This is a genomic window from Rhodococcus ruitaii (assembly GCF_055230935.1).
In genome coordinates this window covers 114,681-171,359 of record NZ_JBUYWC010000013.1, presented here as the reverse complement: position 1 = coordinate 171,359, position 56,679 = coordinate 114,681, and the positions used below count along the sequence as shown (strand labels likewise).

54 protein-coding genes and 2 pseudogenes (2 of these 56 running past the window's edge) are annotated in these 56,679 nt (G+C 65.7%); 42 read left to right on the top strand and 14 right to left on the bottom strand.

The features are described from left to right. The 3 genes in view from ACZI8W_RS18300 to ACZI8W_RS18290 are tightly spaced (each overlapping or abutting the next) and all read right to left on the bottom strand, a layout consistent with a single transcriptional unit that may run on beyond the window. A protein-coding gene (locus ACZI8W_RS18300; RefSeq protein WP_463369922.1) for an acyl-CoA dehydrogenase family protein crosses the window boundary here: on the bottom strand, nt 1-939 show its 5' portion. The gene continues 174 nt to the left of window position 1, outside the view; the window shows 939 of its 1,113 coding nt (coding positions 1-939); it begins with the start codon at nt 937-939; its stop codon lies off the left edge, out of view. Beyond that, on the bottom strand, nt 936-2,093 hold the full coding sequence (locus tag ACZI8W_RS18295) for an acyl-CoA dehydrogenase family protein (protein WP_463369921.1): 1,158 nt from the start codon (nt 2,091-2,093) through the stop codon (nt 936-938). The genes ACZI8W_RS18300 and ACZI8W_RS18295 overlap by 4 nt, the downstream gene beginning before the upstream one ends. Beyond that, a complete protein-coding gene (locus ACZI8W_RS18290; RefSeq protein WP_463369920.1) occupies nt 2,090-2,902 on the bottom strand; it encodes an enoyl-CoA hydratase/isomerase family protein in 813 nt (270 codons plus the stop codon). The genes ACZI8W_RS18295 and ACZI8W_RS18290 overlap by 4 nt, the downstream gene beginning before the upstream one ends. Nucleotides 2,903-3,023: 121 nt before the next feature. Between ACZI8W_RS18290 and ACZI8W_RS18285 the strand changes: the two genes are divergently transcribed. Together ACZI8W_RS18285 and ACZI8W_RS18280 are read left to right on the top strand one after the other, a co-directional pair. Then, on the top strand, nt 3,024-3,635 hold the full coding sequence (locus ACZI8W_RS18285; RefSeq protein ID WP_463369919.1) for an SDR family NAD(P)-dependent oxidoreductase: 612 nt from the start codon (nt 3,024-3,026) through the stop codon (nt 3,633-3,635). Beyond that, a complete protein-coding gene (locus ACZI8W_RS18280; RefSeq protein ID WP_463369918.1) occupies nt 3,632-3,781 on the top strand; it encodes an SDR family oxidoreductase in 150 nt (49 codons plus the stop codon). Before ACZI8W_RS18285 ends, ACZI8W_RS18280 begins: the two co-directional genes overlap by 4 nt. Before the next feature lie 230 nt (nt 3,782-4,011). Here ACZI8W_RS18280 and ACZI8W_RS18275 read toward each other — a convergent pair whose 3' ends face one another. Continuing rightward, nucleotides 4,012-4,707: an IclR family transcriptional regulator gene (locus ACZI8W_RS18275; protein WP_463369946.1), complete on the bottom strand. Its 696-nt coding sequence runs from the start codon at nt 4,705-4,707 to the stop codon at nt 4,012-4,014. 307 nt (nt 4,708-5,014) lie between these two features. Next, a pseudogene (locus tag ACZI8W_RS18270) lies at nt 5,015-5,377 on the bottom strand (FAD-binding protein); the annotation flags it as partial. A 36-nt stretch (nt 5,378-5,413) separates the two neighbouring features. Between ACZI8W_RS18270 and ACZI8W_RS18265 the strand changes: the two are divergent. The 3 genes from ACZI8W_RS18265 (at nt 5,414) to ACZI8W_RS18255 (ending at nt 6,799) form a co-directional block, all read left to right on the top strand. Then, on the top strand, nt 5,414-5,479 hold the full coding sequence (locus ACZI8W_RS18265) for a hypothetical protein (RefSeq protein WP_463369945.1): 66 nt from the start codon (nt 5,414-5,416) through the stop codon (nt 5,477-5,479). After that, nucleotides 5,476-5,826 carry a hypothetical protein gene (locus ACZI8W_RS18260; RefSeq protein ID WP_463369917.1) on the top strand — a complete coding sequence of 117 codons (351 nt, stop codon included), beginning with the start codon at nt 5,476-5,478 and terminating at the stop codon, nt 5,824-5,826. Before ACZI8W_RS18265 ends, ACZI8W_RS18260 begins: the two co-directional genes overlap by 4 nt. A 352-nt stretch (nt 5,827-6,178) precedes the next feature. Next, entirely contained in the window at nt 6,179-6,799 is a 621-nt protein-coding gene (locus tag ACZI8W_RS18255) for an adenine nucleotide alpha hydrolase family protein (protein ID WP_463369916.1), read from the top strand. A gap of 231 nt (nt 6,800-7,030) precedes the next feature. Here the strand turns inward: ACZI8W_RS18255 and ACZI8W_RS18250 are convergent. Further along, a pseudogene (locus ACZI8W_RS18250) lies at nt 7,031-8,477 on the bottom strand (IS1380 family transposase). Nucleotides 8,478-8,633: 156 nt separating this feature from the next. On the opposite strand from ACZI8W_RS18250, the gene ACZI8W_RS18245 reads away from it, so the two are divergent. The 15 genes from ACZI8W_RS18245 (at nt 8,634) to ACZI8W_RS18175 (ending at nt 24,777) form a co-directional block, all read left to right on the top strand. Then, nucleotides 8,634-8,981, top strand: a complete 348-nt coding sequence (locus tag ACZI8W_RS18245; protein ID WP_463369915.1) for a group II intron maturase-specific domain-containing protein — start codon at nt 8,634-8,636, stop codon at nt 8,979-8,981. Nucleotides 8,982-9,250: 269 nt separating this feature from the next. After that, the gene (locus ACZI8W_RS18240; protein WP_463369914.1) at nt 9,251-9,664 is read left to right on the top strand and encodes a saccharopine dehydrogenase family protein; all 414 of its coding nucleotides are present in this window, start codon (nt 9,251-9,253) and stop codon (nt 9,662-9,664) included. Nucleotides 9,665-10,028: 364 nt separating this feature from the next. After that, nucleotides 10,029-11,192, top strand: coding sequence for a 3-ketosteroid-9-alpha-monooxygenase, oxygenase component (locus ACZI8W_RS18235; protein WP_463369913.1), 1,164 nt, complete (start codon nt 10,029-10,031; stop codon nt 11,190-11,192). A 27-nt stretch (nt 11,193-11,219) separates the two neighbouring features. Continuing rightward, nucleotides 11,220-12,404 carry an acyl-CoA dehydrogenase family protein gene (locus tag ACZI8W_RS18230; RefSeq protein ID WP_463369912.1) on the top strand — a complete coding sequence of 395 codons (1,185 nt, stop codon included), beginning with the start codon at nt 11,220-11,222 and terminating at the stop codon, nt 12,402-12,404. Between the two features lie 30 nt (nt 12,405-12,434). Beyond that, nucleotides 12,435-13,346 carry a VOC family protein gene (locus tag ACZI8W_RS18225; protein ID WP_463369911.1) on the top strand — a complete coding sequence of 304 codons (912 nt, stop codon included), beginning with the start codon at nt 12,435-12,437 and terminating at the stop codon, nt 13,344-13,346. Nucleotides 13,347-13,390: 44 nt separating this feature from the next. After that, nucleotides 13,391-15,013, top strand: coding sequence for a flavin-containing monooxygenase (locus ACZI8W_RS18220; protein WP_463369944.1), 1,623 nt, complete (start codon nt 13,391-13,393; stop codon nt 15,011-15,013). 928 nt (nt 15,014-15,941) lie between these two features. Further along, the gene (locus ACZI8W_RS18215) at nt 15,942-16,829 is read left to right on the top strand and encodes an SDR family NAD(P)-dependent oxidoreductase (protein ID WP_463369910.1); all 888 of its coding nucleotides are present in this window, start codon (nt 15,942-15,944) and stop codon (nt 16,827-16,829) included. Nucleotides 16,830-16,871: 42 nt separating this feature from the next. After that, nucleotides 16,872-17,384: a nuclear transport factor 2 family protein gene (locus ACZI8W_RS18210; RefSeq protein ID WP_463369909.1), complete on the top strand. Its 513-nt coding sequence runs from the start codon at nt 16,872-16,874 to the stop codon at nt 17,382-17,384. A gap of 50 nt (nt 17,385-17,434) precedes the next feature. Beyond that, nucleotides 17,435-17,914, top strand: coding sequence for a nuclear transport factor 2 family protein (locus tag ACZI8W_RS18205; protein ID WP_463369908.1), 480 nt, complete (start codon nt 17,435-17,437; stop codon nt 17,912-17,914). Nucleotides 17,915-17,988: 74 nt separating this feature from the next. Continuing rightward, nucleotides 17,989-18,924: an alpha/beta hydrolase gene (locus ACZI8W_RS18200; protein ID WP_463369907.1), complete on the top strand. Its 936-nt coding sequence runs from the start codon at nt 17,989-17,991 to the stop codon at nt 18,922-18,924. A 23-nt stretch (nt 18,925-18,947) separates the two neighbouring features. Beyond that, on the top strand, nt 18,948-19,820 hold the full coding sequence (locus ACZI8W_RS18195; RefSeq protein WP_463369906.1) for an SDR family NAD(P)-dependent oxidoreductase: 873 nt from the start codon (nt 18,948-18,950) through the stop codon (nt 19,818-19,820). 141 nt (nt 19,821-19,961) lie between these two features. Continuing rightward, the gene (locus ACZI8W_RS18190) at nt 19,962-21,959 is read left to right on the top strand and encodes a flavin-containing monooxygenase (protein WP_463369905.1); all 1,998 of its coding nucleotides are present in this window, start codon (nt 19,962-19,964) and stop codon (nt 21,957-21,959) included. 136 nt (nt 21,960-22,095) lie between these two features. Next, entirely contained in the window at nt 22,096-23,805 is a 1,710-nt protein-coding gene (locus ACZI8W_RS18185; protein WP_463369904.1) for a 3-ketosteroid-delta-1-dehydrogenase, read from the top strand. A gap of 40 nt (nt 23,806-23,845) precedes the next feature. Beyond that, complete coding sequence (locus ACZI8W_RS18180; protein WP_463369903.1) at nt 23,846-24,376, top strand: hypothetical protein; 531 nt, start codon at nt 23,846-23,848, stop codon at nt 24,374-24,376. After that, entirely contained in the window at nt 24,373-24,777 is a 405-nt protein-coding gene (locus ACZI8W_RS18175) for a nuclear transport factor 2 family protein (RefSeq protein ID WP_463369902.1), read from the top strand. The genes ACZI8W_RS18180 and ACZI8W_RS18175 overlap by 4 nt, the downstream gene beginning before the upstream one ends. 23 nt (nt 24,778-24,800) lie before the next feature. Here the strand turns inward: ACZI8W_RS18175 and ACZI8W_RS18170 are convergent, their stop codons facing one another. Continuing rightward, nucleotides 24,801-25,592: an FAD-binding oxidoreductase gene (locus tag ACZI8W_RS18170; RefSeq protein WP_463369901.1), complete on the bottom strand. Its 792-nt coding sequence runs from the start codon at nt 25,590-25,592 to the stop codon at nt 24,801-24,803. A gap of 210 nt (nt 25,593-25,802) precedes the next feature. On the opposite strand from ACZI8W_RS18170, the gene ACZI8W_RS18165 reads away from it, so the two are divergent. Continuing rightward, nucleotides 25,803-27,398 (top strand): AMP-binding protein, encoded by a 1,596-nt coding sequence (locus tag ACZI8W_RS18165; RefSeq protein ID WP_463369900.1) that lies wholly within the window; start codon nt 25,803-25,805, stop codon nt 27,396-27,398. 88 nt (nt 27,399-27,486) lie between these two features. Then, nucleotides 27,487-28,704, top strand: a complete 1,218-nt coding sequence (locus ACZI8W_RS18160; RefSeq protein WP_463369899.1) for a globin domain-containing protein — start codon at nt 27,487-27,489, stop codon at nt 28,702-28,704. Nucleotides 28,705-28,712: 8 nt separating this feature from the next. On the opposite strand, the gene ACZI8W_RS18155 is transcribed toward ACZI8W_RS18160, so the two are convergent. Genes ACZI8W_RS18155 through ACZI8W_RS18135 form a run of 5 tightly spaced genes read right to left on the bottom strand, consistent with a single transcriptional unit; the run spans nt 28,713 to nt 33,325 of the window. Beyond that, complete coding sequence (locus tag ACZI8W_RS18155) at nt 28,713-29,378, bottom strand: class II aldolase/adducin family protein (RefSeq protein ID WP_463369898.1); 666 nt, start codon at nt 29,376-29,378, stop codon at nt 28,713-28,715. After that, entirely contained in the window at nt 29,375-30,325 is a 951-nt protein-coding gene (locus ACZI8W_RS18150; RefSeq protein ID WP_463369897.1) for a carbohydrate kinase family protein, read from the bottom strand. Before ACZI8W_RS18150 ends, ACZI8W_RS18155 begins: the two co-directional genes overlap by 4 nt. Then, on the bottom strand, nt 30,325-30,846 hold the full coding sequence (locus tag ACZI8W_RS18145; RefSeq protein WP_463369896.1) for an SRPBCC family protein: 522 nt from the start codon (nt 30,844-30,846) through the stop codon (nt 30,325-30,327). Before ACZI8W_RS18145 ends, ACZI8W_RS18150 begins: the two co-directional genes overlap by 1 nt. After that, nucleotides 30,843-32,225, bottom strand: a complete 1,383-nt coding sequence (locus ACZI8W_RS18140; protein ID WP_463369895.1) for a flavin monoamine oxidase family protein — start codon at nt 32,223-32,225, stop codon at nt 30,843-30,845. Before ACZI8W_RS18140 ends, ACZI8W_RS18145 begins: the two co-directional genes overlap by 4 nt. After that, nucleotides 32,222-33,325, bottom strand: a complete 1,104-nt coding sequence (locus ACZI8W_RS18135; RefSeq protein WP_463369894.1) for an alpha/beta hydrolase — start codon at nt 33,323-33,325, stop codon at nt 32,222-32,224. The genes ACZI8W_RS18140 and ACZI8W_RS18135 overlap by 4 nt, the downstream gene beginning before the upstream one ends. 122 nt (nt 33,326-33,447) lie before the next feature. Here ACZI8W_RS18135 and ACZI8W_RS18130 point away from each other — a divergent pair, with 122 nt between their 5' ends. Then, nucleotides 33,448-34,101 (top strand): TetR/AcrR family transcriptional regulator, encoded by a 654-nt coding sequence (locus tag ACZI8W_RS18130; protein WP_463369893.1) that lies wholly within the window; start codon nt 33,448-33,450, stop codon nt 34,099-34,101. 73 nt (nt 34,102-34,174) lie between these two features. Beyond that, on the top strand, nt 34,175-34,747 hold the full coding sequence (locus ACZI8W_RS18125; RefSeq protein WP_463369892.1) for a hypothetical protein: 573 nt from the start codon (nt 34,175-34,177) through the stop codon (nt 34,745-34,747). Here ACZI8W_RS18125 and ACZI8W_RS18120 read toward each other — a convergent pair whose 3' ends face one another. Further along, complete coding sequence (locus ACZI8W_RS18120; protein ID WP_463369891.1) at nt 34,748-35,908, bottom strand: FAD-binding oxidoreductase; 1,161 nt, start codon at nt 35,906-35,908, stop codon at nt 34,748-34,750. A gap of 262 nt (nt 35,909-36,170) precedes the next feature. Between ACZI8W_RS18120 and clpB the strand changes: the two genes are divergently transcribed. The 12 genes from clpB to ACZI8W_RS18060 all read left to right on the top strand — a co-directional run bounded on the left by clpB (nt 36,171) and on the right by ACZI8W_RS18060 (nt 47,499). Beyond that, on the top strand, nt 36,171-38,723 hold the full coding sequence (clpB, locus tag ACZI8W_RS18115; protein WP_463369890.1) for an ATP-dependent chaperone ClpB: 2,553 nt from the start codon (nt 36,171-36,173) through the stop codon (nt 38,721-38,723). A 252-nt stretch (nt 38,724-38,975) separates the two neighbouring features. Further along, on the top strand, nt 38,976-39,812 hold the full coding sequence (locus tag ACZI8W_RS18110; protein WP_463369889.1) for a glucose 1-dehydrogenase: 837 nt from the start codon (nt 38,976-38,978) through the stop codon (nt 39,810-39,812). 17 nt (nt 39,813-39,829) lie between these two features. Further along, nucleotides 39,830-40,636 carry an SDR family NAD(P)-dependent oxidoreductase gene (locus ACZI8W_RS18105; RefSeq protein ID WP_463369888.1) on the top strand — a complete coding sequence of 269 codons (807 nt, stop codon included), beginning with the start codon at nt 39,830-39,832 and terminating at the stop codon, nt 40,634-40,636. Then, on the top strand, nt 40,633-41,124 hold the full coding sequence (locus ACZI8W_RS18100) for a nuclear transport factor 2 family protein (protein ID WP_463369887.1): 492 nt from the start codon (nt 40,633-40,635) through the stop codon (nt 41,122-41,124). The genes ACZI8W_RS18105 and ACZI8W_RS18100 overlap by 4 nt, the downstream gene beginning before the upstream one ends. Before the next feature lie 124 nt (nt 41,125-41,248). Continuing rightward, a complete protein-coding gene (locus ACZI8W_RS18095; protein WP_463369886.1) occupies nt 41,249-41,452 on the top strand; it encodes a ferredoxin in 204 nt (67 codons plus the stop codon). Nucleotides 41,453-41,454: 2 nt separating this feature from the next. Further along, nucleotides 41,455-42,732 (top strand): CoA transferase, encoded by a 1,278-nt coding sequence (locus tag ACZI8W_RS18090; RefSeq protein WP_463369885.1) that lies wholly within the window; start codon nt 41,455-41,457, stop codon nt 42,730-42,732. Further along, nucleotides 42,729-43,964, top strand: a complete 1,236-nt coding sequence (locus tag ACZI8W_RS18085) for a CaiB/BaiF CoA transferase family protein (RefSeq protein WP_463369884.1) — start codon at nt 42,729-42,731, stop codon at nt 43,962-43,964. Before ACZI8W_RS18090 ends, ACZI8W_RS18085 begins: the two co-directional genes overlap by 4 nt. A 51-nt stretch (nt 43,965-44,015) precedes the next feature. Beyond that, the gene (locus tag ACZI8W_RS18080; protein ID WP_463369883.1) at nt 44,016-44,621 is read left to right on the top strand and encodes an FAS1-like dehydratase domain-containing protein; all 606 of its coding nucleotides are present in this window, start codon (nt 44,016-44,018) and stop codon (nt 44,619-44,621) included. After that, nucleotides 44,618-45,067 (top strand): MaoC/PaaZ C-terminal domain-containing protein, encoded by a 450-nt coding sequence (locus ACZI8W_RS18075; RefSeq protein WP_463369882.1) that lies wholly within the window; start codon nt 44,618-44,620, stop codon nt 45,065-45,067. The genes ACZI8W_RS18080 and ACZI8W_RS18075 overlap by 4 nt, the downstream gene beginning before the upstream one ends. A gap of 47 nt (nt 45,068-45,114) precedes the next feature. Further along, nucleotides 45,115-46,239, top strand: coding sequence for a thiolase family protein (locus tag ACZI8W_RS18070; protein ID WP_463369943.1), 1,125 nt, complete (start codon nt 45,115-45,117; stop codon nt 46,237-46,239). Between the two features lie 15 nt (nt 46,240-46,254). Beyond that, nucleotides 46,255-46,650 (top strand): Zn-ribbon domain-containing OB-fold protein, encoded by a 396-nt coding sequence (locus ACZI8W_RS18065; RefSeq protein ID WP_463369881.1) that lies wholly within the window; start codon nt 46,255-46,257, stop codon nt 46,648-46,650. A gap of 108 nt (nt 46,651-46,758) precedes the next feature. Then, nucleotides 46,759-47,499 (top strand): FadR/GntR family transcriptional regulator, encoded by a 741-nt coding sequence (locus tag ACZI8W_RS18060; protein ID WP_463369880.1) that lies wholly within the window; start codon nt 46,759-46,761, stop codon nt 47,497-47,499. 26 nt (nt 47,500-47,525) lie between these two features. Here the strand turns inward: ACZI8W_RS18060 and ACZI8W_RS18055 are convergent, their stop codons facing one another. Further along, a complete protein-coding gene (locus ACZI8W_RS18055) occupies nt 47,526-48,119 on the bottom strand; it encodes a TetR/AcrR family transcriptional regulator (RefSeq protein WP_463369879.1) in 594 nt (197 codons plus the stop codon). Nucleotides 48,120-48,211: 92 nt separating this feature from the next. Between ACZI8W_RS18055 and ACZI8W_RS18050 the strand changes: the two genes are divergently transcribed. The 6 genes from ACZI8W_RS18050 to ACZI8W_RS18025 form a co-directional block, all read left to right on the top strand. After that, nucleotides 48,212-50,329 carry an acyl-CoA dehydrogenase family protein gene (locus ACZI8W_RS18050; protein ID WP_463369878.1) on the top strand — a complete coding sequence of 706 codons (2,118 nt, stop codon included), beginning with the start codon at nt 48,212-48,214 and terminating at the stop codon, nt 50,327-50,329. A gap of 59 nt (nt 50,330-50,388) precedes the next feature. Then, nucleotides 50,389-52,563 carry an acetate--CoA ligase family protein gene (locus tag ACZI8W_RS18045; protein WP_463369877.1) on the top strand — a complete coding sequence of 725 codons (2,175 nt, stop codon included), beginning with the start codon at nt 50,389-50,391 and terminating at the stop codon, nt 52,561-52,563. Between the two features lie 121 nt (nt 52,564-52,684). Beyond that, nucleotides 52,685-54,022 (top strand): type 2 periplasmic-binding domain-containing protein, encoded by a 1,338-nt coding sequence (locus tag ACZI8W_RS18040; protein WP_463369876.1) that lies wholly within the window; start codon nt 52,685-52,687, stop codon nt 54,020-54,022. 71 nt (nt 54,023-54,093) lie between these two features. After that, nucleotides 54,094-54,666 carry a TRAP transporter small permease gene (locus ACZI8W_RS18035; RefSeq protein ID WP_463369875.1) on the top strand — a complete coding sequence of 191 codons (573 nt, stop codon included), beginning with the start codon at nt 54,094-54,096 and terminating at the stop codon, nt 54,664-54,666. Then, entirely contained in the window at nt 54,663-56,174 is a 1,512-nt protein-coding gene (locus tag ACZI8W_RS18030; protein WP_463369874.1) for a TRAP transporter large permease, read from the top strand. Before ACZI8W_RS18035 ends, ACZI8W_RS18030 begins: the two co-directional genes overlap by 4 nt. A 14-nt stretch (nt 56,175-56,188) precedes the next feature. Further along, nucleotides 56,189-56,679 carry the 5' end (the start) of a Zn-dependent alcohol dehydrogenase gene (locus ACZI8W_RS18025; RefSeq protein ID WP_463369873.1) on the top strand. It continues 592 nt past the right edge of the window, so only the first 491 of its 1,083 coding nucleotides appear in the window; it begins with the start codon at nt 56,189-56,191; its stop codon lies off the right edge, out of view.

Below are 56,679 nucleotides of genomic sequence, written 5' to 3'. Positions count from 1 at the left end.
GAGCGAGTGCTCGGATGTGGTCCCGATGGCACCGTGGACCTGGTGACCGGCAGCGGCGACAGGGTGCGCAGACATCGCTGTCACCACCTTCGCGGCTGCCGTAGCGACCCGCGCGTGCTCGGTTGCCTCGTGCGCGGCTGCATCATGGGCGGCGACTGCCGCCTCCACTGCGACGTCCATCATCGTGGTCCGGGCAGCAAGCTGCGCAAGCTGTTGCTGAACCGCTTGGAACTTGGCGAGGGAACGTCCGAACTGGATGCGCTCGGACGCGTAACGCAAAGTGAGATCTTGCACGGAGGCAGCTGCGGCGGCCGTGGCCGCGGCGTACGCGAGGGCACCGCGGCAGCGGAACTCGTCGGGTGTGACAGGTGACCTGCCATGGAAAACTACGGGCACCTCGTCGAACGTGATGTCGCCGATCGCGATTCCCGTCAGGTCGGTGCCCGCAATCACGGTGACACCGGGCGCGGAGATCGGCACTACGGCGACGGTCGAACCGTCGGTGCCGGGTTCCGTTGGAAGGAGAACGACAAGGGTGTCCGCGTCGGTCACATACGGGACATCTGTGACCGTGCCGTCGAACAGGATCGTGTCACCGAGGTGGCGGATCGAGGACGCATCACCGACGGCGGCGGACGCGGTGGTCGACTCGAGGGGGTGCCCGGCGGTGGCGGCGAGCCACGCAGCAAGGATGCCGTGTTCGATGAGGGGCGTGAGGGCGCCGCGTCGCGCTGCGGCGGTGACGACTGCGAGAGCATCGGCGAGACTCGCTCCGCCTCCGCCATCGGAGTCCGGCACCCCGATCGTGGTGAAACCGGCATCGTCGAGCAGAGCCCAGAGGGCGTCGGCCATGCCCTCGGTAGGCGTTTCCGGGTCGACGCCTGCGCGGTCGATCATCGATATGGTGGCCGAGGACAGTTCGGCGGTCAGCTCGCTCATCGAAGCCCCATTCCGCGGGCGACGATCCCGCGCAGAATCTCGTTGGTACCGCCCCGAAGGGTGAAAACCGGTGTGTGCAGGACGCTTTGCGCCAGCATGCGGGCGAGGGAGTCCGACGCGTCGCGACGTGCCACGACGCCACTCGACGAGCGCACGGCCTCGACCAGGTCACCCTCGAAGGTCGAGCCGAGGTCCTTGACCATCGCGGCGAGCACGTCGGGTTTGCGGCCGGCGGTGAGTTCGGCCGCGACACGCAGCGACATCTTTCGCAGGGCCCATGCGCGGGCTGTGAGTGTCCCCAGGGTGCGCCGCTGTTCCGGTGTGGCGCCGACGTCGGTGAGGTGCGTTGCCCACGCGCGCAGCAGCGGCATCGTGCTGAGGTAGCGCTCGGGACCGGAGCGTTCGAAGGCCAGTTCGCCCATCACTTGCGCCCAACCGTTGCCGCGGGTACCGAGCAACGCCGTTGCAGGTATCTCCGAGTCGTGGAAGATCACTTCGTTGAAGTGTGCTTGGCCGTCGATGCTGCGCAGTGGGCGGATCTCGATGGCGGGGTGGGGTAGGTCGACGACGAACTGGGACAGACCGCTCTGCCGGTCGCCGTGCTGCCCGTCGGTGCGGGCCAGGACGACCATCGCGTGAGCGAGGTGCGCGCCGGTGGTCCAGACCTTGGTGCCGTTGATCGTCCACGAGTCACCGTTGTCGACAGCGCGGGTACGCACCGCTGCGAGATCCGAGCCGGCATCGGGCTCGCTCATCCCGATCGCGAAGAATGTTGTTCCGGAGGCTATTCCGGCTAGATACCTCTGTTTCTGCTCGTCCGAGCCGTTCGCGAGTATGCTGGGCGCCATCTGCCTGTCGGCGATCCAGTGCGCCGCGACCGGCGCTCCGTGCGCAAGCATCTCTTCGTTGACGACGAAACGTTCCAGAGGGCTCCGGCCGTGGCCGCCGTATTCTGTGGGCACTGTCATGCCGAGCCAGCCTCGTTCGGCGACGCGGCGGCTGAATTCTGCGTCGAAGCCCGTCATCCAGCTGTCGGTATCCGGTACGAAGCCGCCCGCGGTGATCTCGTCGTCGAGGAAGCCGCGTACTTCGGTGCGCAGGTCGTCGAGTTGCGATTCGACGTGGACGAGATCGTCGGTCGTGGTCGCTGTCATGAGCGGCCCGGCCCTCGGGACGACCACGAGCCCTGGCCTTTCCGAGACATCGACCACATCTGTACGCCGCGCTCGATCTCGATCGCCGACGACCAGCCGACGGCGGGCGGGCCGAGTTCGAGACGTGCGCTGGTCATGATGCGGCGGGTCAGTTCCGGGTCGGCAGCAGCGGTGCGGACCAACTCATCGACGGTGTGTGGGATGTCCTCCGCCGCGACTGCTGTATACACGAGGCCTCGCGCGACTGCCTCGGTTCCGGTCAGCGACTGTCCGCAGGCAGCGAACGCAATCGCCCCGGACCAGCCCAACGCACGGCCGAGTAGAGCGATATGGCCACCGCCGGGGTGGATGCCACGGGCCGAGAAGCCGCTGTCGAGGACTGCGTCCGGGGTGACCACCATGATGTCGGCAGCCATTGCGAGGTTGAGCCCCGCCCCGACGGCCCCGCCGGTCACGACGGCGATGGTCGGTACGGGGAGTGAGCCGATGCGCACGAATGCACCGTAGACGGCCGATGTGCGCTGCACCGCCTCGGGAGATGCCGGATCTACGGACGAGGATGCAAGGTCGCGGGTGTCGGCGCCGCTGCAGAAGTAGCTGCCGTTGGCATCGACCACGACGGCACCGATCGCCGGGTCTGCTTCGACTCGGTCGCAGAAGGCGGCGATGTCAGCGGCCATCGCCAGGGTGATCGCATTCTTACGGCGAGGGTTGTTCAGGGTGATTCGCGCGATGCCGTCCTTGAAAGTGGTGAGGATCGGTGGTTCCGTGGAGCGTTCGCTTCCGGCGACGGGAGATGTCAAGGCCATGCTCCGACACTAGCAGATATGTGGACTATTTAGGATCCAATATAGGTTGACAAAATTTGGTCGGTTGCTGTGCACTGTCGCATACCACAAGTTGCCGCACTGTCGGCGGGAAGGAGTACCTGTGTTCAGCTTGACGGGACATATCGCACTTGTCAGCGGAGGCGGTCAAAGTGTTGGCGAGGGCATCGCGAAAGTTCTTGCGCGGCAGGGCGCGGCGGTCATCATCAACGACCTGTTCGCGGAACGCGCCGAAAAGGTCGCGGCCGCGATCGTCGAGGAGGGGAACGCGGCCGTCGCCTCAGCCTTCGACGTCACCGACTTCGACTCCACACTCGAACACGTGCGGGCCGCCGAAAAGGAACTCGGCGGGCACGTCGACATCGTGGTCAACAATGCCGGGGTCGCAGAAGGCCGTGTCATCAAACCCTTCCGGGAACTGTCTCCCGAGGAGTGGCGGGCACCCATCGACCTCAACATCTTCGGCGCGATGAACTGCATCAAGGTTGTTCTCGACGGCATGTGCGATGCGGGCTGGGGGAGGGTTGTCCAGATCTCCTCGGGACCCGCACGGACGGGCCAGAACATCAACCAGACGATGTACGCGACGGGCAAGAGCGGCATTGAAGGCTTCATCCGGCACCTGGCAGCCGAGACCGGCCAGTATGGCATCACCGCAAACATCGTGGCACTCGGCCACCAGAAGAACCTCGAAGACAAAATGACCCCGAGATGATCGAGCAGATTCTGCAGACCATCCCGATCGGCCGCCTGGGCGACCCGATCGAGGTCGGCGCATTCTGCGCCTACCTGGCGTCGAACGAGGCCGGCGGCATCACGGGACAGACGATGGACTTCAACGGCGGGTCCCAGACGCGATGATGGCACGGGGACGCATCCGCAGACAACGATGTCGCTCAGCGCCCTGCGCGTGACCAACCTCGGTCGAGCGGTCGAATCCTACATTCGGGGATTCGGTTTCACGCACGACAGGGATCTCGAAATCCACACTCTGGTGCGTCGATGAATCGAACTACTCCACGCTGAGACGACGGTGGTGGCGGGGCGCACTCCCTCCCGTCGTCATCGGATCAGCCGGTTCTGAGTTTCGGTCAGCGGCGCGCGAGGTCCGTCGCCACGCACTTCTGCCAGATCTCACCTGCCACCACACGCAGCGGAGAAACCATCTTCTGGAGGTCCAGCGCACCGATCGGCGCGCAGACCGCAAGCCCTGCCCGGTTGCCGTACATATGGTCGGGCGGACCGATCGAAACCCCCACGCAGGCGATTCCGGGAAATGCTTCACCGCGGTCGAAGGCAGCGCCGCGGTCGCGAATCTGTGCCAACTCCTTCTCGAGTTTCGGGGCGCCGAGTGGGGGGAGCGGTGGAGCCTCGTTCTCAGCGGCGATGCCGCGCGGAGACGGGGACAAGCCAAGTGGTGCGTAGGCCATGATCACCTTGCCGACCGCCGTCAAGTGCCCCCGTACTCGCTGGCCGACGGCAGTCGGTGTCGAGCCTGATCTACGCCCGTTTACCTTCGCGAGATAGACGGTATCGCCGCGGTCGAGAATCCCGAGTTGTATGGTGTATCCGGTCTGCTGGGCGAACCGCTGCATCGCTGGGTGCGCTTGATGCAGAAGCCGATTCTGGTTGAGCGCGGCCTGCCCCATTTCATAAGCTTTCACCCCCAGCTCGTACGTCTGTTCCGGGGATCGGGCCAGCCATCCGGCGTTGGCAAGCTGTTCGAGCAGGCGGTGCGCCGACGACCTCGGCAGCCCGGTTCGTGTCGTGACCTTGGCCAAGGTCATCGGACCCGTGCTCAGAGCCTCCAGGACCAGCGACACTCGGTCTACAATAGAAACGGGCACCCCATCGGTGCGTGACGTACTCAACTTATCCTCCTGACACCCGAGCAGGTGTGATGCGCCTCATGTTACCTGTGGTGTGTGCTGCTCATCAATTGTGTGATGACCGTGCCAGGCGAGTGGACTGCGATCGAAATCGACCTCCCGTTGTGCGGGAGACCGAGCCGCAGGGGTAGTGCTGCGTCGCACCGTAGCCGCCTTCCTTCGGTGAGGCGCAGAGAAGGCGGTGAGATCTGTCCGGAAACCGGCGCTACCCGGTCTCTACCTTTTCTGCCGCATGTCGGCCGGCACGACGACCGAAGTGCGACCCTTCGCCGAGTTGAGTCCCGCTCGCATAGCCCTTACCGTCCTGCGTCAGGTTGGCGGCGCACGCACCGGCAGCGTAGAGCCCTGCGATGGCCGACCCGTCGGGCCGGAGGACTACGCCGTCGACCGAGGTGGCCAATCCACCAAGCGTGAAACCGGCATAGGAGGCCTTGCCCAACGACAGATCGAAGGCCGCCCAGGGGCCGGAATCCTGAGGCGCGAGATACTTGGCCTTCTTGTGCAGATCCGGGTCCTGCCCCTTCGCCGCGAACTGATTGTAGCGGTCCAGTGTTCGCTGTAGATTCCCCCGACCGCAGCTGCCGCGATCATCGCCGAGATCGGAGTGGACATGTCCCGGTTTCCCACCGCCGGGCACCTGTGTTCCTGGGCGAAGTTCTCCCACGCGTGAGTTCCTCGGCCGGGAAGGCCACGGGGACCGGTTCGACCGGGCACGGCAACCGCTATCTGGCACGGACCCTCGGCGAGGCCGCGGTCGGCATCGGCAGAACCGACACTTTTCTCGGAGCCCGGTACCGGCGCATCGCCAAACGGCGAGGGAAGAAACGGGCCATCGTCGCTGTCGGTCGTTCCGTCCTGGTCATCGTCTGGCATTTGCTCTCGGACGAGCAGGGCACCTTCCACGATCTCGGTGCTGAGCACTTCACCCGGCACGTCAATCCCGATACCCGCAAACGCGGCCACATTCGTCAACTCGAAGCTCTCGGTTACACCGTCACTCTCACCCCGGCCGCCTGACGCGTACAACCGACAGGCAACGCTGTCCGGCTTCGCTCCGCCGGAGCACGCACGTGTCCCATACCCGTGGGCAGGTCACCTCATTTTCGGATCAGACTAGGCCTGCGGTGATATCTCTGGTCCGAGTGCATCTATGACCACATCGGAACCCGAGGTATTTCCGACGCCCTCCGCGGTGTAGTCGAGCGCCTGGCGGAGGTGCTACATCCGCGAGTCCGGCACACTATCCTGGGCGAAAGCTCTGGAGGAGCCTTGATATGTCGAATCAACACGGCCCAACCATGCCTCGGCTGAGTCCGCACTCACCACACACGACAGGAACGCGCGAATGACAGAATCGATTGTGGTTTGTATGATTTACGGCGAGCACGGTTTTCGACTGTTCGAACGCGCGGCGGCCTTGGCTGGCAAGCTCGACGCCACCCTGACGGTGGTCGTTCTCGATCCACGACCCGAAGACTACGACGGTGACCGACTACTGGACTTACCCCTGTTCAAGAAAATGGTCGATGATGCCGGCGGCGATCTGCATCATGTGCGTAGCCCGACCGCAGAACTGGTCCCGATTCTCACCAAGATCAGCCTCGACGTGCAAGCCACCCAGATCATGGTCGCGGAACGCGCTGAAACCTGGTGGAACATCATGTTCGAATCGACGCTGATCGAATCGCTACTGCGCACCGTACCATCCGCCGACCTGCATCTGGTGTCCGCGCACAACGCTCATGACGAGGAATGGGACTACGAGCCGGCGGTCCACGCATATCTCGAGCCGCTCACGAGCGATGACGCGGTGCTCCGATTCACCGATCCACCTGCCGATGCGGTGACAGGTCTGTTCTGCCGCCGCATCGATACCGACTTCACCAGCGGCGTCTTCGTTTTCCGCCAGCGAGGCCACATCAACGTACTATCCGTCTCAGACGGCCACGTCAACCTCGATGCTCAGCCGTTCCGCTGGCCGACCGCGTGACGCATCCTCAGCGCGCAGTCGAGTTCGATTGACGCGCACCCCAACCTCAGGGCATCGGCAGAGTCGTGTTTTAGCCTTGTTTTAGCCTCAATGCACCGATTGGCTGATGCTGTCGTCGTGACTTCCATTGCGCGGCTTGGAGCCAGATGTGGACATGGATGATCGTCCGACCACTCGTGTCGGGTTGTTCCACTGCATCTTTCGTGTAGTGAGCGGTCAGGTGAGCCGCTGTTAGCCGATGATCGGCTTGTTCCGTCTGAACACGGTGTCGAACAGGGTGTTCCACGCCTCTTCCCACGGCCATCGCTGCGGTAGGTGCAGTGTCAACCGGCGAGCCGACGACGCGATCCGGGCAGGAACCGACACGATGGTCCGCCGGACGGTGCCGGTAGTCGCCTTGACCAGCTTCGGGTCGCGGGTGAGGGTAGCGGCGGCGCGGGTGAGATTGAAGGCCATCACCGCGCAGACCAGCCACGCAGCGTTCGCGGTGAACCGAGCCGACGGCAGGTGAGCGAGCGCGGAGTTCTTCAGATCCGCGTGGACCTGCTCGATGATCGCGTGGTGCCGGTGGAGCCTGTCGGCAGCGACGGCATCGAGGTCGGCGGCGTCGACAGTGGCGGCTGAAGGCATGGAACCGCCACACATCGAACAACTCACCCTGGCCCTGGTCCTTGGTCGGCCGCAGGTCAGGGATGCGGCGCACGACCAACCGTCCTGGAGTCCGGTGGGCTTTCTTCTTCGAGGCGAACGCGGTGAACGGGATCTCGGCGACCTCGGCGTTCGAGATCCATCGTTCGGTGTCCTGGTCGTAGACCGCATTCGTGTACTCGATCGGCGTCCACGCTTCGTCGCCGATCGAGGCGATCGCGGTCTTGATGTTCGAGGTCAGACGCACAGTCACCGACACGTCGGCCCCGCCGCGGAGTGCGGCCGCGACGGTAGGATGCCCGTAGAACGCGGAGTCGGCTCGCACCAGCGGTTTCGGCCCCGCTACCGCTACCGAGGTAGTGTCCGCGGCGTGGGTGATCGCTGCCCGGCGCAGGTGTTCGACGGTGGTCAGGGTGTCGGCGATCATCCGGCCGGCTCCACGCGCAGATCCGCATGCGCCTTTGCGTAGGCGTTGCCCGACGATCACCGGGGCCGCGGTGGCGGTGGTGACCGTGGTGATCAGCGCGTTGAGTCCGCGAACCCCTGAGTAGCCGTATCCGGAGCCTTGTTTGCCGTGGCCGTGCACTTCGATGATCGAATCGTCGATGTCGACCAGGACCCGCCCGGTGTCGATGCCGGCCACCAGTGGGGTGCGGGTGGCCAGGCCGCGCAGGAATCGGGAGGCGACGGCATCGAGTTGGCGGACATGCCCGAAGGAGAATGTGCGCAGGAACGATCCCAAGGTCGACGGTGCGTATGGGCGGTCGAAGAGTGTGCTCATCGCTCCGTGCCGCAGCAGCGCCATGTCGGTGATGCTGTCGGCGCCGGCGACCATCCCCGCGACCAGTGATCCGATCTTGTGGCCGGCGTGGGCGCCATTGTCGGTCGGGATGCTCAGATGCTCGTCCGCGAGGCTGAGCAGGCCGTTGTCGCGGGCCAGGGCCATGATCGGGACCAGTCCGGCGGTCGACACGAGGTTCGGATCGTCGAACCTCGCGGCGGTGACGGGTCGGGTGTGAGAGAGTTGCATCTGCGAGATGCCCGTCGTTGTGGCCGAGTTGTTTCTGTGAGAAGTTCAATTCTTTCACTACGGCAGGGCATTTCGTCGTTACGACTCGCTGGTCACGTCATCCGGATCGGTATATCCAGGATAAGTCGGGAACCCCAATGGCCCTCACGCAAGGCAATGCAGCATGCCCGAGACCGTATCCGGTTCATGACGATGCGGGCGCGGCTGGCTGCTCCGGTCGAGCAAGTCGTGCAGGAGATCAATCTCTTCCTGCGCGGCTGGGAGGGCTACTTCCGATACGGGAATTCCGCCCACGCCTTCGACAAGACCAGAAGCTACGCGTTGATGCGACTGGCCCTGTTCGTCGGGAAACGGCATCAACGCGGCCGCGGCTGGGGTTTCGTCCAGGTCTACCGATCACCGGACGAGCTCGGTCTGATCTCCCTCAATGGAATCGTCGTCGCACCCAGGGCACATAAGCCCTGGCGGGAGAAACCGAACACCGCCGGTGAAGGGCGTCGGTGAGCCGTGTGCGGGAGAACCGCACGCACGGTTCGACGGGCGGGAGCTGGAAGCGGAGCACCCTGGCCACGGACACGGAGAAGAACACCCCGGAGGGAAACCCCTGGGCACCAACGGCTCCGCGACCCACCGCCAGTACGTGCCACCGCGCCAGTCCCCGACTCAACGAACCTCCTACATGGGCCACCCCGAGGGCGTCACGCTGGGTACCTACGTGCCGGGCCTGCGCAACGCCACCGTGCGCTTCACCTGGTTCGAACAGGGGGAACGAGATGTGGCAGCTCTTCGAGAAGCTCGGTTTGACCAGCCCGAACAAGCCCGAGGGTCTGCCGATGTCGCCGCGGCAGTACCTCGCCCACTACATGGCCACTCCCGAAGGCGAGCAGGGCCTCTTGGTCGAGTTGGACGGCCAGCCGGGAACCGCGATGCAGATCATCGCCGACGGCGAAATCGGTGGCGAGCCCGCTTGCGCCGTGTTCGAGATCCAGATCGTCAACACCGGTTCCGACCCGACACCGCACGCCGCGGCGGCTGCTGTTCGTGAGGTACTCGAGGGCCGTATCTCCCGCAAGGGTGTGATGTCTCCGGAGGCGTGTATCGATCTGGAGTCGTTCGTGCTGGGGGTGCTCGAGGCCAGTGGTGTGACGTTGAGTAAGCGGATCACGACGACCACGACCATCCGCTGACATCTGGCCGCAGACGCCTCATCCCGGCCTGTTCAGCACACCGATGTGGCTGCTGGTGATCATGTCGAAGTTCGGTCTCTGGACATCACTACCGAGCGACATCCCGTCCACGACGCACACCGAAACCCATCAGTGCGTGACGTGCTCGACTCAGCCTCCTGGCACCCACGCAGGTGGGATGCGCTTCCGTTACCTGTGGTGCGTGCTGCTCATCGATTGTGGGATGACCGTGCCAGGCGAGTGAACTGCGATCGAAACCGGTCTCCCGTTGTGCGGGAGACCGAGGTCACAGGGGCATTTCTGCTTGCCAAGCTGATCCTCACGCGGCGGGTGAGTTGTCGCGATCAGTCGATCAGGAGGCATCGTGAGTTCTACCGACACCGAGGATCAGGTTCGTGTCATCGACACTGGCGCACCGCCGCAACGCTACGCCCGCGGTTGGCACTGCCTGGGACTGATACGCGACTTCGCTGACGGAAAGCCACACCAGGTCGATGCTTTCGGGACCGCGCTCGTCGTGTTCGCCGGGGAGGGCGGGCGACTGAACGTTCTGGACGCATACTGCCGGCATATGGGCGGAAATCTGGCGCAGGGGACGGTCAAGGGCAACGCCATCGCTTGTCCGTTCCATGACTGGCGTTGGCGTGGTGACGGAAAATGTGCCGAGATTCCCTACGCACGCCGAGTACCGCCAATTGCCCGGACCCGTGCGTGGCACGTTGCGGAAGTGAGCGGCCAGCTCTTCGTCTGGCACGATCCTGAGGGGAGTAAGCCGCCGGCGGAGCTCGCGATTCCTGAGATTCCCACCTATGGTGATCCCGGCTGGACCGACTGGGTGTGGAGCTCGATCGAGGTCACCGGGTCGAACTGTCGTGAGATCGTGGACAACGTCGTCGACATGGCGCACTTCTTCTATGTGCATTACGGAATGCCGACCTACTTTCGCAACGTCTTCGAGGGGCACACCGCCACGCAGGTGATGAGGTCGCTGCCACGAGCCGATGCAGTCGGCGTGAGTCTGAGTGCGGAAACGAACTACAGCAATGAAAGTCGCTCGGATGCAACCTATTACGGACCTTCGTACATGATCGACAAGCTGTGGAGCGGCGACAGCGGATCTGATGCCGCGCCGAATATCTACCTGATCAACTGCCACTACCCGATCACCCCGACCTCCTTCCGGCTCCAGTACGGCGTGATGGTGGAGAAGCCGGAGGGGGTCCCCGGAGAACAGGCCGGCCAGATCGCTCGGGCCGTCGCCGACGGCGTTGCGATCGGGTTCGAACAGGACGTGGAGATCTGGAAGAACAAGTCCAGGATCGACAATCCACTGCTCTGCGAGGAAGACGGCCCCGTCTACCAGCTTCGGCGCTGGTACGAGCAGTTCTACGTGGATGTCGGCGACGTCCGGCCGGAGATGGTCAACCGGTTCGAGTACGAGCTCGACACCGAGCGGGCGCTGAAGAACTGGCAGGCAGAAGTGGACGAGAACCTCGCCGCCGGACGTAGCGCGTTCGCGCAGCACTGACCCTTTCGACCTTTCTCAGGAGAACCCATGAGTTACGAAGTACTCGACCGAATCGTTGCGATCGCCGACGATCTGCGAGCAGCATCCGAGGAATCGGAGTCGCTCGGCCGTCTGACCGACGACATGGCCAAGAGCCTCCGGAACACCGGACTCATCCGGTTGTTGCAGCGTAAGAAATACGACGGGTACGAGGCGCACCCCCGCGACTTCGCGGAAACCGTAATGAAGACGGCGAGCATCTACGGGTCTGCAGGGTGGGTCGGCGGAATTGTCGGCGTCCATCCGTGGCAGCTGGCGTTCGCCGACCCCAAAGTCCAGGACGAAGTGCTCGGCTCGGACACCGACACCTGGCAGGCATCGCCGTATATGCCGGGTGGTGTCGCCGTTCCCGTCGACGGCGGATACCGGATGTCGGGACGGTGGCAGTTCTCGTCCGGCACCGATCACTGCGACTGGATCTTTCTCGGCGCGATGGTCGGTGGCGCGGACGGCGCTCCGCTGATGCCGCCCGTGTCGCTTCACATGATCCTTCCGCGTTCCGACTACGAGATCATCGAGGATTCGTGGGACGTGGTGGGGCTGCGTGGTACCGGTAGCAAGGACATCGTCGTCAAGGATGCCTTCATCCCGGACTACAGGGTGATGAACGGCCAGGACGTGATCGACGGGACGGCAGCGAAAGAGTACGGTGTCACCGAGACCTTGTACCGCATGCCGTGGTCGACGATGTTCCCGCTCGGCATCACCTCCGCGACTATCGGCATCTGTGAGGGTGTACTCGCTGCCGGCATCGAGTACCAGCGCGCAAGGGTCGGCGCGACGGGCACCGCCATCAAGGACGACCCGTATGTGCTGCACGCGCTCGGCGAAGCGGCATCGGAGATCGATGCGGCCCGCCAGCAACTGCTGGGCAATGTCGACCGAATCTGGGACCTCGTCGACGCGGGCAAGGAGATCGATTTCGAAACCCGCGCCACAGGTCGCCGCAACCAGGTGCGCGCCGCGTGGCGGGCAGTCCGTGCAGCCGATGACATCTTCGACCGGTCCGGCGGCAACGCCCTCCGGGTCGACAACCCACTGCAGCGGTTCTGGCGCGACGCCCACGCCGGCCTGCACCACGCGATCCACGTGAGCAGCACGCCGTATCACGCCTCCGCCATGGCCTCGCTCGGGATCGATGTCCCGAACGGTCCACTGCACGTGATGATCTGACATTTCGCCGGCTGCTTCGAAAGGAATACTGTGACTGAGATCAAGAGCCTCGGATACGTTCGGGTCCAGGCCACCGACATGGCGCGTTGGCGTGAACTCGGCTTCGAGGTGCTCGGGTTCGCTCCCGGATCCGGACCCGAGGACGACGCACTGCACTTTCGCATGGACGAGCGCCTGGCTCGCATCACCGTCGAGCCCGGAGACACCGATCGCGTGACCGCGGTCGGTTGGGAGGTCCGCGACGGTACTGCATTGCGGGCACTCGCCGATCGACTCGACCTCGCAGGGTGCGACTACACACCGATGCCGTTCGAGACATGCGAGCGGCGGCGTGTGGAGGGCGGGCTGACGATGACGGATCCCGGCGGCACACCGCTCGAGTTCTTCTTCGGCCCCGCTCTGGACCACAGCCCAGTCGTCACCCGCTACGGACAGAAGTTCGTGACCGGCGCGCAGGGACTCGGGCACGTGGTCATGCCGACCAGTGCGTTCGACGAGTCGTTCCGCTTCTACACCGAAGTGCTCGAGTTCCTCCCGCGCGGCGCGTTCAGGTTGCCGACGCCCCCCGGGACGGATCCCATGCGAATCAGATTCCTCGGCGTCAACCAGCGTCATCACAGCCTCGCGATCATGCCGAGTCCTGAGGATCGTGCCCCGGGGTTGATTCACGTCATGGTGGAAGTCGACTCGCTCGATGCGGTGGGCAGGGCGCTCGACCAGGTCCAGGCGCGGGACTTCCCTGTGTCCTCGACACTGGGCCGGCATACCAACGACAAGATGGTGTCATTCTACGTCGGGGCCCCAGGCGGGTGGGACATCGAATACGGCACCGAGGGAATGCTTGTCGACGAGGCGTACTACACGGCAGAAGAGATCACTGCGGACAGTTACTGGGGGCACGAATGGTTGTGGGCCAAGCAGATGAAGGATGCAACAGCATGAACCCGCCGAATGATTCCGGGCGCGCCGCTCGACCGGACAAGGACATGAACCCGGTAGGCACGCGTACACGTGACGTCGATGCGGTCGTGATCGGTGCCGGCATCTCCGGGCTGTACGCCGTGTACAAGCTTCGTGCCCGCGGAATGAGCGTGCACGGGTTCGAATCTGCGGCAGGAGTGGGTGGCACGTGGTTCCACAACCGCTACCCCGGCGCGCGCTGTGACGTCGAAAGCATCGACTACTCGTACTCGTTCGACGAGGACCTTCAACAGGAATGGACATGGTCGGAGCGGTTCGCGACCCAAGAGGAAATCCTGGCATACCTCGAGCACGTGGCGGATCGGCACGATCTGCGCAGCGCCTTCGAGTTCCTCACCCGCGTCGTATCCACTGTGTACGACGAGAAGACGGACCGCTGGACGGTCACGACTGACACCGGACGATCGGTGACTGCGAGATTCTGCATCATGGCCACTGGGGTGTTGTCGGCGACGAATCGCCCCGACATCCCGGGCCGGGATTCGTTCGCAGGCGAGTCGTATCACACAGGCGAATGGCCCCACGATCCCGTCGAGTTCGCAGGCAAACGCATCGGTGTCATCGGAACGGGATCGTCCGGTATCCAATCGATCCCGGTCATCGCGCAGGAGGCTGACCGGGTCGTCGTGTTCCAGCGCAGCCCCAACTACTCGATTCCCGCCGGAAATCGGCCGTTGAGCGATGAGCAGATCGCCGAAGTGAAAGCGTCGTACCCGGAGCGGCGCCGCCTCGCGCGATTGAGCGGCGGGGGCACCCCGTTCACCCCATACCCGAAAGGGGCGATGGAGGTCGACGAGGCGGAGCGCCGCAGGGTCTACGATGAGTGGTGGCAGCGTGGCGGCTACCTGTTCGCGAAGGCCTTCCCGGATCAGACCTCGAGCATCGAGGCGAACGACACGGCGCGCGCATACGTCGAGGCAAAGATCCGCGACATGGTCGATGACCCGGAGATCGCGAACCAATTGATCCCCACCGACCATCCGATCGGGACGAAGCGGATCGTCACGGACGACGGATATTTCGAGACCTTCAACCGTGACAACGTGACGCTGGTGAACCTTCGCAGCACACCGATCGCGGAGATTACCGCGGAGGGTGTTGCCACCACCGAGAACCATTTCCCCCTCGATATGCTCATCTTCGCTACCGGCTTCGATGCGATGACCGGCGCCCTGTCTCGGATCGACATCCGGGGGCGTGCCGGCCACACCCTGCGCGAGGAATGGGCGGCGGGCCCCCGCACGTACCTGGGCCTTGCATCCCATGGTTTCCCGAACATGTTCTTCATGGTCGGCGCGGGAAGCCCGAGCGTGCTGGCGAACATGGTGCTGATGGCCGAGCAGCAGGTGGACTGGATCTTCGATTGCCTCGATCACCTCGACGGCCACAACGCCCGATCGATCGAGCCCGCGGCACGGGCGGTCGACGAGTGGGTCGCCGAATGCAACGAGAAGGCAGCGGGCACTCTGTTCCCGTCTGCCAACTCCTGGTATCTGGGCGCAAACATCCCCGGCAAACCACGGGTCTTCATGCCCTACATCGGCGGCTTCGCGAACTACGGCAACATCTGCGCAGAGGTAGCCGCGGCCGGGTACAAGGGATTCGAGATAGTGGCGGCGGAGAGCTGAGATGACCACCGCGAACCCGGGGAGCGAGCACCAGAAAGGAGTCTCGGAGTGACGATGCAGCCACTGACGTGTGAGGAATGCGGAATCGGTTTCCTCGTCGAGAAGTTCAGCCCAGCACACACCTCGATTCAATGGGAGTCGGACACCTCGTGGTGTCCGATCATGAAGCATGAGTTGTTGCTCGGCGACCGTCGGCGGGGGTGCCGTGCACTTCGCCGCACCATTGACAATGCGGTGGAGTCTTGCGAACTGGGACTGTCTCATATCGAATTACCTGTAAGCCCGGATCTACCGAGGATGCACTGAGGAACAGCATCCGCCCGGATTCGGAACTGCCGAACTTGTTGAAGGAATATTGCGGGCGTATATGCGGTGACCGGGTCCGCTCCGGGTACTCGCGGTGTCCGAACAACTTCGTGCTGCTGGGCGCACTGTCATCGGAGTCGACATCGGTGAAGCGGACGTGGTCGTCGACCTGTCGACGGTAACTCGACGACCACCACACCGGCAGTGCCGCGTCGCACCGCACGCCTTGCTTCGAGGAGACGCCAAGAGGGCGATGCAGCAGTCAGTATCTTGGGTAAGTTCGCACCCTTGATCATGACTTTGTTGTTGGAGAAGCAACTGTCCACTCCATCGGAGGCGAAGGCGATCCGCTCGTTTCCAGCTCCCGTCGGAGTCGACGGAGTTCCTTTGCGGAAGTCTGGGTTTCGTCGTCGGTGGTTCCGATGGGTACCTCCGTGCCGATGATTGGACGCGTTCCGTGCCGGCCCGCCAGATCGAGCCCATACTTCTATCGGTTCCTGCGATTCGGATGAAGTTGTCTCCGCGGCGGATATCTGTTCCACTGGCCGGGTTTCGGCGGTGCGAGTGCAGCCCTATGGGACCAGGCTGAGACCCAGAAGCCTTTCGGAAAGTCGAGGAAAGCATGAGCGGAAAGTTGGCGGGCAGGACTGCGTTGGTGACCGGCAGCAGCCGAGGCATCGGCCGTGCCATCGCGCAGCGGCTGGCGTCGGAGGGTGCCACGGTCGCGGTGACTGCGCGCGGCACCGCGCCCTCGGTGTCGATTCGGGAAGGAAAAGCGACGACGATTCCCGGTTCTCTCGAGGAGACCGTCGACCTGATCGAGGCCGCAGGTGGGAAGGCGGTGCCGATTCCCGCGGATCTGGAGGATGCCGAGGCGTTGGACACGCTCGTCCAACGTGTCGTCGACGAGACCGGAAGTATCGACATTCTCGTCAACAACGCCGGTTTCGCGGACTACGCGTCGATCGAGCAGATGAGCCCTGCGACGTTTGATCGCACGCTGACGCACTACCTTCGTGTTCCGTTCCTGCTGTCGCAGGCGGCGATTCCGCATATGCGTAAGCGGGGAGCCGGCTGGATCGTTAATATCGGTTCCTCGACGGGCTTGAGCCCGATCCGGCCCTACCGCGACTACAACAAGACTTCAGGTGACGTGATCTACGCGTCGGTCAAGGCGGCGCTGCATCGCTTCACCCAGGGCTTGGCGGCAGAGGTGGTCGACGACAACATTGCCGTCAACGTGGTCGGGCCTTCCACCGCCATCATGACGCCCGGAGCGGCCGCGTTGCTGCCCGAGGGCTACGACACGGAGCCCGTCGAGTACCTCGTCGAGACAGTTCTGGCGATGTGCACACTGCCGGCCGAGGAGCGAACCGGGCATGTGGCGTTCAGTCTGCACTTTCCCTGGCACGAGAAGCTGGAAGTCAAGAGTCTCGACGGGCGCGAAACACTGCCGCCCCTCGAGCCTCCGTCATGGGCGAACCCGAACATTGCGCCGTCAGGACTGTAGCTGCGGGGCCCGTTTCACGTGCCCGTGCGAGAGGAGATCGGAATGACCGAGACGACAACGCAGAACGTCACGCTCGACGCAGCAGAGCGTGTATGTGCGATCCAGGAGATCCAGACGGTGTTCGCCGCCCGGTTGCGCATCATGGACACCAAGCAATGGGACATGTACGGCAGCGTGCATACCGAGGATGTCGTGAGCGACACCTTCGGCGCCAGAGCCGGTGACGATGCGTCACAGCGTCCAGGGTCCGTCGTCGGACGGGAGGCGCTGACGAACGCGATCGTGCGAGTCCTCGACGGAGCGGCCTCCGTGACCAGCGTTCATCATGGACACGCTCCCGAGATCACCTTGACCTCGGACACCACCGCGACGGGCGTGTGGGCAATGGAGGATATGCTCTGGTGGCCCCACGAATCCGGCGAGGAGCACCTGCACGGGTACGGCCATTACCACGAGGAATATCGCAAAGTCGACGGTCGATGGTTGATCTCGTACCGCAACCTGACTCGCTTGCGAGTCGACCAGACTCCGGGTTTCTTCGACTACGCACTGTGATTCCCCGATTGCCTTCGGGGCGGCATTCACCACGGCAGAGAGAGCGCACCATGCAGATTTCACTCGCGGCGGGAGATGTCGCGGCACTCGTCGGGGCGTGGTGGTACCACTACGACGAATGGAATGCCGATTCGTTGCGCGCACTGATGGCAGACGACATCGCGTTCCGATGTGCCAGCGACACCGGGGCCGCGGACTACGAGGACTTCATTCGAGTCGACCTGCGTGGTGCCGACGCAGTGATGGCGTGGAAGGATGACCACCGCCGAAACAGCCCGTATCCGTTGCGTCACAATGGAACGAACGTGTTCCTTACCGAAAACCGAAACGGGGAGGCATCGTTCACATCGTATCTCTTCGTCACCAAGATCGTCGAGGGGCGGCCGTACAACGTTTCGAGCGGTGTCGTGCGTGGCACCGTCCGTGCGGCGGACGGACGTCTTGCGTTCAGCAGTGTCGAAGTCGTGCTGGACGCACAGGAATCCGTCCGCTTCGCCGACCACCCGGGTCAGAAAGCAACCGTGGCCTGACCGGGGTTCAGCATCGATCCATCCGACTGGGGCGTATCACTCGCGCCGGTCCCCCACGAAACGGACGACCGTAGATGCCGCTTTCTCCGGAGGCTCAGCAGGTGGTCGAGGCATTGGCCCGACGCACGGGTAGGCCGATGTACGACATACCCGTGCCGGAGTTGCGCGCGGTGCTGGCAGCAGGTGCTATGCCTGCGACCACGCCGATCCACCACCGTCAGGATTTCCTCGTTCCTTCGGCTGACGGTGGGGTGCCGGTGCGGATCTATCGACCGTCCGACGACACCGATCTGCCGGTGGTGCAGTGGATGCACAGTGGTGGGTTCGCCGTCGGCGGCCTCGATCAGAACGACGAATACCTTCGTGCCCTCAGCAATGCTGCGGGTGTTGTCGTCGTCTCCGTCGACTACCGCCTGGCACCGGAGTATCCGTATCCGGCCGCGTTGGACGACAGCAGCGCGGTGTGGGAGTGGATCGCCTCCGGTCCGGGTGTGCTCGGCTCGGTAGACGTGAACCGCGCAGTGCTGGCGGGTGAAAGTGCAGGAGGAACCCTGGCCTTCGCACTGCCGCTCTGGTTTCGGGATCGTGGCCTGCCGCAGCCGGCTGCTCAGATCAGCTTGTACGGCTGCGCGACCATGCAGGCCACCAATCCCGAACACGAGACCGTGCTGCTCTCGCCCACCGATTGCCACCGCTTCTGGGATCGCTACGCACCCGACCGGGCGGGTCGCGAATCACAATTCGTCAATCCGGCAGCAGCAACGGATCTCACCGGGTTGCCACCGGCATTGGTCACGACCGCAGAGGTCGACCCCATCCGAGACGGCACCGAGGACTACGCCCGACGTCTGCAGGCTGCAGGCGTAGAGGTGGAACTACACCGCTACGACGGAATGATGCACGGCTTCGCCACGATGCTGGCGTCGCTTCCACCTGCACGGAAACTGTTCGCGCAGATCGTTGACTATCTCGACCGCGTTCCGTCGACGTCACCGACGACCGTCCTTTGACACTCACTGAGGAAGAGACTGACATGTCCGCAGCACAGCAGAGATTTTCCACCGGAACCGCATTGGTGACGGGGGGAGCAGCAGGGATCGGGGAAGGCTTCGTACGCCACCTGGCCGGGCTCGGTATGACCGTCGTCGTGGCCGATATCGACGAGCAGAAGGCGATCGAGGTTGCGGACGCCGTAGTCCGTGCAGGGGGAACGGCCGAGGCATATCGGATCGACGTGACCGACGCCGATGCGGTGGATGAGATGGCCCGGTATGTTTTCGACCGATACAGCAGCGTCGAACTCCTGGTGAACAACGCGGGTGTCGAGAACGCAGGTCTGTTGTGGGAGGTGAGCGTTGACAGGTGGCGCAAGGTGATGGACATCAACGTCGACGGGGTCTTCCACTGTCTTCGATCGTTCGTGCCGCGGATGATCGAGGCTGGTACACCCGCGTGCATTGCGAACCTGTCGTCGGTCGGTGGTCTCAACAGTGTGGCGGTCCAAGCTCCCTACATCGTCAGCAAGCATGCTGTGCTGGCGTTGACGGAGTGCCTGCATCAAGAGTTGTCCCTGGTGAACGCGCCGATCCAGGTGTCGGCCGTCCTTCCGCATTCCATTCGCAGTCAGATCTTCCTGGCTGCTGAACGGGATGCCCCCACACAGAACGAGACGGCCAACGCCGTCTTTGCGGCGATGCAACGTGCCAACGTCGAATCGGGCCTCGATCCCGTTATCGCTGCGGAACACATGACCGAGGCGATCGCACGTGGCGACTTCTGGGTGTTCTCGAACGACGAAGTGTGCACAGAGATGGCGGCCACCCGCGGACGGCAACTGCTCACGTTGACGCCGCCGACGGACCCTCGGGTGATGCTGACCCGAATGGGTGTGTCCGCTCCCGCATGAACCGATCGACCTCGGGTGCCCGCTGAACGGGCATTGATCTTTCCTCCTGCACTCCAGTGCGATTGGCTCGGAGCAATCAACATTTCGGGCCGCGTAGGCCGCGACGGTTCAACCGGAACCTGTTTGACCGGAAGGATATCCATGACCACCACGTTCATCCCGAGTGGACCTGCCCAAGAAACGATCACCCAGGAGACTCTTCTGGAGGCGATCGCCGTTGCAGATCCGGGTGCGTTGTTGATGTCCACGGTGCATGTCTCGGGTGATCTGTCGTTGCTCGACGAGTTCGAGGAGCGAGTTGCGCACGCCAAGCGCGAACAGGCAAGTGGCGGGACTGCGCCGCAGACCCACTACGGTGCGCAGAGCGGCGCCGACGCAACTCCACCCGGCCAGTTTCCCGACGAGATTGCCGTCGCCATCCGGGAACGGGCGGCGGAGGTGCTCACGCCCGACTTGCCAGTGCAGTTGGGACTGCCCGAGCCCGAGTTGTTCCGCCGGATGGCGTCGTTGTGCACCGTCGGCAGAGTGGATGAGGAATTCGTACCACTTCTCCTCGAGCAGGCGGGGTTCCAGAAGTCGCAGCGGAGAGTCCCGGTGACGAGAACACCGGCACCGGATTTCGACGTTATCGTCATCGGTGCCGGCATGATCGGCCTCAATGCGGCCATCAAGCTGGGCGAGGCAGGATTCCGATACACAGTGTTCGAAGAGCGCGACGAGTTGGGAGGCACGTGGTCGCGCAATACATACCCTGGCGCGGCGGTCGATACTCCGAGTCACTACTACTCGTATTCCTTCGAACTCAATCCCGACTGGACTCGCTACTACCCGACGGGACCCGAATACCTCGCCTACATGCAGGGAGTGGCCGAGAAGTACGACCTGTACAGAAACATCGAGTTCTCGACGTCGGTGGTGTCCGCCGAATGGATCGAGGAAGACCAGAAGTGGGTTGTGGAGACCCGCCGTCAGGACGGCAGTGTGGTTCGGTATACCGCGAGTGCCGTGGTCACTGCCCTGGGAATGCTCAACTCCCCCAACATCCCCGATATCGAGGGCATGGACACGTTCGAAGGGCAGATCGTGCATACGGCCCAGTGGCCATCGGATCTCGACCTGGTAGACAAGAAGGTCGTTGTGGTCGGTACGGGATGCACTGCAGTACAGGTGGTTCCGAACATCGTCGATGACGTTTCCAGCCTCCATGCGCTTGTCCGGAGCCCGCATTGGATCGTGCCCGAGAGGGCTGTTGTCAATGACGTTCCCGACGGGGAGCGGTGGGCAATGAGGCATCTTCCGTTCTTTCAGAACTGGTTCCGGCTCAAGGCCTACTGGCTCGCCTCGGACAACCTGTACCCGGTGCCGCGGATCGATCCGGAGTGGGCAGCAACCCACCTGTCGGCTTCGCCCGCGAGCGACCTGGTGATGCAGACCGCACTCCAGTATCTCGAACGGTCCTTCCCCGACCGCCCGGACCTTCGGGAAAGGTTGACACCCGACTTCCGGCCTTACGCCAAGCGAATCGTCAAGGACCCGGGATTCTTCGCGGCCCTCAATCGAGAGAACGTCACCCTGCATCGGGCGGCCCCCGCTCGGATCCGGCCGGGGGGTGTGACCACCTCGGAGGGTGTGGACATCGACGCGGATGTGATCATTCTGGCCACCGGTTTCCATCTCGAATTCACCACCTCCATCGACATCGTCGGGCGGAACGGGACGAAGCTCGCCGACCTGTGGAGGGGTGGCGACGACCCGCGAGCGTACCTCGGCGTTCAGGTGTCCGGATTCCCCAACCTTTTCATCACGGCAGGTCCGAATGCTGCTCCCAATCACGGTGCAGGGCACAACATCACAAGTGAGGAACACGTCCACTACATCGTGGAGTGCCTCCAGTACCTCGTCGAGCACGACTACGCGTCCATGGACGTCGATCCCGAGGCTCAGGCCGAGTACAACCGTAAGGTCGACGAAGCGCTGGACCTGACGGTCTGGGCGCATCCGGGTGCGGGCGTGACCGGGTACTATCGAAACAGCGGGGGCCGCCCGGTCGGGCCGTGCCCGTGGCGCCTGGTCGACTATTGGACCATGCTGCGTGAGCCGTGCGTCGGCGATTTCCGGTTCACTCGGTCTTCGGTGTAGCCGAATCTCACTGTCGACATGAGCAGGCGGCGCCCGTGAGGTGTCCCGGTGGCCGGGATCATCCGTTCCGATGGCGAAGTGGCTGGCCTAGCGTTTCCCAACACACTGTGACAATCAGGTACAAGGAGAACTCTCGATGGCGAAACGCGCCGTACCGCCCCTGACTCCCGCCCGCGACACCACCGTGGACCTGCTCGTGATCGGATCGGGCACGGGCATGGCAGCGGCCCTCGCGGCAAACGAGCGCGGCTTGTCGTCGCTGATCGTCGAGAAGACGAAGTATGTCGGCGGCTCCACGGCACGTTCGGGTGGTGCGTTCTGGATGCCCGCGAACCCGGTGCTGACGGACGCCCGGACAGGCGACACCGTCGAACGCGGGCGCACGTACGTGCGGTCGGTGGTCGACGGGACAGCGCCGGCCGAGCGCGGTGACGCGTTCGTGGACAACGGCGCCGAAACCGTCGCGATGCTGCAGCGCACCACCCCGATGAAGTTCTTCTGGGCGAAGGGCTACTCCGACTACCACCCGGAGAAGCCCGGCGGAGCGGCCGTCGGACGTACCTGTGAGTGCCGTCCGTTCAACATGTCCCAACTCGGTGAGGAGCGCGGTCGGCTCCGTCCGGGGTTGATGGAAGCCGGGCTGCCGATGCCCACCACCGGCGCCGACTACAAGTGGATGAACTTGATGGCGCGCACTCCGGTCAAGGGCTTCTCCCGGATTTTCCGCCGGCTCGCGCAGGGTGTTGCCGGTCTGGCCGTCAAGCGGGAGTACGCCGCCGGTGGACAGGCGATCGCAGCGGGCCTGTTCGCGGGAGTTCTCGACGCGGGCATCCCGGTGTGGACCGAGACGTCACTCGTCCGGCTGATCACCGAAGGTGATCGTGTCACCGGTGCCGTCGTCTCGCAGAACGGCCGTGAGGTGACGGTCACCGCCCGGCGCGGTGTGGTGCTCGCTGCCGGTGGGTTCGACCACGACATGGCAATGCGACACAAGTTCCAGTCGGAGTCGCTCGTGGACGGTGAGAGCCTCGGTGCCGAAGGAAACACCGGCGACGCGATCAAGATCGCGCAGGAGGTCGGTGCCGGAGTCGACCTGATGGACCAAGCGTGGTGGTTCCCTGCGGTTGCACCGACTCGCGAGGGTAAGCCGCCGCTGGTCATGCTTGCCGAGCGGTCGCTTCCGGGGTCGTTCATCGTCGATCAGACGGGCCGTCGCTTCACCAACGAGTCGTCGGACTACATGAGTTTCGGGCAGGTCGTGCTCGACAGGGAGCGTGCGGGCGATCCTGTCGAGTCGATGTGGATCGTGTTCGACCAGAAGTACCGCAACAGCTACTTGTTCGCCGCCGGCCTGTTCCCCCGCCAGCCCATCCCGGGTTCGTGGTACAAGGCGGGCATTGCGCACCGCGGCGCAACCGCCGAAGAGCTGGCGGCGTCGATGGGAGTGCCGGTCACGGCATTCACCGAGACGTTCCGCCGTTTCAACGACGACGCGGCAGCCGGTACCGACTCCGAGTTCGCTCGTGGTGCAAGCGCATACGATCGCTACTACGGCGACCCGACCGTCGAGCCCAACCCGAACCTGCGCCCGCTCGACGACGGACCGTTCTTCGCGGTGAAGATGACGCTCAGCGACCTGGGTACGTGCGGTGGTGTGCGCGCCGACGAGCGTGCGCGTGTGCTGCGCGAGGACGGCAGCGTCATCGACGGCTTGTACGCGATCGGCAATACCGCCGCCAACGCATTCGGTAACCGCTATCCGGGTGCGGGCGCGACGATCGGCCAGGGTTTGGTGTACGGCTACATCGCCGCACACGACGCAGCGAAGGTGGCCGCGGCCTCGTGATCAACTGACCGGCCAGGCTCGAGCGAGAGGAACATCCACGATGAGAACAGTCGCCCTGCACGAGGGCTCCGTGCCCACCTTCCTCTCGCTCGGCGCGGCCGCGAGCACCGACAGCGACGGAGGATTCGACGAGGCGGACATCGTCTTCTTCGTCCCGCCCCTGCCCGACGAACCGTTGAGAAGTCGGGTCCGTCTGGAACGCAACGCCGAGACCTCCCGAGTGGACCGGACGGTCGAGTACTTCGACAGCATCGGCCGCCGAGTAGCGGAGGTGTACCTGTCGGGATGTGAGAATGCCCCCGGGGCTCCCGACCGGTACCGGGACGAACTCGTACGCTGCGTCGTCGACCGGTTCGGGGCGGCGAGCGTGCGCCGTTTCCGTAGCCGCATCACCTCTTCGACAACCGGCGAGCCGGTGTCCTGCACCGTCGGCGTGCTTCAGCGGTATCGCACCGATCACGAGGCAGTTCAGGACGTGTCGGTGGTGTGTGCGACCGTGTCCGGCGCGGTCGTCGCCCGTGCCTGGGTGACCGTGGCGGAGGCTTCCCTCGCCGAGCGGATTCCTGCGTGAGTGAGGAAGCCGAGGTCACCGAGGCCCTGTTCGCATTCGCGGGTTTCCTCGACGACAAGAATTGGACAGCGCTTGCCGAAGCAATGACCGTAGACACGCAATCATACGGTCGGGTAGGCGTCGAAGACACCGTTGCGCGGGTCCGTTCGTGTCTGGACATCTGCGGGCCCACGCAGCATCTGATCGGCAACGTGACCGTCGATGTCGACGGTGACGCGGCAACGACCCGAAGCGCGTTCCGCGCCTATCACGTCGGCGCGGGCGCGACGGAGGGCAGCACCTACGAATGCATGGGTTCCTACGACGATCGCTGGCACCGCACTGCTGACGGATGGCGGCTCGCAGCACGGACCGTGCGGGTCCGCGCCGAACTCGGCGACCGCCGGGTCATCGGCATGTAGACCACCCGTTTCGGGGTAGGGGGTCAGTACGGGTCGAATCGGATGTTCTCGATGGGGGTGCCCGACTCGGTGAGCCGCTGCACTGTTGTCTGCACCATGGCCCCGGGACCGCACACGAGGACCTGATGATCGCCGAACGCCCCGTAGGACGTGACGATCTCGTCGAGGCTGCCCTCGAGCAGGTCGTCGGGATCGGGCCCGATATCACCGATGCGCGACAGGATCCGCTGGTGCCACGGGTCGGGTACCGAGGGATCCTCCACCGATTCGACGACCGGGACCACGGTGAGCCACGGCAGCGCCTCGCCCAGGAGCGCGAGCATGTCGGCGGCATACAGGTCGCGTGGCGACCGCGCGCCGATGAACAGGAATGTGCGAGGGGGAGTCTCGCGACGTGCGGCGTCGAGGATGAGTGCACGTATCGGCGCGAGGCCGGTGCCGGCGGCGATCATGATGGCGATGCGCCCGGTGTCGTCGAGGCGGAGATCGCCGCCGCGGGGGGACGTGACTGTCCACACGTCGCCCGGCTGGGTGTCGGAAACGATGGCGCCGCTGACCCAGCCGCCGGGGACGGTACGCACGTGGAATTCGAGCTTGCCGTCCATCGACGGGGGTAGTGCGGGGGAGAGGCGCCGTGGCAGATTCGGGCGCTGGGGAACCATGACGTCGACGTACTGACCCGCACGGAACGGGACGATGCCGTCGATGCATTCGAGGCGGATGATGGCGAGATCGTGGCGGAGGCGGTGGTGTTCGACGACGGTCGCCGATACGGCGACCTCGATCTCGGATGCTGGCGACGGTGCCGACTGCATGTGGGAATCCTCTTGGGTGACGGGGTGCGCGGTGGTGCTGAGGGCTCGGTGCTGCCATGAACTGTAGGCGAGAATCCGGACGGGTCACAGAGTGGAACATGTTTCAGTTCTGGCTCTCGAGCAGTTATCGTGGCGGTCAGTATGTGATGGTCGCCATAACGACCCGTCGGTCATCGCGACGTCGCCACCACCACGATCGGAAGGATGCCGATGACTGAGAACTCCGTGAAGCCCGGGGAGTGCAACTCCGTGAAGCCCGGGGAGTACGCAGAGCTGCATCGCCCCGTCTACAACCCGGATCTGCTCATCACCGCACTCGACCGCAGCGCTGACCGTCCTGCGCTGTACCTGGGCGACGTCGTCCTGACCGGCGCCGAGATGCGCGCGGCCATCAGCCGCTACCAGCAGGCACTCGCGTCGGTCGGGGTCGGGCAGGGCTCGTCGGTCGCGGTGTTGTCGAAAAACCGGCCCGAGGTCCTCATCAACATGGGCGCGACCATGATCGCAGGGTGCCGCAACAGCGCACTCAACCCCATGGGGTCGCTCGAGGACCACTTGTACATCACGGCCGATGCCGAGATCGAGACCCTCGTATTCGATCCCGTGCACTTCGAGGAGCGCGCCGCCGAGCTGAAAGCGCAGGTGCCGACTCTGAAGAATCTGTTCTCGCTCGGTCCCTCGACGATCGCCACCGACATCCTCGCCCTCGCCGATACCTTCACCGAGCAGCGCCTCGTCGCGGCGCATGTCGATGCCGAGGGCACGTCGTCGATGGTCTACACCGGCGGCACAACCGGCAAACCCAAGGGTGTGATGGGTTCGTTCCGGTCCGGTGTCGCGCTTCCGCAGATTCAGATGTCCGAGTGGCAATGGCCGGACCAGCCGCGATTCCTGATCTGCACACCCCTCTCCCACGCGGGCGCCGCGTTCTTCATTCCCACCCTGCTTCGCGGCGGCTGCCTCTACGTGCTGCCCTACTTCGAACCGGGCCTCGTCCTCGAGGCGATCGAGAAGCACCGTATCGACGCGACGATGCTCGTCCCGACGATGATCTACATGCTGCTCGACCACCCGGACTTCGACACCCGCGACCTGTCGAGCCTGCAGACCCTCTTCTACGGAGCCTCCGCGATGTCACCCGCTCGGCTGCGTGAGGGCATCGAACGTCTCGGTCAGGTCTTCTTCCAGTTCTACGGCCAATCGGAATGCGGCATGACCATCGCGGTGCTGCGCAAGGAAGAGCATCTCGCCGACGATCCGGAACGTCTCGCCTCGTGCGGCCGCCCGGTGCCGTGGCTCGATGTGCGCCTGCTCGACGACGACCTGCAGGAAGTGCCCCAGGGGGAACTCGGCGAGATATGCGTGCGGGGACCGTTGGTGATGAAGGGCTACTGGAACAAGCCGGACGAGACCGCCGAGGCCTTGCGCGGCGGATGGCTGCACACCGGCGACGTCGCTCGCGCCGACAAGCACGGGTTCCTCACCATTGTCGACCGCAAGAAGGACATGATCGTCACGGGCGGATTCAACGTGTTCCCCCGCGAGATCGAGGACGTCATCTCGGCGCATCCCGCGGTCGCGTCGGTCGCGGTCGTCGGTGTCCCCGACCAGAAGTGGGGCGAGGCCGTGAAGGCATGCGTCGTACTGCGCGACGGGCAGGACGTGCCGGCCGGCGAACTCATCGACAGGGTGCGCGCGGCGAAGGGCTCGGTACATGCACCGAAGTCGGTGGATTTTCTCGATGCGCTGCCACTGACGCCGCTGGGCAAGCTCGACAAGAAGGCCCTGCGCGCGTCGTACCGGTGACTGTCGAGAACCATCCTGCATGCTCGTTTCTGCTGGTGAAACGCTCGAACTCGGGTCGCCGGGGGGACGGCAGGTCTACCGTTGGACCATGTTGTCAGCACAGAACGCTGAGGTCGTGCGCGCGACGCTTCCCGTCGTCGGGGCCGCCATCGGCGACATCACTCCCATCTTCTACCGTCGGATGTTCGCTGCGCATCCCGAGCTCGAGAAAGATCTGTTCAATCGGGGGAATCAAGCTCAGGGCGATCAGCAGCGTGCCCTTGCCGGCGCGATCGCCGCCTACGCGACCCTACTGGTCTCCGACAATGTCGCCGAACCGGACGATCTGCTCTCGCGGATCGCGAACAAACACGCGTCACTGGGCATCATCGCCGATCAGTACGACATCGTGCACAAACACCTGTTCGAAGCGATCGTCGAGGTGCTCGGAGATGCCGTCACCACGGAGGTCGGCGCGGCGTGGGACGAGGTCTACTGGGACATGGCAAAGGCGCTCGTCTCGATGGAGAACGAGCTGTACCGGGAATCGGGGGTAGAACCAGGGCAAGTGTGGCAGCAGCTCGTGGTCCGGCAGCGCATCCAAGAATCCCCGGACACGGTGTCGTTCGCACTGGCGCTCCCCGACGGCTCGACTCTGCCGTTCGCACGACCCGGTCAGTACGTGTCGGTGGCCGTGCGGCTTCCGGACGGCGCTCAGCAGATCCGGCAGTACAGTCTCACTCGCGCGCCTCAGCGCGAGTACTGGGGAATCACGGTCAAGGCGATTCCCGCGACCCGGTCGGAGGACGGGCACACCATCCCCGAAGGAGAGGTGTCGAATCATCTGCATCGCAACCTGTTCGACGGCGACGAACTGAAGGTGTCGCGGGCGTACGGTGATCTTCTGCTCGACGACACCGACGCTCCATTGCTGTTCGTCTCCGCCGGGATCGGCTGTACCCCGATCATCGGTTTCCTGCACTACCTCACTCGCACCGAGTCCGACCGATATGTCACCGTGCTCCACGCCGACCGCGCACCGTCCCGGCACGCTCACCGACGCGAGCTTTCCGAACTTGTCGAGCGGCTACCGGGAGCCAACCTCCACCACTGGTACGAAGACCTGGGAGTACGTCCGGCGACCGACACCACGCGTGTCGGACGGATCGATCTGAGCGAGGTCGAGATCAAACCCGGAACCCAGGTGTACCTGTGCGGGCCGCTGCCCTTCATGGAGATCGTGCGCGCTGCGCTGGTGGAGCGGGGCATCCCGGAATCCGCGATCCACTACGAAGTCTTCGGTCCGGACAAGTGGTTGCCGAGCTGACATTCCGATCAGGCCGGATCGACGGGGCGACTCCGCCCGTAACCGGTACGCACGGCCTCTTCGACCACTGCCTGCAACTGCCTGTCGCTCATCGGCCGCGGCGTCGTCACCGCGGCCGCGGCCAAGTACACCCGGCAGAGCCATTCGAGCAGCACCGCATTGTCGAGTGCCTGCTGGAGAGATGAACCGACCGCGACGGTTCCGTGATGGGCGAGGATTGCCACCTGTGCGTGCCGGAGTGCCGCTCGGGTGGCCGCGGCGAGTTCATCGGTACCGAACGGGGAGAAGGGCACCAGCGTCAGCGCCCCGCCCAGAAGCAACTGCTGGTAGTGCACCACTGGCAATTCGTCTGTCACCAGCGACAGTGCCACCGCCGCCTCCGAATGTGCGTGCACCACCGCTGTCGCGTCGGAATCGCGGTACACCCCGAGGTGGATACCGAGTTCGGAGGTCGGCTGCAACCGGCCACTGTGGTGCCGGCCATCGAGGTCGACGACGGTGACATCGTCGGGAGTGGCCGCTGCCAGCGAGACGCCCGTCGCGGTCACGGCAACCAGGTCGCCCACCCGCATGCTGACGTTGCCTGCGGTGCCCAGGACGAGTTGCCGGCGCGCCAGCTCCCGGCTCGTCGCGGCTACTTCTTCGCGTGCTCGATCTGTGTCGCTGCTGCTCATTCGAGTTCACCGTCGTGGTCATGCACGAACGCCCGGACGGCGACGAGATCGTAATCGCCGTAATTGCTGCCCAGCCCCCCGGCGACCTGGGCGGCGGTGGCATTCCCGAGCCGGGCGGCCCCGGCCACGTCCAGGCCGAGCGAGATCCCACGCAGGAACCCGGCGGAGAACGAGTCACCGCATCCCGTGGTGTCGACGACGTCGACGGGGTAGGTCGGTACCTCGGTGAGACCGTCGGCGGTGGCGATGACGGTCGGCTGCGCCCCTGCCGTTGCCACCACGCATCGAGCGCCCCGTTCGATCAGTCGACGGCATCCGTCGTGCAGATCGGTCGTGCCGGTCCAGCCGAGCACCTGTTCGTCATTGGGAAGGAGATAGTCGATGTGCGGTAGCGCCGCCTCGAAGTACGCGAGGGCTTCCGGCAGCCCCGCGGCCAGGCTGTCGGCCGAGGTGACTGCGCCTGCGGCGCGTGCGCGGGACAGCAGTTGCGCTGCGACGTCGCCGCCGTAGAACTCCGGCGCACCGAGATGCACCATGTCGGTGTCGTCGAGGGCCTCCCATGGAATATGTTGCGCCAGATGCATGTTCGCGCCCACTACATGAAACGCGGGCCGGGATCCGTCGGGGCGGATCGGCAGTACCGAAGCGGATGTCTGGACATCGGACACCCGGTGCAGCAGTGTGGTGTCGATTCCCTCCCGTTCGAGCAGGGTCGTGAGCAGGTCGCCGAGCGGGTCGTCTCCGATGACACCGGCCGAGCGCACCGACGCACCGAGTTTGGACAGCACGACGCCGGTCGCCGCCGCAGTGCCGGCGGCCGTCATGGTGATCTGTTCGACCAGGGCACCGTTCTGGCCGTCCGGGATCTCCGTCACCGGTCGGACGAGAGTGTCGAGGATGTGAACTCCTACGACGAGGGCGCGTACCGGCGTTGTGTTCTCGGCCATCAGGACTCCTTCTCTTCACAGGTCGGGTCGGCTACCGGATCGGGACTTCCCGGATCGGTGCGTTCGGAGAGTACGACCGCTTCGAGTTCCCGCATCGAACGGTCGAAATCGGCGGCCATACCGGTCCGCAGCAGGCGATGAACCAGTACGCCGAGCGGCCGGGGCGCCAGATCGAAGTGGAATTCGTATGTCATCGACGTCGCCGATCCGCCGCCGACAGGTGCGAAGCGGAAGATGTTCACGACGTTGCGCAGGGGCGCGAATCCTGTTCCGGAATCCACCCGCAACCTCAACGGTTCTATTTCGCGGACGGTCCACTCGGCGGTGGTGGTGAGCGGGCCCACCGAGGTGACCGTTTCGGTGTACTGTCCGCCGACCACGGCGGGACCGTGATGGGTGTGGACCTGGTGCACGCTGGTCACCCAATCCGCGTAGCGCCGGGTGTCGCTGGTCAGCGCCCATGCTTCCTCCGGGGTCACGGTCAGGTTCCGGTGTGCCCGGATGACGAATCGAGTGCTCATCGGGTGCTCCCTTCCGCGGCGTGGACCTCGGCCGCCACGTGCTTTCCGGACCGGACGGCGCCATCCATGTAGCCATTCCAATAGTTCGTATGTTCGGCTCCCGCCCAGTGCACCCGACCGAACGGGACGTCGCGCCACTGTCCGAGGCCGGTGAGAGTTCCCGGGGCGAGGACGGCTGTCGGCCCGCCGCGCGTCCACGCTTCGGTCGTCCAGTCCTTCTCGATACACGTGGTGGGGTGGAGCGCGCGGGGTCCGAGTGCCTTCGCGAACGCGCGCAGGACGGCGCCGCGTCGCTCGGCGGGCGGCTTCGGTGCCCATCTGCGCCACTGGTCTGCACCGACGAATCCCATCAGGACACCGGGGCCACCACCCGGCGGTGAGTTGTCGAACATGGAGCAGACCGGGAAGGAGGGGTCGCGGAACAGGGCCTGACCGGACAATCCGTCCGCACGCCAGAACGGTTCCGGATACACCGCTTCGAACTTGGCGAGCGTCCCGAAGCTCATCCGCTGGAACAGCGCCTCCTGCGGGGCGGGAAGCACGGGGTCCCAGTCGATCCGGGTTGCGAGAACGGGCGGGGCCGTCACCACGACCCGGGGCGCCGTCCACCGGTCCGAGTCGGTGTGCACGGTGACCTCTGTAGAAGTCTGCGCGATGCGACGCACCGGTGACCCGAGGGTGATGCGGTCGCCTAGGTCGTCGGCCAGGAGCCGAGAAATGTTCTGCGGACCGCCGGCAAAGCGGGATTCCTGGGCGCCGTCGGCCACGCTCATCATCCGGTCGACGGTTCCTGGGGTGTATTCGTTTCCTGCACCCGCGACGTACCAGAGGCCGAACAGGGCGGATGCGTCGGCCGCCGTGCCTCCGAACGCCGAGCCGAGCAGGATATCGAGCAGTTCGACGCCGCCGTCGGTGACGGCGCCGCGGCGGCACCACGTCGCGAAGGTCTGCGAGTCCAGCACGCGGGCATCGGCGGCGCACCACGGCCGGTCTGCGGGGACGGTGCGTGCTGCCCGGTTGATCCGGGAGATGAGCACCCCGACGTCCAGCAGGGCTGCCGGATCTGGCGGGACACCGTTGCCGAAACGTCGTGTGGTGCCGTTCCTGACGTAGATGTTGTCACCGGTGTCGAATGCCGGAAAAGTGGCCACGCCGAGTTCGGCGGCCAGCGACAGGATGTGCTCCTGGGTCGGGCCGACGAACTGGCCGCCCGCCTCGACGACGAATCCGTCGCCGAGGTGATGGTCGACGGTGCGCCCGCCGACCCGGTCCCGCGCCTCGAGCACCTGCACGTCGTACCCGTCGGCTCGCAGCGCGCGCGCCGCAGTGAGCCCGGCGAGTCCGGCACCGACGATCAGTACATCCCTCTGGTTGCTCATCGGACACCGCCGTTCTTCGACGGAACCGAGGAAGACAGTCCGTGTCGCACCGCCGCCGCGGCGTCGCTCAGTACGTCGGTCGCGACCCGCCCGACCCCGGTCGCGTTGACCAGTCCGTGCACGATGCCGGGGTGTCGCCGTGCCTCGACCGGGACTTCGGCCTCACGCATGCGCCGTGCGTACTCCTCACCTTCGTCCCGCAACACGTCGAATCCCGCGGTGACGACGTATGCGGGCGGCAACCCGGAGAGGTCGTCGGCCAGCAGTGGCGATACCAACGGGTCGAAGGCGTGCGTCGAGTCGGTCAGGTAGTGGTCCCGGTACCAGTCCATCTGCGCCTCGGTCAGGAAGAGCCCGTCCCCGAACAGCTGGTAGGAGCGGTGTTTGGTGCTGAGATCGGTGACCGGCATGAACAGCAACTGGAAGTCCGGGATCCGGCGACCCGGCCGCGTGCGGGCCTCGGAAGTGGTGGCCAGTGACACGACCGCGGCGAGATTGCCTCCGGCGCTTTCTCCGGCGACCCCGACTGCGGTGGGATCGACGCCCAGTTCGTCGGCGTGCGCGACCGCGTGGTCGAACGCAGCGATCGCATCGTTCACCGCGGCGGGGAAGGGATGCTCCGGAGCGAGGCGGTAATCGACCGAGAGCACCGCGACGCCGGCATGCTCGGCGAGGAATCGGCACACCGAGTCCGCCGACCCGAACCCTCCCAGTACGAAACCGCCGCCGTGGAAATAGAGGAGTAGCGGGAGGCGCGCTGCCGGGTGGTGTTTCGGACGGTAGAGCCGGGCCTGGATGGGTCCGTCGGCTCCGTTGATCGTGAGGTCGTGGATGTTCCCGATCTCGGAGGCAGCACCGACGATCCAGGCCTCACGGTCGATCTGCGCGCGCCCCTCCGCCAAGGGGAGCTTCTCGAAGGTCGTTCCGGCGGCGAGTGTCATCAACCGCAGTCCGAGCTGCACCTCGGTGTCGAGTTCGGCACCGTCGATGCGGACGGGGCGACCGCCTATCAGCCGTTGCATGGGCAGGGGGAGGGAGGCGAGGGTGCGCAACACTGCCCGCGCGATCCGGTCGCTCGGGCGGATGTTCGACGAAGTCATGCGTCTCCTTGTGAGTGCTCGTCGTGGTCGGCCGGGCTCGGAGTGTGCCGGTGGTGAACGAAATGCTAATGCAAAGTCTGGCCAAATGACCAGACTTTGCGGTGTCGGTATCGTTCGGATTCATGAATGCTGGACGACGGACGCACTACACGCGGGGTCGGGAGCGACGCGACGAACTGATCGACGCGGCGATCCGGACCATCGCGAACCGCGGACTCGAACGCGTCACTTTCCGCGCCGTCGCGGAGGAGGCAGGCTTCCCTCCGTCGACGACCAGCTACTTCTTCGAGTCCGTGGACGACGTCATAGATGCCGCGATCACCCGCGTCGCCGACCGCGTCACCGCGAAGGTGACCGCACTGCTCGATGCGGCCCGGTCCGGGCAACTGGACGTCGCCGAACTCGCCGAAGCAATGATCGACATGGTGTCCGGGCAGGACAGCGACGACTCCGTTGCCCAGTTCGACGCCTACCTCGCCGCGCGCCGACGCCCGGAGCTCGCCGAGCCGGTGCACCGCATCATGAGGACCTTGGAGGAAGAGACGGAAAACGCCTTACGACTGTTCGGGGTGGACGACCCGGTGATCCCCGCGCAGCAGTTCGTCGCCCTCATCGATGGGTTCACGCTGCATGAGATCGCAAGGCCCGGTCGCGCGCAGACCCGGGAGGCCCTTCGTGATCTGCTGGTGCGTGTGCTCGCTTCCTATGCCGAAGACCCCTGGTCGGCGGCGACCTCCGGTCATGCCGCTGACATCCGAGGGGCCGATCGAACCTGATCGGCGCAACAGGACATTCCATCCGTAATGCCCGATCCACCGACGGTGGGCGTCGGCTGACATACTGCCTCGCATGGCGAATGGGGAACCCCAGCGGGTCGAGGCACGGTTGCCGGTCGAGCGGGTCGATGAGGCGCTCTATGGATCGGCCAACAATGGCGGAGGTGCGCTGCGGCCGATGGAGCCGGTGCCGCCGATCTGTTCGCGACACGGACAACCCGAGATCGATCGGGTCCGGGTGACGATCAAGTCGGATCGTTCCCGGCCGGAACAGGGTGAGGGCACACTCGGCTCGGCGCTCGCCGCCGCCTACACCGTGCAGGTGGCTGCGGTCGAGTGGCCGGTGTGCGCGCGGTGCGTCGCGGCGCGTGTCCGGTGGCAGATCGCCGCGGCAGCGATGTTCACGGTGCTCGCAGCGCTGTTCCTCGCACTCGTCCTCGCGCTGCTCCAGGGTGCACCCCGTCCCTACGGGATTGCGCTGCTGGTGGTGTTCGCGGTGTCCCTCGCTCCGCTCTATGTCGCGTTGCGGATGATCGAGCATCGACGGGCGGCGGTGGGGGTGAGCCTCACGGAGGACGGTTCGGCGCTGGTCGTCCAAGAGGCGCACCCTGATTTCGCGCGGGCCGTCTCGTCGTCGCGGGCGTGATCAGAGTGGATCGAAGCTGATGTTCTGCCGCGGGGTGCCCGCGGCAGACAGGGCGTACAGCGTGGTGCGGATCATCGACGGCGACCCGGAGATCTGGATCTGGTGCTCGGACCACGATCCGAAACTCGCGACGACCTTCCCCAGCTTCCCCTGGATCGGCTCCTGCAGACCCGGAGGTGTTTCGCGCACGGGAACCGGATGCCAGTACGGATTCTCCGATTCCTCCGTGACAGGGGTGACCGTGAGCCACGGGTTCGTCATGGCGATGTGCCACAACGTTTCCAGGTCGTAGAGATCGCACGGGTAGTTTCCGCCGTAGAACAGGTGGGTGCGCGGATTCGTACCGCGCATCGCCATCTCCATGATCTGCGCGCGCAGCGGCGCCAGGCCCGTGCCCGACGCGATCATGAGTACGTCTCGGCCGCTGTCCCGATCGACCTGCAGGCCTCCGAGTGGCGGACCGATCGTCCATCGATCACCCACCATGACCTCGCCGACGAGACCTCCGCTGACCCACCCGGTCGACACGCGTCGGACGTGGAACTCGATCTGTCCACGAGGGTTCGGGGGAATCGCCGGCGACAGGTACCGCCACATCTGGGGGCGCTGCGGGATCTGGACGCTCATGTACTGGCCCGCGTGGAACGGGATGGGGCTGTCGGTTTCGAGTCGGATGATCGCGAGATCGGCGAGCACCCGTTCGTGGCCGACGACGGTGGCGCCCCATGCGGCAGGCAGGTCGTCCTCGGCTGCGGCGACAGCCATCGTCTCGGTGAAGTGTGAGATCACCTCCGCCCACGTGCGCTCGAGCGCCGCGGTCCACAGGATCAGCGGTGTGCATTCGCGCACCGCGACGAGCAGTGCGTGCCCAGCGGCGCGGAAATGCTCGGGGCGGACACCGTACTTGCGGTGATCGCGCGCCAATTGACCGAGGAAGGCATCCAGGCCGTCGACGTCGGTGAGTTTGTCGACCGCCCATCCGACCGCGGTCGTGAACCGGTGCCGCATGTTCTCCATACCGGCGGGAAACAGCTCTCGGGTGCCGGACGTCCCGCTCCATAGTGCGGTGTAGAACGCCGTGGCGAACCGCTCGGGCCCGGTCGGGTTTGCGGTGATCGATGCGAAGCTGAGTTGTACTCGGGCGATGGCGAACGCCTCCACGCCATCCTCCCACGTACTGTGCCAATTCGGACGCCGTCACTGTAGTCGTTTCTCTGCCGGTCGGCTACACGTCGGGTCGGCTACACCCGCAAGGAGTTCAGGCGATCAGCCGCGAGCGAAATGTGACACCAATCACCCCGCCTTGAAAAGTTGAGTGGAACAAACTCAACTTTGGTCTCGTTGTATCCATCGAGTACCCGCGGGCCGGAGTCTGCGGGTACAAAATTGACACAGACCCACTCGAGAACGGAAGGAGCCCGTAGTGGACTCGTTCAACCCCACGACGAAAACTCAGGCGGCCTTGACAGCGGCGCTGCAGTCGGCATCCGCTGCGGGCAACCCGGATATCCGCCCGGCGCACCTGCTCGTCGCGCTGCTCGACCAGACCGACGGCATCGCCGGCCCGCTGCTCAAAGCGGTCGGCGTCGACCCCGCCGAGGTCAGGAGCGAGGCGCACGATCTCGTCGACAAGCTACCCACCGCGACCGGCGCGACCACCACACCGCAACTCGGCCGTGAAGCGATCGCCGCGCTGTCCGCGGCGCAGAAGCTCGCTACCGAACTCACCGACGAATTCGTTTCGACCGAGCACGTGCTCGTAGGCCTTGCCAGTGGCAGTTCGGACGTCGCAGGCCTACTCGCCGGGCGTGGCGCGACACCCGAAGCACTGCGCGAGGCGTTCACCGCCGTCCGCGGCACCGGGCGCGTCACCAGCGCCGACCCGGAAGGAACCTTCCAGGCTCTCGAGAAGTACTCGACCGATCTGACGGCACGTGCCCGCGACGGCAAACTCGACCCTGTCATCGGCCGCGACAACGAGATCCGTCGCGTCGTGCAGGTCCTGTCGCGTCGCACCAAGAACAACCCCGTGCTGATCGGCGAGCCCGGTGTCGGCAAAACCGCCATCGTCGAGGGTCTCGCGCAGCGCGTCGTCGCAGGTGACGTGCCCGAATCGCTTCGCGGTAAGACCGTCATCTCCCTCGACCTCGGCTCGATGGTCGCGGGTGCGAAGTACCGCGGCGAATTCGAGGAACGACTCAAGGCGGTGCTCGACGAGATCAAGGAATCCGCCGGGCAGATCATCACGTTCATCGACGAACTGCACACCATCGTCGGCGCCGGCGCGACCGGCGAGTCGGCAATGGATGCGGGCAACATGATCAAGCCGATGCTCGCTCGCGGTGAACTCCGGCTCGTCGGCGCAACCACCCTCGACGAGTACCGCAAGTACATCGAGAAGGATGCCGCCCTCGAGCGTCGCTTCCAGCAGGTGCTCGTCGGCGAGCCGAGTGTCGAGGACACCGTCGGCATCCTGCGTGGGCTCAAGGAACGCTACGAGGTGCACCACGGTGTGCGCATCACCGACTCCGCGCTGGTGTCCGCCGCAACGCTGTCCGACCGCTACATCACCTCCCGGTTCCTCCCGGACAAGGCCATCGACCTCGTCGACGAGGCCGCGTCGCGGCTGAGGATGGAGATCGACTCACGACCCGAGGAGATCGACACCGTCGAACGAATCGTCCGTCGCCTCGAGATCGAGGAGATGGCGCTGCAGAAGGAAACCGACGCTGCGTCGAAGGAACGACTCGACAAACTGCGCGGTGAACTCGCCGACGAACGCGAGAAGTTGGGCCAGCTCACCGCGCGCTGGCAGAACGAGAAGACCGCGATCGATTCGGTCCGAGAAGTCAAGGAACAACTCGAAGCGCTACGCGGCGAGGAGGAACGCGCCGAACGCGACGGCGATCTCGGCAAGGCCGCGGAGCTGCGCTACGGCCGCATCCCCGACCTGGAAAAGAAGCTAGAGGCAGCGGCGGAGGCGTCGGGTGCGGCGTCCGACGGCGATGTGATGCTCAAGGAAGAGGTCGGTCCGGACGACGTCGCAGAGGTCGTCGCGGCATGGACCGGCATCCCCGCCGGCCGCATGCTCGAAGGCGAAACCGAGAAGCTGCTGCGGATGGAAGACGAGATCGGCAATCGTGTGGTCGGTCAGACCGCGGCCGTGCAGACCGTCTCGGATGCGGTCCGCCGCGCCCGGGCCGGTGTCGCCGACCCGAACCGTCCCACCGGATCGTTCCTGTTCCTCGGACCCACCGGCGTCGGCAAGACCGAGCTCGCCAAGGCGCTCGCCGACTTCCTGTTCGACGACGAACGCGCCATGGTGCGGATCGACATGTCGGAGTACAGCGAGAAGCACAGCGTCGCTCGACTCGTCGGTGCACCTCCCGGCTACGTCGGTTACGATGCCGGCGGTCAGCTGACCGAAGCGGTGCGTCGTCGCCCGTACACGGTGGTGCTGTTCGACGAGGTCGAGAAGGCGCACCCCGATGTGTTCGACACCCTCCTGCAGGTACTCGACGACGGGCGTCTCACCGACGGCCAAGGACGCACGGTCGACTTCCGCAACACCATCTTGATCCTCACCTCGAACCTCGGGTCGGGGGGCGACAAGGATCACGTGATGGCGGCGGTGCGCATGGCGTTCAAGCCGGAGTTCATCAACCGGCTCGACGACGTCGTGATCTTCGACCCGCTGTCCGAGGAACAGCTCGAGAGGATCGTCGACATCCAGGTCGACCAGCTGGCGACACGTCTCGAGGCGCGACGGCTCACCCTCGACGTCGACGGAGCAGCACGGATGTGGCTCGCGGTGCGTGGCTACGACCCGCAGTACGGTGCGCGTCCGCTGCGCAGGCTCATCCAGCAGGCAATAGGCGACCAGCTCGCCAAGAAGTTGCTGGCGGGGGAGATCCGCGACGGCGACACCGTGAAGGTCGGTGTCACCGACAACGCCGACAGCCTGGTCATCGGTTGAGGTGACTGCGAGGCACATCGAGTAACGGGTGAACCCGTGCGGGGCGCACGGTCCGAGAGGGCGAACCCTTGGGCTGTGCGTCCCTTTCACGTTGTCTATGCGCGACACCGCAGGGCGAAAGCCGCACGCCCACACTCGCGAATCTGACCGCACCCTTCCTTCCCCCGGTTTCGCGGTCCCCTCTCGACCTGATCCTAAATTAATGATAATGGTATTTGTGAATTAGATCGCATTGTGGAGCGGAGTGGAACGATGTCGGGAAGATTGGACGGCAAGGTCGCTGTCATCACGGGTGGTGCCAGTGGAATCGGAGCGGGAACCGCTCGCAGGCTCGTCGCGGAGGGCGCGCGGGTGGTCATCGCAGACCTGCAGGACGAGGTCGGCGCGGCGCTGGCGGACGAGTTGGGCAACGCGGCCTGCTTCGTGCGGACCGATGTCACGGACGAGAGCGACATCGCGAATGCCGTCGACACGGCGGTCGGGCAGTACGGGCAACTGGACGTCATGTTCAACAACGCCGGGATCATGGGAGCGATGGGGTCGATCGCCAAGCTGCGGGCCAGTGACGTCGACATCACGATCGCCGTGAATCTGCGGGCTGCGTTGCTCGGGTCCAAACACGCTGCTCGAGTCATGATCCCGCGGCGAGCCGGCGTGATCCTGTCGACGTCGAGTCCCGCAGGCGTCATGGGTGGTGTGGGTCCGCACGCGTACAGCGCGACGAAGGCGGGCATCATCGGCCTGACCCAATCGGTGGCTGCCGAGATGCGTCCCCACGGGATCCGGGTGAACGCGGTGATCCCGGGCGCGGTCGTGTCGGCGATGACCGCGGACCTCACCGCGGGCGGAGTCGACGATCTCGACGGCGCACAGGCATCGCTCGCGCGAACCGCGCTGATGGATCGGCCAGGAAGGCCTGAGGATATCGCAGCTGCCGTCGTCTACCTTGCGAGCGACGAGGCGGCCTTCGTCACCGGCATCGCGCTCCCCGTCGACGCAGGTATGACCCGCGCGGGTGGCCGCGCACCCTTCAGCACGGGCGACTATGAGGAACCGTCCGCGGTCCTGCACGCCGGCACCCGCGGATGACCGGGTCCGGAAGTCGAATGACGGGAAGGGTGGAGATGAACACGGGTAAGAGGGTTCTGGTCACGGGTGCCGCGATGGGGATGGGGCGCGAGATCGCGCTCGAGTTCGCCCGTCAGGGCGCCGAACACGTCACGGTCGCCGACATCGACACGGGCAAGGCGGAAGAAGTCGCAGCCGAGATCCGTGAGATCGGAGCTGGGGCTGTCGCGGTGCACGTCGATCTCCGGGACTCCGGGCAGGTGCGCACGATGGTGGACGTGGCCGCGGAATCGGCCGGTGGCCTGGACGTCCTGGTGAACAACGCCGGCGTGCTGGACACCGTCTTCTGTGAAACCTCGAGCATCGAGGAACTCACCGAGGAGGCGTGGGACGCAGTGTATGCCGTGAACGTCAAGGCGATGTGGCTGGCCACCAAGTTTGCGGCGCCGCATCTGCGCCGGTCGCAGCGAGGCCCCGCGGTGGTCAACGCTGCCTCGGTGGCTGGGATGACGGGCTACCCGATGCCGGCGTACGCCTCGAGCAAGGGTGCGGTGATCCAGTTGACGCGCGCCGCCGCGATCAACCTTGCGCCGGACGTGCGGGTGAACTGCTTCTGTCCCGGGTCGATCCGCACCCCTATGGCCGACGCGCACCTCGCCGATGCGGAGGATCGGGAGGAGCGTGAGCGGCAGATGAGCGGGACACACCTCATTCCCCGACGTGGCGAACCCGGTGAGGTGGCGGCGCTGGTGTGCTTCCTCGCGTCCGATGCCGCCTCGTTCATCACCGGTGGGATCTACCCCGTGGACGGCGGGACGACTGCATGGCGTGGGGTGCGCGCATGAGTGAGCGGGGGATATTCACGGACACGGACGAATCCGATCGGAGACCGGTAGCGGACCGGCTGGCGCGGTTGGAGGATATCGAGGCCGCCCGCGACGTGCTCGCCGCCTACGCGTCAGCGGTCGACTCCCGGGACGTGTGTGGTCTCCGCGCGCTGTATCGGGAGGGCAGCGTAATGACCACCCCGCGCGCAACCTATCGCGGGGCGGACGAGATCGTCGGGTTTTTCCTCGGTACCTGGGATCGGGATCCCTGGGAGAAAAGGCATTTCGTGAACAATGTCGCCACCGAGTGGCTGTCGCCGGGGCGGGTGGCGGTCCGCGCCTACTTCTTGTTCACGGGCCGGGCTCCGGAGCGATCGGTGATCGGGTGGGGCACCTACCGTGCTGTGGTGGACACCGGGGGCTCGCCGGTGCTGGTCGAACATGAACTGGCGGTGGAAGTGGGGACTTCACTCGACGAAGGCTGGGCCGAGGTGGACGGTAGCTGAGAGGCTTTCGGAGACTTCGGACCGCAAATACTCCTTGACTTCTCACCAATTCCAATTAATGATAGTCATAGATTAAGTGATGCGGGCCACATGACCCGTCACCGGTGCCATGAACGGAGACGAGATGAGCTTTCTGACCATCGACAAGAGTCGCTGCCAGGGGCACGGCCGTTGCTACAGCGTCGCGCCCGACCTCCTGTCCGACGACGAGCAGGGATACGTCGAACAGGAGGGCACCCTCGAGCTGACCGACGACCTGCGGTCGCAGGGCGAGGCCGCCGCGGGCGCCTGCCCGGAGCTCGCGCTGCGGCTGTCGGTCGGAGCCTGACCGTGCTCGGCCATCTGAAGGTCCTCGATCTCACGGACGAGCGCGGACTGGCGTGTGGTCGACTGCTCGCCGACCTCGGGGCGGACGTGGTGGCGGTGGAGCCCCCTGCTGGGTCCCGAGCCCGCGCCGCCCACCCCGTCGATGCGGTCGACCGGTCACTGTTGTGGGAGTCGTTCGCCGCGAACAAGCGATCCGTCGCACTGGACCTCGAATCTCGTGAGGGCACTGAGGTCATGCACGAATTGCTGGTCGCCGCAGATATTCTCGTCACGTCTTCCTCGGTGCCCGAGCTCGAGCGCTGCGGTCTGCACCCGCACGACACGACTGCTGCATTCCCGCGACTGGTCCACGTCGCCATCACGCCGTTCGGCCTGACGGGGCCCAAGAGCCGCTACCTGGACTCGGATCTCGTCGTGTGGGCTGCCGGTGGGCCACTGGACCCGCACCGCGACGGTGACCGGCCGCCGCTGCGGATCAGCGTCGACCAAGCGTACCTGCACGCGGCGACCGACGCGGCGACCGGAGCGCTGCTCGCGCACCGTGCTCGTCGCGTCACCGGCCGCGGTCAGATCGTGGATGTCTCTGCCCAGGCGTCCCTCGGTGTTGCGACCCTCGGCCGCGTCCTTGCGCACACGGCCGGCGACGAGGCTCCGCAGTGGCACCGGCAACCCACGCCTCGCGCCGCAGCGAAACCTGGCGGCAAGGTCGATCAGAGCGGCAGCGGCGCAGGTACTTCCAGTGCCCTCAAGAAGTGGAACTGCATCGACGGAATCGTCGAGTTGCACCTGGCGATGGGGCCGGCGTCCGGCGGCTTCACCAACAACTTTGTTCGCTGGATGCACGACGAGGGTGCCTGCCCCGATGCACTGCTCGGCTGGGACTGGCGGGCGTTGCCCGGACGGATCGAGGCCGGCGAGATCGGCGAGGACGACATCCTCGAGGTGCGCCGCCTCACCCGGGAGTTCCTCGCGGGCCGGACCAAGGCCGAGGTTCAGGAGGCTGCCGTACGGTATCGCCTGCTGTGCATCGGGATCTCCGATATCTCCGACATCGCCGCCAGCCCCCAGTTCGCCGACCGTGGCCTCTTCGCGGACATCGGCGACGGTGACAGGCGGGTGCGGATCCCGGCGCGCTGGGCCCACGTCGGTGGGGACGCGAGCCCCGGACTGTCCCGGCCGGCACCGTTGATCGGCGAGCACACAGTGGAGGTCCTGGAGAGCTGGCTCGGGTCGTCGCACGCACTGCTCGGCGACCACCGTAGAACGGAGGCGGTCGTATGACGGACGCACTGAGCGGTCTGCGGGTCCTGGACCTCTCGTGGGTCGTCGCGGGTCCGCTGGTCGGACGCACCCTCGCCGACTTCGGTGCCGACGTGATCCGGGTGGAGTCGTCGAAGCGGGTGGAGACGGCCCGGCTGATGCCCCCGTTCCGAAACGGGGAACAGGGTGTCGAGAACTCGATGCTCTACGGCAACGTCAACGCCGGGAAGCGTGGTATCACGATCGACCTGAGTACCGAGGCAGGGCGCGAGATCGTGGTCGCGCTCGCGGAGAAGGCCGATGTCGTCGTCGAATCCTTCTCGCCGGGCCGGATGGCGCGCTGGGGACTGGACTACGAGACGCTCGCCGAAACGAATCCGCGACTGATCATGCTGTCGACCTCGCTGATGGGACAGTCCGGGCCGCTCGCGACGCTGGCGGGCTTCGGGAACATCGGGGCCTCGGTCAGCGGCTTCCAGAACCTGGTCGGCCACGCGGACCGGCTACCGTTCGGGCCCTTCGGTCCGTACACCGACTATGTCGGGCCCCGGCTGGCGCTGGTCGCGTTGCTGGCGGCACTGGAGGACCGCGAGCGCACCGGTCGCGGACGGTACGTCGACGTCGCGCAGGCCGAGGTCGGGGTGTTCTTCCTGTCGCCGCAGATCGCACACCACTTCGCCGACGGCGTCGTCGCCGAGCGGCACGGCAACGACGACCCCAGGCACGCCCCGCACGGCGTGTACCGGTGCAGGGACGAGCAGGGCGCGGACGGCAGTGTCGTGGAGCGATTCGCGGCGATCGCGGTGACCGACGACGACCAGTGGCAGCGGCTCGCCGCCGAGATCGGTCGCGCAGACCTCGCTGCCGACCCGACACTGGTGACGGCACCGGGTCGCCGGGCGGCGCGCGACCTGCTCGACGAGGGGGTCGCGGCCTGGACCCGATGTCGGACCGCGGCGGAGGTCGAGGAGACCCTCCAGCGGGCGGGGGTGCCTGCCCATCGATCCGCGTCGAGCCGGGACTTCACGGACGATGAGCAGTTGCGACATCGTGGGCACCTGGTGACGGTGCCGCACGCACGCCTCGGCGATATCGTCGTCGAGGGCCCGCGATACCTGTTGTCGGAGACACCCGGCCATCCTCGATCAGGCGCCCCCACCCTCGGTCAGCACACGGCCGAAGTGCTCGCCGGCGACCTCGGCGCGAGCGACGAAAGCATTGCCGCCTTGCGGGACTCGGGCGTTCTGTCATGAGACCTGCGCCGCTCGGCCGCCCCCATTTCGCACGACGAAGGAGAGCTACACATGACTGAACACGCGGTGGTGGACGCCGCCCCCGAGATCGAGGACTGGACGTTGGCCTGGCAGCCGGTCGTCGACGCGGTCGGCCGTGACTTCTCCGACGGCGAGATCCAGTGGGGCGCCGACCCCGTCGAGCGTGGTGCCATCCGGAGGTTCACCGAGCCGCTCGAGCTGGACTGCCCGCTGCACACGGACCCGGAGGTGGCTGCCGCCCACGGATTCGGCGACGTCACGTTGCCGTGCGTCGGGATCATGGCCTGGACGATTCCGGCTATGCGGGGGCCGGGCGAGGTGCTCTTCGGCTCGGAGGAGCGTAATGCCCAGCCCGCGCGCAGCCCGATCAACAACGAAGGGCTCGGGATCGGCCCGAAGACGACGGGGTTCATCGGCACCGACATCGACATGGACTTCCTGCGCCCGGTCGTGGCCGGAGAACGCTTGGGGCGCCGTTCGAATCGGCTGGTCTCTTGCTCGCCGAAGGAGACCGCGTTGGGTCGTGGTGCCTTCCTGAAGTGGGAGTGCGACATCGTCACCGAATCGGGCGAAGTCGTGGCCCGGCAACGCACCGGGACGTTTGCCTACGTCCCGCATCGGAAAGAGGCACGGTGACCACAACGCGCTGGTTCGAGGACGTCGAGGTCGGGGAGCGTACCCCTGCGGTCGAGTTCCCGCTCACGGTCTACCGGATGGTGATGGCCGCGGGCACCACCCGCGACTTCAACTCCATTCACCACAACACCGAGGCGGCGCGCGTGAGCGGTGCCGACGAGATGTACGCCAACACCGGGTTCCTCCTGGGCACCTGGGAACGGTGCGTGCGGGACTGGATCGGGACCGAGGGGACCATCCGGTCCATCGAGAAGTTCCGGATGCGCTCGTTCAACTACGTGGGAGAGACGATGGTGGTGCAGGGCACCGTGCTGCGCACGGAGACCGAGGCCGACGGCACCGGCGTGGTGGCGCTCGAGGTGCAGGCGTCGAACCCGCGGGGAGTATCCGTCGGGCCAGGTGTCGTCACGGTGACGCTGCCCCGGCGCGCGGTGGTCGCGGCGTGACCGCGCGGGAGGCCACGTCGGCGGTGGTTGGGCTCGGTCTGACGCCGATGGGCAAGATCTACGGGAAGTCCGCGACGGAACTGGCGGTCGATGCGATCACCCTGGCCGCGGCGGACGCGGGTATCGCGATCGGGGACATCGACGGGTTGCTCGTCAACTCCGGCATCGGCGGCGACATCGGCATGCAGTTGCAGTTCTCGCTGCAACTCCGCAACCTCGGGATGCTGTCCGCGATTCAGGCGTTCGGGTCCTCGGCCGGGGCGATGGTGCAGTACGCGACCCTCGCGATCGAGGCGGGAATGGTGGACACCGTCGTGTGCGTGTTCGCCGACGCCCCGCTCACCCGGGGGAAGGGGTCCGGGGCGGCGTACGGCGGTGCGGGACGCAGTCTCACCGGTCTCGGTGCACTCCCCGCCGCAGCCGGATTGCGCAGTGCACCTGCGAAATACGCGATGGCTGCTCGGCGGCACATGGAGGCGTACGGCACCACATCAGAACAACTCGGCGCGGTGGCAGTGGCGGCACGCGCGTGGGCACAGATGAATCCGCTGGCGCAGATGCGGGATCCGCTCGCCCTGGAGGACCACCAGGCGTCCAGGATCGTCGCGGACCCACTGCGCCTGCTCGACTGCTGCCTGGTGAGCAACGGCGCCGTGGCCGTGATCGTCACGAGCGCGGACCGCGCGCGTGATCTCGCCCAGCCGCCCGTCTACGTGCGTGGGTGGGGGCAGGGTCATCCCGGCTACGAGCAGGCGGCAGGCAGCGACTTCGGGTTGGTAACGGGGGCGGCACGATCGGGTCCGGATGCGCTCGCGATGGCCGGCATCACGCTGGCCGATGTCGATGTCGCGGAGCTCTACGACTGCTTCACCTACACAACGCTGGTCACTCTCGAGGACTACGGATTCTGCGAGAAGGGTGAGGGCGGCAAGTTCGTCGAATCGGGAGCGCTCGCTCCCGGAGGCGCCCTGCCCACGAACACCGGTGGCGGAGAGTTGTCCGGCTATTACATGTGGGGGATGACGCCGCTGTCGGAAGCGGTGATCCAGGCCCGTGGGCAGGGCGGTGAGCGGCAGGTGTCGGCGCACGATCACGTCCTGGTCAGCGGCAACGGTGGGGTGTTGGACTTCCACTCCACCCTGATCCTGAGCCCGCAGCGGTCGGGCAACTGAGACGAGGAGGCAATCATGGGTCTGTCGGCGGTGATTCGGGACGAGTACTCGGCTCCGTTTTTCGACGGTGCGGCGGCGAACACGTTGATGCTGCGCCGGTGCGGTGACTGCGACCACTGGTCCGAGCCGGCGGCGCTGCTCTGTGCGCGATGCCGGAGCCGGAACTTGTCGTGGTCGGCGAGCACCGGTGGCGGCGAGTTGGTGAGTTGGACGATCGTGCCGGGCCGCGCGCGGGACGGTGTGACGCCACCACCCGACGTGGTGGCTCTCGTGCAGACACCGGAGGGCCCGTGGGTTCACATGGCGATCGTCGACTTCGACGGTCGTGACCTGACTGCAGGTACGGAGGTGGCGGTGGAGTTCGTCGCTGTCGACGGAGGCGAGGTGCTGCCGGTGGCGCGACCGGTGTGAGCCGGCCCCGGTGGGCGACGACCGGCGTCGCAGCCGGCGCCGATGTCGCCGGTTGCCAATTCATGAGTATCATTAGACGGATAACATGAGATGAGAAGGGTTACCGGGATGAACACGAGAACCGCGCGGCCGCAGAAGACGGCGCTGATCGTCGCGCGGAGGATCGTGGCGGACATCCTCGCCGGCGATTGCAGGCAGGGGGATCGCCTGCCGTCGGAGAAGTACATGCTGGAGAGCTACGACGTCGGTCGCGGCACGCTCCGGGAGTCCCTGCGCTACCTGGAGCTGTCCGGCGCGATCTCGTTGAAGCCGGGTCCCGGTGGCGGGCCGATCGTGGAGAAGCCGGAAGCCTCCCATCTCGCGAACAGTCTCGGTCTCGTACTGCAATTCGAGGGCGCACCCTTCAGTTCCATCGTGGAGGTGCGTGAGGGTCTCGAGCCGCTGATCGCGAGTCTCGCCGCGCATCGGATCGCTGCGGATCAACTCGGTGAGTTGGAAGCGTCGGTGTGCCTGATGCGTGAGAACCTCGATGATCGAGAGGTCTTCCTCCGGGCGAACCAGGACTTCCACGACATCATCGCGTGGTCGTCGGGAAACCCGCTGTTCGGCTACCTCATCGACGCGATCGAGGGAATCTTCGAAGGGGTGGCGCTCGGCGTCGACTATCCCGTGCACCGGCGCCGCGCTGTGCTCCAGGCGCACGCTGCAATATTCGACGCCATCGAGGCGAAGGACGCGGGTGCGGCCATGCGGGCGATGGGGGAGCACATCGCCGAGCTCAATCGCTACCTCCGCAAGAAGTATCCCGACGCGCTGGAGCGGCCTGTCACCTGGGATTCATTGCGCTGACGGGCCACGTGCCGGTCCGGGCGTGGTCAGTGCGCTGCCACCGAGGCGAGGAGGAAGTCCACGAGTTCGGTGGTGTACCGGCCACGTTCGCGTTCGACCTGTTCGCGGAGGTGCGGCGGGGTGGCCACCGCGTGGGTCATCGCTGCTCCGCAGAGTGCGTCGAGCAGAATCGTGACGGGGGTGTCGGCGCGGAGTTCGCCGCGCTGCACACCGCGGCGAACGATGGTTCGGGCGGCCTGGATCTGGGATTCGCGTACGGATTTCCAGAGTTCGGCGACCCCGGGCGTGGCGTGCGACTCGACCGTCATGCGACGGGCGGCGAGCCCGTGCCTGCCCCCGAACAACTCCAGTAGCGTCGAGGCCATCTCCAGGAGGTCGCCGCGCACACTGCCGGTGTCGATTTCGGCTATCGGCGCGACTCGGGCCGCGACGGCATCGGTCAGCAGTTCCTCCTTGCCTGCCCAGCGGAGGTAGATCGACGCCTTGCCCACGCCAGCGGCCCTCGCGACCCCGTCCACCGAGAAGCCTGCCCATCCCGCTGTCGCGAATAGTTCCATGGCTGCCTCGCTGATCCGGTGGTCGACCTCTGGATCACGCGGCCGCCCAGTTTTTTCCGTCATCTGTCTGTCCTCCGTTGGTGTTGACTTATTGAACGCTATCCGTTCATATAGTGAATTACTATCCGACTATCGTTCAGTAAAAGGGTGGTGTCATGACGACGATGCTGGAACCGGACGCCAACGAGCGGGCCGAGTTCGCGAATTCTGTTGCGCGCATGCTGGATAGATACTGGGGCGACGCCACCGCTGCGCCCACCGGCGATCTCGGCGCGCTGTGGGGGGTCGCCGCGGCCCAGGGATGGTTTGAGCTCACCGGGAGCGGCCTGCTCGGGCTCCTGCTCGCCGCGCAGCGCGAACTCGGTCGGCGTAGCTGCCCACTTCCACTCGTCGACGGTGTCGTCGTGCAGACCCTGCTGGGCGCCGAACTCGGCGATGTCGTTGAGCGAGGGGTCATGCGTCCGGTCCTGGTCTTCGACGACGAGCGGCACCTCCCCGCCCCGACCGTCGAGGTTGCGCATCTCGACGCCGCTGTCGCGACGCACGCTGTTCGGGTTCGGAACTCGGGTGAGGTGACCGTGCTGCCGATCGTGGACCGCCGGGACACGGCGGGACTCGCCGTGCCGCGGTGGGTTCGGGTGGCCGTGGGCGAACCTCACCTGGTGACGTCGGTGAGTCCGGCATCCGTCCGGTCGGCGCGCTCCGCGGCGGCACTGGGTCTCGCCGTCCGTGCCCTGGGAGCCGCGCAGCGGGCACACGACCTCGCCATCGAGCACGCCCGCACCCGCACCCAGTTCGGGCGCACGATCGGATCGTTCGGCGCGGTGGCGCAGCGCACCGCGCAGACTCACATCGAGCTCACCGCAGCCGACCTTCTGGTTCGCGAGGCCGAGCGCAGGCCGCACGATCGGCTGGTGAGCGCGCTGGCGGTGCAGCACATCCGCGATGCCATCATTCCGGCGCAACTCGCCGCACAGCACACCCTGGGTGCCATCGGATACTTCGAGGAGCACGAGGCGAGTTGGTTGTTGCGGCGCGTGCACGTGGACGTCGCCCAGCTGGACCGGATGCACGGTCCCGAGCCGGAGGCCGCCGAGTGCCTCGTCGCCGATCCGGCAGGGTTGCCCGACCTCGGTGCTCCGGGCGACGACAGCTTCCGGGATGAGCTGCGAAAGCTGCTGCAGCAGTGGGCAGCCGACTCCGGCGATTCGGACTCCGACGCGGCGAGCCTTCGGGACGAGTACGCCCGCCGGGGACTGTTCGCGCTGGGCTGGCCGGAAGCGGCCGGGGGGCGTCCGGCATCGGCACGCGACCGGGCCGCTCTCGCCGCCGAGTCCAAGTACTTCCGGGTGCCGGTTCCGGTGGATCGAGCACTCAGTGCATCCACCCTGCTGGGGCACGCCATCCTCACGCACGGTACCGAGGAACAGCAGGCGGAGTTCCTGCCGCTGATCCGGCGCGGCGAGATGGCCTTCTGCCTCGGATACAGCGAACCCGAGGTGGGATCGGACCTGGCCTCCCTGCGCACCAGGGCCCGGCGGGACGGCGACCACTGGGTGATTGACGGCCAGAAATCCTGGACCACGAGGGCACACACCGCGACGCACGTCTGGCTGGCGACCCGTACCGACCCCGACGCGACACCACGGCACGCTGGCATCACCATCTTCCTCGTACCGATGGACACCCCCGGAATCGAGGTCCAGCAGCACACTGCGCTGTCCGGTGAGATCTCCTGCACCGTCTTCTACGACGGCGTCCGCGTGCCGGACACCGCACGGGTCGGCGCCGTCCACGGCGGCTGGACGGTCGTGACGGGTGCCCTCGCGTCGGAGCGCCTCGTCATGGGCGGGGTCGCGGCGTCGCTGCACCGGCAACTTGACGATCTGCTCGGCATCGTGCGCCGGGACCCGGGACTGCTCGGCGGACCCGACTCGCGGCTGCGGTGGCGGTTGGCGACGATGGCGGCGCGCCTGCAGGCTGCGCGGGCGCTGGTGGCACAGGCGACCGCCGAAGTGGTCGACGGTACGGGTACCGCGGACACCGCCCCGATGGCCGCGGTTCTCGCCGGAGAACTCGCGGAGGAGCTGGGGCAGTTCGTCTTCGAGCTCCTCGGGCCGGATGCGACCCTCGCAGCCGGTGCCGACGGGGGCATCGGTGACGGCGTCTTCGAACAGGCGCTGCGCACGGCACCGATGTTCGTCATCGGCGGCGGCACCAACGACATCCAGCGTGGGCTGATCGCCCGCAGGCTCGGGTTGGGTCGGGAATGACGGCAGTGCACGCAGGAACAACCGATACGCACGTGCGGGTATCCGCAGGGAGGACAGACATGTCACATCCGATCGATCCCGTTTCGGCGATCACGCCCGCGAGGTTGCGTGCGGCACTGGCCCCGACGAGCTTCGCGCTGATCGGCGCCAGCGACAAGTCGAACTTCTCGAAGCTGGTGTACCGCAACCTTGTTTCGGCAGGACACGCAGAGACGACCCATCTGGTCAATCCGAGCTCGGCCCGGGTGCACGACCGGCCCTCCCACCCCACCTGCGTCGCCGTCGGATCCACGATCGACCTCGCCTTCGTGATGGTGCCTGCGGCGGCCGCGGGGGGTGCGGTGCGCGATGCGGCCGCGGCAGGTGCGACGGCGGTGCTCGTGCTCAGCTCCGGTTTCACCGAGGCCGGGCCGGACGGGGCGCGCAGGCAGCGGCAGCTCGCAGACCTGGCGGCCGAACTCGGCGTTGTGCTGCTCGGGCCGAACGTTCTCGGATTCGTCGACGTCGCGGCGGGGATCCCGGCCATGGCCCTGGCCGACCCGCCGCGACGGGCGGGCGCTGTGGCACTGATCTCGCAGAGCGGTGCGAGCTGCGGGGCGATGAAGGATTTCGCGGCACTGTCCGGAGTGGGCCTATCCCATGTGTTCACGGTGGGCAACGAGGCGATGGTCACCGTGGGGCATCTCGTCGACCTTCTCGTCGAGAATGATGCGGTCGACGCGATCGCCGTGTTCATGGAAGGCATCCGCCGCCCCGAGGTGTTCGCCGCCGCGTGCCGGCGGGCGGTGCGGGCGGGCAAGGCTGTCGTCGTTCTCAAGGCGGGCCGGAGCGAACTCGCGGCGAGAGCGGCGACCGCGCACACCGGGGCGCTGGTGGGGGACAACCGCGTCGTCGATGCCGTCTTCGAGCGACTCGGTGTCATTCGAGTGGACACCATCGAGGACATGCTGGTCACCGCCGGTTTTGCCGCCCACACCGGACCGCTCGACCGGGACGGGCTCGGGGTGGTTTCGATCTCAGGCGGCGCCTGCGACATCGTCGCGGACCTCGCCGACGAAGTGGGGGTTCGGATACCGGAACTGTCCCCGGACACGGTGAGTGCGGTCGGCTCGGCGATGCCGTCCTACGGGCACGTGCAGAACCCGCTCGACGTCACCGGTGCGGCAATCGTGGACCCGGAACTGTTCACCACCGCGGTGACGGCAGTGGGGTGCGACCCGAAGGTCGGTGCGGTGCTCGTCGTCAACAGTCTGCCGCTCGGAGATGGTGGTGAACAGTTCTACGGGCAGCCGCTCGTCGATGCCATCGGGGCGGGAATCGCGAACGCCGTGGTGCCGGGCAGTTATCTGACCCAGGTCACCCAACCGATTGGATCGGCTGCGCGGGCGGCGCTCGAGATGGGACGGGTTCCGCACGTGATCCCGGGGCTGCGGCTGGGTGTGGACGCCTTCGCGCGAGTCGTTCGCTGGTCGGCGCGACGCCCCGCAGTGGAAAGGGCTGCCGCGGAGCCCGCGTGGCGGGCGATGGGTGTCGCGGGCGACCGGCCGGCCCCTTGCTCGGAGGTCGACGCGCGAAAGCTGATGGAGGAGGTAGGGGTTCCGGTTGTGCCTGCTGCGCACGTCGATTCGGGAGCGGCGGCCGCCGCGGCCGCACGTCGATTCGGGGTGCCGGTCTCGATGAAGATCGTCTCTGCGGACATCCCGCACAAGAGCGACCTTGGATGTGTCAGGCTCGGGGTCGCGGCGGAGTCCGCCGCCGTGGTGTACGACGAGATCGTGGCTGCCGCTTCGCCACCCGAGACGAAAGGGGCGGTGCTCGACGGGGTGCTGGTCTCGCCGATGCGCGCCGGTGGGATTGAGTTGCTGGTGGGGGTGACGCGGGAACCCGATTGGGGTCTGATGGTCGCCGTCGCGTTCGGTGGAGTGCTGGTGGAGGTGCTCGACGACGTTGTGCTCGCGCCGCTGCCGGTGGACCGCGCGGAGGCGCGCAGGATGCTGGGTCGGCTGCGTGGCGCTGCGATCCTGGACGGTGTGCGTGGCGGCAGGCCCGCAGATATGGACAAGGTCGCTGCGACGATCGAGGCAGTGGCCGGGCTGGCGGCCCGGCTCGAGCCGAATCTCCAATCGCTGGAGATCAATCCGCTCCGTGTGGACGGCGACGTCGTGGAGGCATTGGATGCCCTGGTCGTCTGGCGAGACGGTAATTCATGCGCACAATCTCTTGACCTTCCGTGAATTCAGGCGAATGATATTCATGGTGATGTGAATCACTTGATTGCGCGATATGACGCTGAGCAACGAACCGAAATCGACTTTGCTGACGGTGCGTCGGCAACCTGAACTGACGGAGTGACCTATGGCCACAATGCGAGGCAACCGGCAGGACTTCGCTCGCGGGACCCGGCTGCGGGGGTTCGCTCGCTGGACTGGACGGCGGGGCTTCGCCCGCGGTGCTGCGCTCGGGATCGTGAGCGTCCTCGCGCTCGCCGGATGTGCCGAATCATCCGGTACGACCGGGGGTAACAGCGGCGGTGATGGACTTGCTTACGGGGCGACCAAGGAGGAATACCAGGGAGCGTTCGCCGTCGTCGAGCCCATCCAACTCAACACCCAGAGCACAGCTCCCAAGGGCTCGGTCACCGGACGGAACCTCGAACAGTACTTCGCGGACATCACCGACTGGTCCGACGGGAAGATCACCTTCGAGATTGCGTACTCCAATGCCATTGCGCCGCCCGCCGAAGTGGATGACGCCCTCCTCGACGGCCGCCTCGATATCGGCCAGACCCTACCGATCTACGAACCCAAGGAGTACCCGGCCAACGCCGCCTACGTCGAATCCACATTCATGTCCGACCAGAGTGTGATCCGGGGTGCGCTGCAGTCCAACGCCTGGCCGCTCGAGGTCGCGTTCCAGACGCCGGAGGTTGCCCAGGAGTTCACCGATAAGGGCCTGACACTGCTCATGCCGTCGTACAACTCCGGTCCGAACGCACTGCTATGCAACAAACCTCGAAACAGTCTGTCGACGCTGAGCGGTGCCCAGTCTGCGTCCGGCGGCACCGCGCAGAGCGAGCAACTCGGTGCACTCGGCGTCACTGCCGTCTCGGTTCCGTACACCGAACAGTTCGAGAGTCTCGAACGCGGTGTCGTCGACTGCTCGGTGTCCAGCCTGACCGTCGCGGCGCTGGGTGGATTCATCCCCGCAGCGCCGCATGTGGTGGTGGACCCGACGGCAGGATTCGCGCTGGCTCCGGGGTCGATGTCGATCAACACCGAGGTGTGGGAGTCTCTTCCGCTGGTCGCACAGCAACTCTTCTACGATCGCCTCGACGTGTTCCTGAAGGGCAACATCGAGAAGATCTGGGAGAACACCGCCGAGGCGGGCACCCAGGTCGCTGCGGCGGGAGGCCGCTTCGACGTCTTTACCGACGACGCCCGGTCCGCGATGCACACCGTCAACGACGACCTTCTGAAGGGTATCGAGGGCAACGCCGCGCTCGACGGCGCGGCATACGTCGAGAACGTCAAGGCGAGCACCGCGAAGTGGAGTGACATCGTTGCCGAGCTGGGCTACGAGAACACGGTCGACTTCAACGGATTCACCACCTGGTACACCCCGGGCAAGATCGATCTCGACCCCTACGTGAGCAAGGTCTACGAGGAGGTCTTCCTCCCGCATCGTCCCTCCTGAACTCCGCCCCTGACCGGGGTGGACACTCGCGTTGAGCGTTCACCCCGGTCGCCGCTCCTGATGGAGAAGACATGACCGACACCTCTCTGGTGCCCGACGCGCGCGGATTTCGTCCGCTCGAACTACTCATCGAGGTACCCGCAGTGATCGTCACCTTCGTGATGATGGTGCATATCACCCTGAACGCACTGCTACGCACCATTGTTCATCAACCACTACCAAACACACTCGAAATCGTGCAGTACTGGTACGTCCCGATCGTCGCGTTCCTCGGTTTCCTTGCGGCGCAGCACCGTGGTCAGCACATCGCCGCCGACCTCGTCTTCCAGATACTGCCCAGTGTCACGAAACGGTACGCGCTCGCCCTGATGCTCGTCCTCAGCTCCGCGGTCACGGTCGGATTCGCCTGGTTCGGCTGGGGTGAGGCAGTGCACGCCATGGAGATCGGGAAGACCGCGGGTGTCAGCACCGTGATCTCGTGGCCCACCTACTTTCTCGTCCCCCTGGCATTCGCCGGTCTGACCGCCCAGTTCCTCTGGGCCGCGGTGCGAGCCATCATGCACCCGGAGCGTGACCACATGGTCGGTGACCTCGAGGAGGAACTGGTCCTCGAGCAGGTCGCTGCGGATTTGGAGAAGAAATGACCAGCACCACTGAATCTGTCATCACCACACCCGGCCCGACAGGAAATCACGCAGCAGCGGGCCCCGAGGACCGCTCGTCGGGAGTCCGTTCGTGGACAGCGCTCGCTGTCACCGCTGTCGTCCTCGTGGGATCCACGGTCGGCATGTTCCTGCCACTGCAGCGCGAGGTCATCGGTGTGCTCGCCTGCACGATGATGCTGGCGCTGATCTTCATGCGTATGCCGATCGCCGTGGCCATGATCCTGCCGGCACTGCTCGGGATGTATGCCTTGCGTGGCGAGCAACTCGTGATGAGCACCATGACTACACTACCTTACACCGCAGTCGCGAGCTGGACCCTCAGCGTCGTGCCGATGTTCATCCTCATGGGTCTGCTGCTGTGGCGTGCAGGCCTGACGGAGAGCGTCTACGTTGCGGCGCGTCAATGGCTCGGCTGGCTGCCGGGTGGACTCGCGGTCGGCACCAACCTGGCCGGCGCCGGGCTGGCCTCGGTTAGCGGTTCGTCCGTCGGCACCACCTATGCGCTGGCGCGCATCGGAATCCCCGAGATGCTCAAGGCCGGTTACGACAAGCGTCTCGCCATCGGCTCGGTCGTGGTCGCGGGCCTGCCCGGACAGCTGATCCCGCCGAGCATCATGCTCGTCATCTACGCCGGCATAGCCGAGGTTCCGGTGGGCCCGCAACTGCTCGCGGGCATCGGCCCGGGCATCCTCGTTGCAGTCCTCTTCACCGTCATGATTGTCGCGTTCGCCAAACTGCACCCGGGATGGGCGGGCAAGGGCGCAGCGTATGAGCAGCCATCGATCGCCTTGGGACAGCGGTTCCGGAGCCTGGCGTCGATCTGGCCGGTCGGCCTGCTCATCGCAGTGATCGTCGTCGGCATGTTCTCCGGGCTGTTCACCGCCACCGAGGCGGGGGCGGTGGCGGCGGCCCTGTCGCTGGTCGTCACTGTCTGGTGGAAGCGGCGCGACAAGCCGTTGCGGGCCGTCACCGATGCCTCGGTGGGCGCGGTGAGCAGTGTCGGCGCGATCTTCTTCATGCTGGTCGGCGTCGAGGTGCTGTCCCGGATGCTGACACTCACCGGAATCAGCTCCGGATTCGCCTCCGTCATCGAGGGCATGTCGCTTGGACGGGTCGAGTTCCTACTCCTGATGATGGTCATCTACATCGTGATGGGCACGTTCATGGAGCCGCTGCCGATGATGGTGCTCACCATTCCCATCCTGATGCCCACCCTCGAGGCGCTTGACATCTCGCTGCTCTGGTTCGGAGTCTTCGCGGTGTTCATGGGCGAGCTCGCCGTGGTGACCCCGCCGGTCGGCATTCTCTCGTTCATCATCCACAGCATCACCAAGGACCCCGAGGTGAACCAGGGCCAGACGATCAGCATGAACGACGTCTTCAAGGCCGTGTGGTGGTTCATGCCGATGGCGATCCTCGTGACCGTCATCCTCATCTTCTTCCCCCAGATCGCCACCTTCGTCCCGAGTCTCACCTCGGGCGGTTAGGAGACAGAAACGCAATGCGCGCGGCAGTACTTCACGAGTTCGGCAGTGACCTGGTCATCGAGGACGTCACGATCGCGGACCCGGCCCCGGACGAGGTGGTGATCCGGACGGTCGCGTCCGGTGTGTGCCAGACCGACCACACCATGCAGCACGGTGCTCAATCCCTCGCCCTACCGCTGGTCCTTGGTCACGAGGCGGCTGGCATCGTGGAACGGGTGGGCCAGGGCGTCACCTATGTGAAGCCGGGTGATCATGTTGCAACGTGTGCGTCGGCGTTCTGCGGGGTGTGCCGCTGGTGCATGGCGGGCGAACTGCAACACTGCGAGGACAAGAAGCGCGCCAGGTCCAACGACACGACGCCCCGCTTGTCTCTGGGCGGCAGGACGGTCGACGCCTTCGTCGGGTTGGGTGGGTTCGCGGAGGAGATGCTCGTCCACGAGCGCACCCTGGTGAAGCTGCCGGAGGAGATGCCTCTCGACCGGGCCGCGTTGCTCGGCTGTGCCGG

Coding starts and splice junctions, on each gene's coding strand:
- ACZI8W_RS18295 (WP_463369921.1), bottom strand. CDS start 2,093: ATGACAGCGACCACGACCGACGATCTCGTCCACGTCGAATCGCAACTC.
- ACZI8W_RS18290 (WP_463369920.1), bottom strand. CDS start 2,902: ATGGCCTTGACATCTCCCGTCGCCGGAAGCGAACGCTCCACGGAACCA.
- ACZI8W_RS18280 (WP_463369918.1), top strand. CDS start 3,632: ATGATCGAGCAGATTCTGCAGACCATCCCGATCGGCCGCCTGGGCGAC.
- ACZI8W_RS18275 (WP_463369946.1), bottom strand. CDS start 4,707: ATGACCTTGGCCAAGGTCACGACACGAACCGGGCTGCCGAGGTCGTCG.
- ACZI8W_RS18255 (WP_463369916.1), top strand. CDS start 6,179: ATGATTTACGGCGAGCACGGTTTTCGACTGTTCGAACGCGCGGCGGCC.
- ACZI8W_RS18245 (WP_463369915.1), top strand. CDS start 8,634: ATGCAGCATGCCCGAGACCGTATCCGGTTCATGACGATGCGGGCGCGG.
- ACZI8W_RS18240 (WP_463369914.1), top strand. CDS start 9,251: ATGTGGCAGCTCTTCGAGAAGCTCGGTTTGACCAGCCCGAACAAGCCC.
- ACZI8W_RS18230 (WP_463369912.1), top strand. CDS start 11,220: ATGAGTTACGAAGTACTCGACCGAATCGTTGCGATCGCCGACGATCTG.
- ACZI8W_RS18220 (WP_463369944.1), top strand. CDS start 13,391: ATGAACCCGGTAGGCACGCGTACACGTGACGTCGATGCGGTCGTGATC.
- ACZI8W_RS18215 (WP_463369910.1), top strand. CDS start 15,942: ATGAGCGGAAAGTTGGCGGGCAGGACTGCGTTGGTGACCGGCAGCAGC.
- ACZI8W_RS18210 (WP_463369909.1), top strand. CDS start 16,872: ATGACCGAGACGACAACGCAGAACGTCACGCTCGACGCAGCAGAGCGT.
- ACZI8W_RS18205 (WP_463369908.1), top strand. CDS start 17,435: ATGCAGATTTCACTCGCGGCGGGAGATGTCGCGGCACTCGTCGGGGCG.
- ACZI8W_RS18200 (WP_463369907.1), top strand. CDS start 17,989: ATGCCGCTTTCTCCGGAGGCTCAGCAGGTGGTCGAGGCATTGGCCCGA.
- ACZI8W_RS18195 (WP_463369906.1), top strand. CDS start 18,948: ATGTCCGCAGCACAGCAGAGATTTTCCACCGGAACCGCATTGGTGACG.
- ACZI8W_RS18190 (WP_463369905.1), top strand. CDS start 19,962: ATGACCACCACGTTCATCCCGAGTGGACCTGCCCAAGAAACGATCACC.
- ACZI8W_RS18185 (WP_463369904.1), top strand. CDS start 22,096: ATGGCGAAACGCGCCGTACCGCCCCTGACTCCCGCCCGCGACACCACC.
- ACZI8W_RS18180 (WP_463369903.1), top strand. CDS start 23,846: ATGAGAACAGTCGCCCTGCACGAGGGCTCCGTGCCCACCTTCCTCTCG.
- ACZI8W_RS18170 (WP_463369901.1), bottom strand. CDS start 25,592: ATGCAGTCGGCACCGTCGCCAGCATCCGAGATCGAGGTCGCCGTATCG.
- ACZI8W_RS18165 (WP_463369900.1), top strand. CDS start 25,803: ATGACTGAGAACTCCGTGAAGCCCGGGGAGTGCAACTCCGTGAAGCCC.
- ACZI8W_RS18160 (WP_463369899.1), top strand. CDS start 27,487: ATGTTGTCAGCACAGAACGCTGAGGTCGTGCGCGCGACGCTTCCCGTC.
- ACZI8W_RS18155 (WP_463369898.1), bottom strand. CDS start 29,378: ATGAGCAGCAGCGACACAGATCGAGCACGCGAAGAAGTAGCCGCGACG.
- ACZI8W_RS18150 (WP_463369897.1), bottom strand. CDS start 30,325: ATGGCCGAGAACACAACGCCGGTACGCGCCCTCGTCGTAGGAGTTCAC.
- ACZI8W_RS18145 (WP_463369896.1), bottom strand. CDS start 30,846: ATGAGCACTCGATTCGTCATCCGGGCACACCGGAACCTGACCGTGACC.
- ACZI8W_RS18140 (WP_463369895.1), bottom strand. CDS start 32,225: ATGAGCAACCAGAGGGATGTACTGATCGTCGGTGCCGGACTCGCCGGG.
- ACZI8W_RS18135 (WP_463369894.1), bottom strand. CDS start 33,325: ATGACTTCGTCGAACATCCGCCCGAGCGACCGGATCGCGCGGGCAGTG.
- ACZI8W_RS18130 (WP_463369893.1), top strand. CDS start 33,448: ATGAATGCTGGACGACGGACGCACTACACGCGGGGTCGGGAGCGACGC.
- ACZI8W_RS18125 (WP_463369892.1), top strand. CDS start 34,175: ATGGCGAATGGGGAACCCCAGCGGGTCGAGGCACGGTTGCCGGTCGAG.
- ACZI8W_RS18110 (WP_463369889.1), top strand. CDS start 38,976: ATGTCGGGAAGATTGGACGGCAAGGTCGCTGTCATCACGGGTGGTGCC.
- ACZI8W_RS18105 (WP_463369888.1), top strand. CDS start 39,830: ATGACGGGAAGGGTGGAGATGAACACGGGTAAGAGGGTTCTGGTCACG.
- ACZI8W_RS18100 (WP_463369887.1), top strand. CDS start 40,633: ATGAGTGAGCGGGGGATATTCACGGACACGGACGAATCCGATCGGAGA.
- ACZI8W_RS18095 (WP_463369886.1), top strand. CDS start 41,249: ATGAGCTTTCTGACCATCGACAAGAGTCGCTGCCAGGGGCACGGCCGT.
- ACZI8W_RS18085 (WP_463369884.1), top strand. CDS start 42,729: ATGACGGACGCACTGAGCGGTCTGCGGGTCCTGGACCTCTCGTGGGTC.
- ACZI8W_RS18080 (WP_463369883.1), top strand. CDS start 44,016: ATGACTGAACACGCGGTGGTGGACGCCGCCCCCGAGATCGAGGACTGG.
- ACZI8W_RS18070 (WP_463369943.1), top strand. CDS start 45,115: ATGGGCAAGATCTACGGGAAGTCCGCGACGGAACTGGCGGTCGATGCG.
- ACZI8W_RS18065 (WP_463369881.1), top strand. CDS start 46,255: ATGGGTCTGTCGGCGGTGATTCGGGACGAGTACTCGGCTCCGTTTTTC.
- ACZI8W_RS18060 (WP_463369880.1), top strand. CDS start 46,759: ATGAACACGAGAACCGCGCGGCCGCAGAAGACGGCGCTGATCGTCGCG.
- ACZI8W_RS18055 (WP_463369879.1), bottom strand. CDS start 48,119: ATGACGGAAAAAACTGGGCGGCCGCGTGATCCAGAGGTCGACCACCGG.
- ACZI8W_RS18050 (WP_463369878.1), top strand. CDS start 48,212: ATGACGACGATGCTGGAACCGGACGCCAACGAGCGGGCCGAGTTCGCG.
- ACZI8W_RS18045 (WP_463369877.1), top strand. CDS start 50,389: ATGTCACATCCGATCGATCCCGTTTCGGCGATCACGCCCGCGAGGTTG.
- ACZI8W_RS18040 (WP_463369876.1), top strand. CDS start 52,685: ATGGCCACAATGCGAGGCAACCGGCAGGACTTCGCTCGCGGGACCCGG.
- ACZI8W_RS18035 (WP_463369875.1), top strand. CDS start 54,094: ATGACCGACACCTCTCTGGTGCCCGACGCGCGCGGATTTCGTCCGCTC.
- ACZI8W_RS18030 (WP_463369874.1), top strand. CDS start 54,663: ATGACCAGCACCACTGAATCTGTCATCACCACACCCGGCCCGACAGGA.